Origin of the sequence: Nocardia lasii, from assembly GCF_042658545.1 — a bacterium.
Classification (GTDB): Bacteria; Actinomycetota; Actinomycetes; order Mycobacteriales; family Mycobacteriaceae; genus Nocardia; species Nocardia lasii.
In genome coordinates, this window is sequence record NZ_JBHSQN010000001.1 from 723596 (window position 1) to 781074 (window position 57479).

Sequence of the window (57479 nt, forward strand, 5' to 3'; positions counted from 1 at the left end):
GCGGGAGCTGGTGCCGACGGGGGTTTTGTCGGCGGACTTGCCGTTGCGCTTGGCCGGGGCCTTCGTGGGGGCGGGGGGCGGGGTCGGCTCGACCGGGGCGGGGGTCGCGGCCTGGACGGGCGCGGCAGGCGGGGTCGGTGCGGTGGCCTGCGCGGGGTCGGCGGCCGGGGCGGGTGCGGTGGCCCGTGCGGGCTCGGTGGCCGGGGCGGCGGTCTCGGTGGCCGGTTCGACCGGCTGGCCGGTGTCGCTCACCTGGCGGGTGTGCGGAGAGGACAGGCGCGGCGGCGGGGTCTTGCCGGGCTTGGTCGGTGCGGCGGCCTGGGACTCGGCGTACTCGTCGAGCTGGACGGCCGAGGTCTCAGCGGTGACCGGGTCGTCGTAGGGATCGGCGAAATTGGCCGAAACCGGTTGCATGAAAACAGGTTTCAGTGCGCTCGGCGGTTGCTGCCACGGACCGAACCAGGCGGCCTCGGCATCCTCGTGGCTATCGTCGAGTTCGGGCTCGTCGAAGGCGTCGAAGCCGCCCGCGGGCAGCGCGGCGATGCGCACGGCGTCGGCCTGCAGCGCGGGCTGCTCGTCGGGCAGGGCGCCGTCGAACAGGACCTGGAGGTTCTGGCGCAGCAGGGTCAGCTCGGCGCGCAACGCGGCGATCTCGGAGGACTCGACGCCGACTTCGGCGCGCACCCGCGCCTCGACGCCCATCTCGTACTCACGGCGCGCGTTGATCTCGCGTTCGAGCTGCAACTCGTACACGGTCTGCAGATCGCGAACCTTCGCCTGGTCGACGGCCGCGTCCTTGCGATAGCGAGTTGCCGCGAGTGCGCCGATCACCGCCGCCCACAGCGCGGCCACCAGGCCGATCCGGACGTAATGGACATTCTCGCTGAAGATCAGGAAAACGCTGGCCGTCAGACCGAGGAGGATGAGGAATCCGACGAAGAATTTTCCCGCGTCGTCCCGCCGTCGTCGGGGCGCCGTGCTGCGGGAGGGTGAAACCATGAGGGCCAGGGTAGCCGGAAACTGCTGGTGGGCACACCGAAGATTGTGGTGATTCCATTCGCAAGTTGCTAAGTGGTAGCCGGATCGTCGTGCGGGTCCTCGGGCGCCCGACAGCAATACTCCAGCCACAAAGCCGCAGCAACCAGCGCCGAACCCGCGAACAGGCCGACCACCGCACCCGGCGAATCGGCCGCCGCGGCGGTCAGGGTGCCGCGCTGTGGGAAAACCCACAGCAGGAAACCCAGCCACACGCCCGCCGCCAACGAGCCGACCTGCAACGACGCCTTCGCCAGCGCCACACCCCGCGCCACATTGATCGGATGCATCTGCCCCGACCCGTCCCCGATCTGTCGATCGGCGATCTTGGCCCTGATCGCGAAACCGAGCGCGGCCTCGATCGCGGCCACCGGCAGCAGCGAGGCACCCGCGGCCACCGAGATGGGCGGGAAACTGGAATAGGCGACGCGGGTGCCCAGCCAGGCCAGGGCCGCGGCCACCACGACATTGAGCGCGAGATCGAGCACCCGGGTGGGTCTCAGCACGACCGGGCGCCTTCGTCACGCAGCTCGAGGTCCGTGCGGACGACGCCGTCGCGTTCGGCCGGGTCGAGATCGGCGAGCAGCTCCGCGATCGGGCGGTCGAGGCCGTCGACGCTCAGGTGCGCGTCGGGTTCGACCGCGAGCCACGGGATCAGCACGAAGGCCCGATGGTGGGCCTGCGGGTGCGGCAGGATCAGGTCGGGGTCGGTGTCGCGCACGATCGGGGCGCCGGCGTCGTCGCGGCACTGCACCACATCGACGTCGAGAGTTCTCGCGCCCCAACGGATTTCGCGAACGCGACCGGAAGCCTGTTCGAGCTCCTGACCGAAGCGCAACCACGCGTAGTCGTCGAAGGACGAATCCCGCACGGTGACAACGGCATTGAGATAGTCGTCCTGGTCGACACCACCCCACGGCGCGGTGGTGTAGACCGGCGAGACCGAAACGACCCGCTCCCCCAGCGCGTCCACCACGGCGCGCAGGTGCGCGAGCCGGTCGCCCAGGTTCGAGCCGATCGAGAGCACGGCGCGAGTCATCGCCGCGACCCCGGCGCGTCCCCGGTGCGCGAGCGGCTCGCCACCACGCGCACATCGGCGAAGGTGTGCGGGATCGGCGCCGACGGCTTGTGCACGACCACCTCCACCGCCTCGATGCGCGGATCGGCCATCACGTCGTCGGCGATCTCGGACACGACCGTCTCGATCAGATTGCGCGGCGGCCCGGTGACGATGCGCACCGCCCGCTCGGCCAGCGCGCCGTAGTCGACGGTGTCGGCGAGGTCATCCGAGGCCGCGGCGGCCGCGAAATCGACCCACACGGTCAGATCGACAATGAACTCCTGGCCGTCGCGGCGCTCGAAATCGAACACACCGTGCCTGCCGAAGGCGGTGAGCCCACGCAGTTCGATCCGCGAGGAAGCGGGCCGACCGGCGGGCGGCGGCAGCAGGGGCGAGTTCATCGAATGGCTCCTCGGGCGATAGCTCGGACGACTACGACGTTCACCGGGCGCCGCCCCTGGCCTCGACGGCGCGGCGCCAGGCGTCGACCACGGCGACAGCGTCGAGGGAGGCGCGCACGTCGTGCACGCGCACGCCCCAGGCGCCGTGGGTGGCGGCCAGTGCGGACAGGGTGGCGGTGGCGGTTTCGCGGCCGTCGGGCGGACGGGGACCGGACGCGTCGGCCAGCAGGGCGCCGAGAAAGCGTTTGCGGGAGGCGCCGATCAGGATCGGGAAGCCGTCGGCCACGAACTCGGGCAGGGCGGCGAGCAGTTCCCAGTTGTGCTCGGCGTTCTTCGCGAAGCCGAGACCGGGGTCCAGGATCAGCCGATCGGGGGCGACACCCGCGGCGACGGCCAGGTCGACCTGGGTGGCGAGTTCGGCGCGGACCTCGGCGACGACATCGGTGTAGTGGTCGGCGGGGCCGAGGTGGCGGTAGTCGGCGTCGGCGCGCCAGTGCATGAGGATCCACGGCACGCCCGCGTCGGCGACGACCTTGACCATGTTCGGGTCGGCGCGACCACCGGACACGTCGTTGACCACCGAGGCGCCGGCGGCCAGCGCGGCTTCGGCCACCTCGGCGCGCATGGTGTCGACACTGGTCGGCACCCCGGCGGCGACCAGCCCGCGGATCACCGGGCGCACCCGCGCGACCTCCGCGCCGGGATCGACCCGATCAGCGCCCGGCCTGGTGGATTCCCCACCCACATCGACGATATCGGCGCCCGCCTCGTACATCGCGATACCGTGCGCGATCGCGAGTTCGGGATCGAGATAGCGACCGCCGTCGGAGAAGGAATCGGCGGTCACGTTGACCACACCCATGACCACACTCGAACGGTGGTCGCGTGGGGTCACCAGGGGGTGGCTCATTTGCGCAGGATCAGGTCCAGCGCCTCGGATCGCGAGGCGGCGTCGGTCTGCAACTGGCCGCGCACCGCCGAGGTGGTGGTGCTGGCGCCGGGCTTGCGGATACCGCGCATGGCCATGCACAGGTGTTCGGCCTCGATCACCACGATCGCGCCGCGCGGGTCGAGGCGGCGCATCACCGCGTCGGCGATCTGGCTGGTCAGCCGCTCCTGCACCTGCGGGCGCTTGGCGTAGAGGTCGACCACGCGGGCCAGCTTCGACAACCCGGTCACGCGGCCGTGCGGGCCGGGGATGTAGCCGACGTGGGCGACACCGTGGAACGAGACCAGGTGGTGTTCGCAGGTGGAGAACATCGGGATGTCGCGGACCAGCACGAGTTCCTGGTGGCCCTCGTCGAAGGTGGTGGACAGTACCGCGTCGGGCTCGGTGTAGAGCCCGGCGAACATCTCCTTGTACGCACGCGCCACCCGGGCGGGGGTGTCGAGCAGGCCGGGACGGGTCGGGTCCTCGCCGACCGCGATCAGCAGCTCACGCACGGCGTTCTCGGCGCGCACCTGATCGAACGGCGCACCGGTCGCGAGCGCGGTCAGGTCCGACGGACTCGTCGCACCCAGCTCACCCGCCGGATCCAGCTGCTGTTTGTTCGCCGACACTCTTGCGCACCTCCGTAATTTCGGCGGCTGGTGCCGCCGGTTCCCGGCCCCGCGGGGACGGTCTCATCGCCTCCCGCACCCGGTCAGGGGGCGGACGGGCCGAGAACCATGTAGAGAAGATCGTCGAGGCCGGTGATCATCCGGCACTCGACGATCGAGCGTAGTCGGCGACTGGTCAGGAACGTCCGTTCGGGCCGTTCCACTCGCTGTTGTCCTGGTCACCGTCGCGCGCGGGCGGCTGCGGCTGCGAACCCCACGGCTGGAAACCGTCGTTGGCGTGGCGCGGCTGCTGCTCGGGGCGACTCCAGCCGTTGGCCGGTCCCTGCTGCTGCGGTGGCTGCTGCTGGGGCGGCTGTTGCTGCTGGGGCTGATGCGGCTGCGACTGCTCCTCGCGCGGCGGCCAACCGGGCGCCGACCAACCGGCCGGGGCGCCGTAGTCGGGCCGGGAGCCGTGCGTTCCCGTCTGCCGGGGGAACGCCTGCGTGGGAGCGGCGGGCAGCGGGTAGCCGCTCGCGGGCGGTGCGGGCTGGCCGTAGGGCTGGCCCGGGTAGCCGTTGGGTTCGACCGGCGGGGCACCGTTGGGCACCGGCACCGGCGCGGGCTCGACCGGCGGCCACGGCTCGCCGCGCTCGATGGCCAGCTCGCCCGGGGTCTTCACCGGCGGCTTGTCGGACGGGAGGCGGTCACCGAAGTCGTTGAACGCGGTGATCCGGGGCCGCTTCTCGACACCGGCCAGGATCGTCTCGAGATCCTTGCGGTGCAGCGTCTCGCGCTCGAGCAGCGCGGTGGCCAGCGCGTCGAGCTGCTCGCGGTACTCGCTCAGGATCGACCAGGCCTCGGTGTGCGCGGCCTCGATGAGGTTGCGCACCTCCTCGTCGATCTCGCGGGCGACCTCGTGCGAGTAGTCGGCCTGCGCGCCCATCGAGCGGCCGAGGAACGGGTCGCCCTGCTCCTGGCCGTAGCGGACCGCGCCCAGGCGCGCGCTCATGCCGTACTCGGTGACCATGCCGCGCGCGATCTTGGTGGCCTGGTCGATATCGGAGGAGGCGCCGGTGGTCGGCTCGTGGAACACCAGTTCCTCGGCCGCGCGGCCACCCATCGCGAAGACCAGCCGCGAGATCATCTCCGAGCGGGTCATCAGGCCCTTGTCGTCCTCGGGCACGGTCATGGCGTGACCGCCGGTGCGGCCGCGGGCCAGGATGGTGACCTTGTAGACGGGCTCGATATCTGGCATCGCCCAGGCCGCCAGGGTGTGGCCGCCCTCGTGGTAGGCGGTGATCTTCTTCTCGTGCTCGCTGATGATGCGGCTCTTGCGACGCGGGCCGCCGATCACCCGGTCGACCGACTCCTCGAGCGATTCGCCGGTGATGACCGTCCCGTTCTCGCGGGCGGTGAGCAGCGCGGCCTCGTTGATCACGTTGGCCAGGTCGGCGCCGGACATGCCGACGGTGCGCTTGGCCAGACCCTCGAGGTCGGCGTCCTTGGCGATCGGCTTGCCCGCCGAGTGCACCCGCAGGATCGCGCGGCGACCGGCCAGGTCGGGGTTGCCGACCGGGATCTGCCGATCGAAACGACCGGGGCGCAGCAGGGCCGGATCGAGGATGTCGGGCCGGTTGGTGGCCGCGATCAGGATGATGTTGGAGCGATCGCCGAAGCCGTCCATCTCGACGAGCAGCTGGTTGAGCGTCTGCTCGCGCTCGTCGTGGCCACCGCCGAGGCCCGCGCCACGCTGGCGACCGACCGCGTCGATCTCGTCGACGAAGATGATGCACGGGCTGTTCTGCTTGGCCTGTTCGAACATGTCGCGCACGCGGGAGGCGCCGACGCCGACGAACATCTCGACGAAGTCGGAACCGGAGATGGTGAAGAACGGCACCCCGGCCTCGCCGGCGACCGCGCGGGCCAGCAGCGTCTTACCGGTTCCCGGCGGCCCGTAGAGCAGCACGCCCTTGGGGATCTTCGCGCCGAGGGCCTGGTAGCGGGCCGGATTCTGCAGGAAGTCCTTGATCTCGTAGAGCTCTTCGACCGCTTCGTCGGCACCGGCCACATCGGCGAACGTGGTCTTGGGCATGTCCTTGGTCAGCATCTTGGCCTTGGACTTGCCGAAGCCCATCATGCCGCCGCGACCACCGCCCTGCATGCGCGACATCACGAAGATGAAAAGGCCGACCAGCAGCACCATCGGGATGATGAACAGCAGCAGCTGCGAGAGCCAACTCTCCTGCTTGACCACGGTGTCGTACTCGGCGCCGGACTTCTGCACGGCGTCGAGGATGCGGGCGGAGTTCTCCCCGCCGCTGGGGTACTTGGCGACGATCTTGGTGCTGTTGCTCGTGGCATCGTTGCCGTTGTTCAGTTCGATGCGGAGCTGCTGCTCCTTGTCATCGATCTGCACGTTCTTGACGTTCGCTTTGTCGTCGAGCTGAGACAGCGCCACGGAGGTGTCGACACTCTCCCAGCCGCGCGTGTCATCGCTGAGAAAGCTGAACAGCCAGATCATGAGCATGATGCCCGAGATGATCGCCAAGGTGCGAAACACTGTCTTGCGGTTCATAGAGCGTCGGCCGGACGGCCCAGTCCTTTCCGGTTATTACTCCGGGTGTGCTTGCGAAGCGTCGAGATCGGCGGGTTTCGGATGCGGACATGCCACGTTACCGCGTACGGTCTAGTTCGATACATCGCGCTGTTCGGCTGCTGGTGCAGTTGCACTGGTAAACGGCCGGAGAACGCAAGAGGTTCCCGAACGCTTCTACCGGGTTGTGGCAAGTGGCCACAATCATGTCATGCCCGCCTTATCGTGGGCCACGACACAACTACAGCGCAGGGGGTATAGACATCGTCGAGTTACGAACACCCACAGCGATTCTGCGCCACGGCCGTGGACGGCTCGTCGTCCTGCGGCCGGGTACCGACGGCGAGCGCGTTCTCGACGTTCCCATTGCCGACCTGCTCAAAGTTCGCCTCAATCGGCGTGCCGACGAGGCGGTCGTGATCGAGATCTACCTGCGCTATCCCACTGCCGTGCTCACCGGCGTGCCCGCCGACCGCACCCCGTTGCCCGTGCTCATCGCCGAGCACGATGTGCCCGCCGCGCTCGGCATCGTCGACCGGATCAACGATCAGATCATGGCCACCCAGCGCATCGATGTCGCCGCGCCCGATCTCACCCCGCCCGCGCCCGAGTGGGGCAAGTCCGGCCCGTCGCGCGCCGATGTGGAGCGGGCCGTGCGCCGGATGGCGCCGCGCAAGGACGCGCGCTCGGCGGTCACCGCGCTGAACCGGTACGTCACCCCCGACGAGTACGTGCTGGAAACGGCCATCGCCGTGGCCGCGCCGCCCGCCGGTACCGGCACCGGCCTGCTCGCGGCGACCACCACCCGGGTGCTGTTCATCGCGCTCGGCAGCAGCAACCGCTACGCCTTCGAACTGCCGGTCGCCGCGATCATCGGCGCCCGCACGGTCGAGGGCGCGCGCTCGGCGCCGGGCGAGATCGACACCCGCCACGGCGGCTCCGGCATCGATATCAACGACGGCAATCGCGTCCTGCATTTCGCGGGTGTGGATCGCGCCGACACCGAGCGGGTCACCTGCGCGGTGAACTTCGCGATCCGCCGCCAGGCCGCCGACGGCGCGCCCGGTCCCGCCGACCCCGGGGTGAATCAGCTCTACGCGGAGTGGGAACTGCTCGTGGAGCGACATTCACTCGGCATGGTCGACGACACGCAATTCCAGCGTTACGGCCGCGGGATTCTGCGCAGCCTGTAAGCACCGGGGGCCGGACCGAATGCTCAATTCGGTTCGGCCACTTCGGTTTCCGCCTTGCCGTCCGGCTCGTTGAGTTCGATGCGGCGCCACGGGCTGGTGGGCCGGGTCCACAGTCGGATCAGTTCCATCCGCCGGTCGACGCCGCCGTTCTTCAGCTCGGCCAGGTCCTCGGTGGCCTGCCAGTAGGTCCATCCGGCCAGGTAGGCGTCGCCGAACTGACGCCAGTTGCGATAGCGGCGCTGCGCGGGCACGAGTGCGCGCATGCAGTACTCCCACGCCACATCGGCCTCGAGGTATCCGGCGGTGAAGGCCATCCGGGCCACCGCGACGACGCGGGCCAGATCCCAGGCCTGGATGTCGTTGGGCAGCGGGCGGGCCAGGTGGTCGGTGAAGCCGATCTTGATGGCCTGGGCCCAGATGTCGTAGTCGCGGACCAGCGCCTCGGGGTTGTCCATCCCCCTGAACGAACCCACCTGGCGCAGGAAGGCGCGCTGCTTGTCGGCGCGCTCGCCGAAACGATCGCGCTCGCTGGCGTTGACCGAGGCCATCACCAGCGGATGCACCAGCGCGTACAGGGGTGCGTGCATGCCCTCCAGCAGCTGTTCCATCGAGGCGCGCGCCTCGTTGCCGTCGGTGATGCCCCACGCGCCGGTGAGGGTGTCGATGGCGAGTTCGCGGCGGTCGCCGAGGGGGTGGTCACGTTCGGGACCGAGCAGCATCGCGTCGTGGAAGGCGTCCCAGCGCGTGGAATAGAAGGCGCCGAGCGAGAGCGCGCGCAGCTCGTCGTCGCTCACGCCCGCGCCCGACCAGTGGTCTTCTTCGCGCTCGTCCAGTTCCGGGTACGGGAAAGTGGTCAGCGCTGGTACTCCCCTGGCAGGCATACGGCCGAGTCTAGTGCGGTGAGTCACTATCGCGGGGCGCCTGCGAATGTTCTTCGCCTGTCGCGTCATGCTCAGCGGGTCTATGGTTTCGACATGTGTAGAAATATCACCGTCTTGCGTGGTCTGGAGCCTGCCGCCACCGAGCAGGAGATCTACGCGGCCGCCTTGCAATATGTGCGCAAAGTCGGCGGTATCTCCGGCCTGAGCAGCGCCACCAAACCCGCTGTCGACAAGGCCGTCGCCGCCATCGCCGCCGCGACGACCGCCCTGCTCGAGGAGCTGCCGGATCGTCGGGTGCCCCCGCCCACCGAGCCGCCGCTGCGGCGCATCGCGGCCCGCGACGGCGCCGCGAGCGAGTCCGACTAGACCCCCCAGCACCGACCGAGGCCGCCGGGGCCGCCTCGGAGCTCCGGCGTGTCCGCCGGTGAACCGCGATCGCCGCGGTCCCGTAGTTCCGGGTATGGCACGCATCCTGATAGCCGTCGTCCCCATCTACGGACACGTCACCCCGATGATCCCGCTGGCGAAAGCACTCGCCGCGCGCGGTCACGAGGTGCTGTGGAGCATCACCGAGACCTTCCGTCCGCAGGTCGAGGCGGCCGGGATCACGGTGGCCCGCACCGAGCACACCCGGGACCTCAGCACCGATCGCGGCGAGTACGTCCCCGGTGGCGAGAAGCTCGAGGGCATCGCCGCGCTGCGGGTGGACCTCGAGTTCGGCTTCATCGACAACGCGCCGCGACAGCTGCGCGACCTGCACGACGCCGCCGCCGACTTCCACCCCGATCTCGTGCTGGCCGACACCGGCTGCCTGGCCGCGCGGCTGTTCTCCGAGCAGACGGGCACACCGTTCGCCGTGCTCAATGTGGTGCCGATGGTGTTGACCAGCCGCGATACCGCGCCGTTCGGGCTGGCCCTGCCGCCGAACGCGTCCGCGCTGGGTCGGGTGCGCAATCGGGGGTTGCAGTGGCTCGTCGAGCACGTGGTGTTCCGGGGCGTGCAGAAGCACTGGAACAAGACCCGCCGCGGTGTCGGACTCGACAACTCGGGCTGGCTCATGGACGCGCCGAAGTCCGCCGCGCTCTACCTCAACCCCTCGATTCCGAGTTTCGAGTACCCGCGCAGCGACCTGCCCGAGTCGGTCCACTTCATCGGGCCGGTGCCCGCGCCGCCGGTGGCGGACTGGACGCCGCCCGCGTGGTGGTCGGAGTTGTTCACGGGTAGGCCGGTGGTGCATGTGACCCAGGGAACGGTCGCCAATGCCGAGCCCGAACTCATCGCGCCGACCCTCGCCGCGCTGGCGGAGGAGAACGTGCTCGTCGTCGTCTCGACCGGCGGGGCCGATCCGTCTGCGCTCGGCTTGGACGAGGTGCCGGCGAATGTGCGGGTGGAACGATTCATGCCGTACGCCGAACTGCTGCCGCATGTGACGGCGATGGTGACAAACGGCGGGTACGGCGGGGTGCAGCTCGCGCTGTCGCACGGCATTCCGCTGGTGGTCGCGGGGGCGACCGAGGACAAGCCGGAGGTTGCCGCGCGGGTCGCGTGGTCGGGGGTCGGAGTGAATCTGAAATCGGCGGCGCCGCACCCGGATCGGATCAAGTTCGCCGTTCGCTCGGTGCTCACCGAGCCGCGTTTCGCCGCCCGCGCGCAGGAGCTGCGCGCGGAGTACGCCGAGTACGACGCGCTGGCGCTGGGCGTGGAGCACATCGAACGGATCGTCGGGGTGCCCGCTCTCGACTGAGCGGGCGACTCGGTGAGCTTCGTCGCAGTCTGACAACGCACCGAAACCAGAATGTGACCAATATCACCATCGGTGAAGCAGGCGTGCTGACAGTCGATCTTCGGCCCGTCAGCGCGCCTTTTCACCGTGCCGATCCACCGGTCCGCCGCAGGTCCAGCGGGTGTGAAACCGGCCGCATTTTCGCTGGTCAATCACCCAGCTCCACGAACGCCGCCGAAATCGCAGCGAAATAGCGGACTCGATAGTGCAGCTCACGATGTCAGGCCATATGCTGTGGATAACCAACCTGGTGACTGTTTTGATCCACCTACGCGAACTTCCTTGCCCGTTTTGGCTGGATTTTCCCGACTTATTCTGATAGCAAGGTGCTATGGACCCGCATTTGCGCGATCTGCGGTATTTCGTCGCCGTCGCTGAGGAACTGCATTTCACCAACGCCGCCCAGCGGCTGCACATCGCTCAACCGACGTTGTCGCGCCAGATCCGCCAGCTCGAACGCCAGCTCGACGTGGTCCTGTTCGACCGCAACCAGCGCAGTGTGGCGCTGACCGTCGCCGGCAAGGAACTGCTCGAAGGCGCCCGCAAGATCCTCGAGCTGTGGGAGGTGACCAACGTGTCCCTCCAGGAAGCAGGCGAGGTGCTGCGCGTCGGAATCCAGTCCGCGCTCGGCCGCGGGCTGCTCAACGACCTCGAGAGCGCCAGCGGTCACCGCCTGGCCCTGCACGCCGCCTCCTGGAACGACCCGTCCAGCGGTCTGGCCGGTCGCCAGGCCGATCTGTCGCTGGTGTGGCTGCCGCTACCGGACCCCAACCGCTACCGCTGGCAGGTCCTGCGCACCGAACCGCGCTGGGTGCTGCTGCCCGAGACCCACCCGCTGGCCGAGCAGGACAGCATCGACTTCGCCGATCTGCTCGACGAGCCCTTCGTCGCCCTGCCCACCGAGGCGGGCGCGGTCCGTGACTTCTGGCTCGGCAACGACGCCCGTGGCGGCAAGGCGGCCAAGATCGGCGCCGAGGCGGCCACCCCCGAGGACAAGCTCGAGGCCGTGAGCCTGGGCCTTGGCGTGTGCCTGCTGGCCGAGAACAATGTGCCGATGTACCGCTGGCCCGGTCTGACCGCACGCCCGGTCGACGGACTCACCCCGTGTGAGCTGGCCGTGGCGTGGCGGGCCGACGACACCCGCCCGACCATCCTGGAGTTCGCCGGTCGCGCCGTGGACGGCGGCTTCTCGGAGCCGACCCCGCAGCCGCAACCGATCGCGGTCTGAAGGGCGCAGGCGCGTCAGCGCTGCGCATGGCCGCAGCGAAGGCGGCGGTTTCGCCTAGTTCGACATCTCCAATTGGGCGGCGAGGCCGAGCAGGACGGCCTCGCTGCCCGGCTGGCCGACCAACTGCGCGGCCAGCGGCGTGTGCGCCTCGGGGTGGATGCCCATCGGCAGGGAGGCCGCGGGCCAGCCGAGCAGGTTCCACAGGCCGGTGAACGGCGCGTAGCGCACCGAGGACACCACATTGGCGGCCCACCCGCGCTTGCTCCACTGCCTGGCCCGTGGGGGTCGGGCGGCGAGCGTCGGGGTGATCACCACGTCGAAGTCCTCGAAGAACTCGAGCAGTCTGCCCTCGGTGCGATCGATCTGACCGGGCCGAACCAGGCGGAGCCGACGGATTGTGCGGCCGATCGCCAGGTGGCGTCGGGTGCGTTCCTCGAGCAGTTCGGGGTGGGTGAGCGCGTCGGCGTCGGCCAGTCCCGCGCTCGGCCAGCGCAGCAGCATCAGCAGCGCGGCGTCGCCGTAGGGCAGTTCGACCGGTTGCACCTCGTGTCCGGCCACCGCCGCGCGCGCACCCGCGGTCCGCGCCGCCGCCGTCCAGTGCCGATCCATGCGAACCAGGCGCGACGGCGGGGCCACGGCCAGTCCGATGCGTAGTCGTTGCGGACGCCGCACTTCGGCCAGGTCGGAGCGCCCGGCCAGCACCGACAGCGCCAGCGCCGCGTCCGACACCGTCGTCGCCAGCACCCCGTTCTCGGCCAGTCCACCCCAGGAATCCGCGCCGATCCGGGCGGGCACCACGTGCCTACCTGGCTTGATCCCGAACACCCCGCACGCCGCCGCGGGCACCCGGATCGAGCCGAGTCCGTCGTTGCCGTGCGCGATCGGCACGAGTCCGGCGGCCACCGCGGCGGCCGCGCCCCCNGGCCCCCCGCGCCCCCGGAGGACCCGCCCGGTGACCGGCCGACATCGCGCGGGTTGCGGGTCACCCGGCCCGCGGTATCGCTGCTGGCCCACAGCCCGAGCTCGGGCATGGCCGTCAACCCGACGACGATCGCGCCCGCGGCCCGCAATCGCGCCACGACCGGGTGATCGTGGGTCGCGGGCCGCGCGGAGGTGGCCGCCGACCCGGCGCGCGTCGCCTCCCCGGCCACCTCGATGTTCTGCTTGACCGCCACCGGCACCCCGGCCAGCGGCAGCACGTCGAGATCGGCTCTGGCGGCGAGCGCGTCGGCTTCGACCCTGGCTCGCTCGGCGCGCACGACGGTGAACGCGTTGATCTTGCGATTCTCCGAGGCGATCCGGGCCAGCGCGTCGGCGGTGACATCGGCGGGGGTGATGGTGCCCGCGCGCACCCGGGCCGCGATCGCCGCCGCGGGGCCGCCGATGGGGTACTGCTCGACGGGGCTCGACGCGCCGCGCATCGTCACCTCGGCGTCGGTCACGTCGTCATCGTCGACGGATTCCCATGCCACCGCGGTGAGGTCGTCGTTCATCTGCGGATTCGCCCCCGTCGCCTGGCCGTCGAAATTCGGGTGATCAGCGCTAGAGGGGCAAGTTATCATTTTCGGAACGGGTCTGTCGGCGATGCCGTCGGGTGTGGCGGAATGTATTTCGCACCGGAATCCGAGAACTCCTAGGTCGGTTGATGAGTGATAACACCGCAGGTGGTGAACAACCCGACGCCCGTGCCGGTCGGCACACGAATGTGCGAGTCGACATGGTCGAGGCGTTCGCCGCCGCGTGGGGTACGGCCGCCGGTCGGCCACCGGAGATCGCCGAGTTCCTCCCCGACGCCGCCACCCTGCGCGCGCACGCCCTGCACGATCTGATCCGGGTGGATCTGCGCCACCGCTGGCTGCACCACGCCGGAACCGAGGTCACCCGCAAGCGGCTGGCCCACTACTGCGCCGAGTTCCCCGAACTCGATCCAGCCGCGTTGCCCGCCGGGCTGGTGTTCGAGGAGTTCGTGATCCGCAGGCACAGCGGCGAGCGGGTGGATCCGCGCGACTGTCTGCGCGAGTATCCCGAGCAGGCGGCGAGTCTGCGCGGGCTGCTCAACACCGACGAACTCGACCAGAGCACCCACCGCGCGGACGAATCCGACGCGACGGTGAACCATTCACCGGAGTTGACCCGTAGTACCGAGATGACCAGCCCGCAGCTCGACCTGACCGCGACCGCCACCTCGGCCGCGACGGCCGCCGATCCGGCGCCGGGGTCGTTCGAGCCGCTCGACCGGATCGAGATCGGCCAGCGCATCGGCGATTTCGAACTGCTCACCGGGCTGGGTTCGGGCGCGTTCGCGCGGGTGTTCCTGGCCAGGCAGCGGTCGATGCAGCGGCTGGTGGCGGTGAAGATCTCCGCTGATCGCGGCACCGAGCCGCAGACGCTGGCCCAGCTCGACCACGACTACATCGTGCGGGTGTTCGACCAGCAGCTGCTCGACACCGACGCGCAACCGTCCGCTTCGCGCCGCCTTCGCCTGCTGTACATGCAGTTCCTGCCCGGCGGCACCCTGCTCGGGCTGCTGCGCTGGGTGCGCGCGACCCCGCCCGCCGAGCGCAGCGGCAAGCTGCTGCTCGACGCGGTGGACGCGGCGATGGAGGAGAAGGGCGAGATCCGTCCGACCGATTCGAGTGTGCGGTCGGAGATCGCGGAGCTGAGCTGGCCGGAGACGGTGGCCTGGTTGGGTCGCAGGCTGGCCGAGGCGCTGGATTACGCGTCCTCGCACGGCGTGCTGCACCGCGACGTGAAGCCGGCGAATGTGCTGCTCACCGCCGAGGGCGTGCCCAAGCTGGCCGACTTCAACATCAGTTTCAGCCGCACGGTGGCCGGGACCAGCCCGGTGGCCTATTTCGGCGGTTCGCTGTCGTACATGTCGCCCGAGCAGTTGGAGGCGTGTCACCCCGGGCTCGGCCGGTCCGCGGCCGATCTGGACACTCGCGCCGATATCTACTCCCTCGGCGTGGTGCTGTGGGAGCTGCTCACCGGCGCCAAGCCGTTCGACGACGCCACCGCCGCGGCCGAGGGTCGCGGTGACGAGACCACCCTCGAGGCCATGCTCGAGCGCCGAACCGGTGGCGTCGCCCCGGCCGCGCTCGACCGCGTTCCGGCCGACTGCCCGACGGCCCTGCGCCGCGTGCTGCTGACCTGCCTGGACCCGGACCGCGCGCGACGCTGGGCCACCGGCGGTGTGCTGGCCAAGCAGCTGGACCTGTGCCTGGACGCGCGCGCCCGCGACCTCGTCGACCCGCCGCCCAACAGCTGGCGGCTGGTGCTGCGCAAGTGGCCGCTGCTGGTGCTCGTGCTGGCGATCGGCATCCCGAACGGGCTGGCGTCCTGGTTCAACATCGAGCACAACGAGTACCTGGTGGTGAGTCGACTCAGCGAGTCGGCCCAGCACACGTTCGTCTACATCACCCTCGGCGTGAACATGGTCTTCTTCCCGGCGGGGACCGCGCTGCTGGTCTACCTGTCGAGATTCGTGCTGTGGGTGCCCAGCGGCCTGCGCAAGGGCCGCCGCTACGACCCCGACACCCTGCGCCGCGCCCGCCACGACACCTTGCGCCTGGGCGACCGGGTGGTGATCGTGGCGTTCTCGCTGTGGGCGTTGGCCGGGATCACCTTCCCGATCGCGATGCGCCTTGCCACCGGCGACATCCCGTTCAGCGCGGTGGTGCACTTCCTGGCCTCGCTGCTGGTGTGCGGGGCGATCGCGGTGGCCTACCCGTTCTTCCTCGTCACGTTCTATCTGGTGCGCTGCATGTATCCGGTGTTCCTTCGGCACGGCGAGATCAGCGCCGATGACAGCGAGTGGTTGCGGGCGCTGAGCAGGCGCTGCACCTGGTATCTGGCCGTGGCGGCCTCGGTGCCGCTGCTCGCGGTGGCCGGCTTCACCTTCCTGCTGCCGTCGGATATCCCGACGGTGATCGTGGCCGTTCGGGTGCTCTGTGTCGGCGGCATCATCGCGTTCATCGGGTCGTATCTGCTGTTCCGGGCCCTGGAGGCGGACCTGAAGGCGTTGGAGCGCGCGGTCAGCTGAGCGGTTGAACCACTGCGCGGTCGCGTGCGTATCCCCCGTCGTGAGCTCGACTGTCATCACCGAGGCGACCCGCCCCTCGCGCGATCGCACCGCCACCATGCACCCCACCGATCGCCGCGGGTTGGAGCGGATCGAGGTCGGTACGCGCATCGGTGACTTCGAGCTGCTCACCGAACTCGGCGCGGGCACCTTCGCCCGGGTCTTCCTCGCCCGGCAGCGGTCGATGCAGCGGCTGGTGGCGGTGAAGGTCTCCGCCGACAGCGGCACCGAGCCGCAGACCCTGGCTCAACTCGACCACGACTACATCGTGCGGATCTTCGACCAGCAGGTGCTCGATCCACCGACCGACGGCTCGCCCCCGCTGCGCCTGCTGTACATGCAGTTCCTGCCCGGCGGCACCCTGCTCGGCGTGCTGCGCTGGGTCCGCGCCACGCCGGCGGCCCAGCGCAGCGGCGCCCTGCTGCTCGACGCGGTGGACGCCGCGATGGAGGAGAAGGGCGAGATCCGCCCGACCGACTCGGCGATCCGCACCGAACTGGCCGCACTGAGCTGGCCCGAGACCGTGGCCTGGCTGGGCGCGAGACTCGCTGCCGCCCTGAGCTATTCGGCCGACAACGGGGTGATCCACCGCGATGTGAAGCCCGCCAATGTTCTGCTCTCCGCCGAGGGCATCCCCAAACTCGCCGATTTCAACATCAGCTACAGCGCCACGGTCACCGGCATCGGCGCGGGCGCCTACTTCGGCGGCTCGCTGTCGTACATGTCCCCCGAGCAGCTAGAGGCGTACGACCCCGCGCACCCGCGCGATCCCGCCGACCTGGACACCCGCTCCGATATCTACTCCCTCGGCGTCATGCTGTGGGAGCTGCTCACCGGGTCGAAACCGTTCGACGACACCGTCGAGAACCGCCCGCCCGAACCCGACGACGTGCTCGCTCGCCGCCGAACGGGCGTCTCGGCGGCCGCGATCGCCGCCGTGCCCGCGGACTGCCCCGCCGCGCTGCGTCGCGTCCTGCTCACCTGCCTGTCGCCCGATCGCGAGAACCGGTGGCCCGACGGTGATCTGCTGGCCGACCAGTTCGGCCTGTGCCTCGACCCGCACGCGCGCGGCCTGGTCGACCCGCCCGCGCGCAGTTGGCGCATGCGGCTGCGCCCGCACCTGTTCGCACTGCTGGCCCTGTCGATCACGATCCCGAACCTGCTGGCCGCCTTCTACAACCGCCAACTCAACACCGCGCTCATCCACAGCCGCCTCGACCCGGCGACTTGGCAAGTGCAGCAGACGTTCTCGGTGCTGGTGAACCTGATCCTGTTCCCCGCGAGCGGGGTGATCCTGATCTACCTCGGCCGCTGCCTGCTCACCGTGCCGCGCCGAATACGCAGGGGCAGAGCGTGTTCCGACGACGATATCGACCTGGCCCGACGATCGTGCCTGCGCTTCGGCGGCTGGTCGGTCGGCGTCGCCTTCACGGCCTGGATCGCGGCCGCCATCGGCCTGATCCTCACCCTCGAACTGACGGGCGAGGGCCTACCGACGCACTCGATCGTCCAACTGCTGCTGGTGGCCTCGCTGTGCGCCGCCGTCGCGATGACCTACCCGTTCTTCCTCACCACCGTCTACATGGTGCGCTGCGTGTACCCGCTGTTCCTGCACGACGGCCAGGACTTCCGCGCCGACACGACCCTGCTCACCGACCTGCTCCGGCGCTGCCACCGCTACCTGATCCTGGCGGCGGCCATCCCGCTGCTCACCGTCTGCTGCGCGACCTTCCTGCCGCTGGGTGACCTGCTCACGACCTTCACCCCGCTGCGCGTGGTCTGCGTGGGCGGGGTGCTCGGTTTCGTCGGGTCGCTGCTGCTGTTCCGGGTGATCGAGACCGACGTCCGCGCGCTGCTGCGGGTGGTCGGCTCGCGCGCGGACTAGGAGTAGACGGCCGGGTTCAGGGTGCCGATGTAGGGCAGGTCGCGGTAGCGCTCGGCGTAGTCGAGGCCGTAGCCGACGACGAACTCGTTGGGGATGTCGAACCCGACGTGCGCGACGTCGACCGGGGTGCGCAGGGCGTCGGGCTTGCGCAGCAGGGTGACGACTTCCAGCGAGGCCGGGTTGCGGGTGGACAGGTTGCGCTTGAGCCAGGACAGGGTCAGGCCCGAGTCGATGATGTCCTCGACGATCAGGACGTTACGACCCGCGATGTCCTTGTCCAGGTCCTTCATGATCCGCACGACGCCCGAGGACGAGGTGGACGAGCCGTAGGACGACACGGCCATGAACTCGAGCTGGGTGGGGATCGGCAGGGCTCTGGCGAAGTCGGTCATGAAGAAGATCGCGCCCTTGAGAACGCAGATCAGCAGGAGGTCGCCTTCGGGGGAATCGGGCGGGTACCGCTTGGCGACGATCTCGGCCAGTTCCTCGATCTTGGCTTTGATCTCGTCTTCGGTGATCAGCACCGATGCGATGTCGTCTCCGTACACGGAAGTGGGTGTCCCTTCGTGGCATCAAATGCGCGGCTGTGCTCGCACCGCCAGCGTGCCACGTTCGCGCGTCACGACCAACCTCTGGGCCCTCGTGCCGCCCCCGACGGCCACGGGGCCCTGCCCGCGCCAGTTGCTCACCAGCTCGTCGATCGCCTGTAAATGAGCGTTCATGAGCCCGGTGATGCCCAGGTCGGTGAGCCAGGCGCGCACGGCTCGGCGACGCAGCGCGGGCGGTGCAGTGGCCAGGATCTCGATCGAGATGGTCGCGCGCGAGTTGTCGTCGGCGCCACTGTCGCCGGGCCCATCGGGCCCGAACGGGCCCGCACTCGCGGCCCGGTCGCCGGTTGAGGTCGGCGTCCGGTCACGGGCGCGCGCCACCAACTCGAGGGCGAGGGCGTCGAGAACCGCGCCGTCCTCCCGCAACTGGTCGGCGGTGCGGCCCAGCGCCTGGGCGACCCCGCCGCCGAGCACCTGCTCGAGCAGCGGCAACACCTCCTCGCGCACCCGCACCCGCGTGTAGCGGGGGTCGGTGTTGTGCGGGTCGTGCCAGGGTTCGATCCCCAGATCCGCGCACATCGCCACGGTCCGCGCACGCCGCACCCCGAGTAGCGGCCGCCCCCACGGCGCATTCCACGCCGCCATCCCCTGAATCGAACGTCCACCGGACCCGCGCGCCAACCCGAGCAGCACGGTCTCGGCCTGATCGTCGAGGGTGTGCCCGAGCAGCACCGGCCGCCCCGCGCGCACCGCCGCCAACGCCGCGTACCGAGCCGCCCGCGCCGCCGCCTCGACCCCACCCGCGCGCCCCACCGTCACCGGCACCACCACCGCCTCGACACACCCCAGCGCGCGAGCCTGCTCAGCCGCCCGCGCGGCGACCGCCGCCGACCCCTCCTGCAATTGATGATCGACCACCACGGCCGTCACCGCCCCCGCCTCGACCACCGAAGCCGCCACCAGCGCCAACGAATCCGCCCCACCGGACAACCCGACCACCACCGGCCCCCGCCCACCCCGAGCAGCCACCCACTGCCGCACCCCCCGCCGCACCGCGAGCACGGCCTCGGTCTCCGGCAGCCGCACGCCGGTCATCGGCGCGACCCGCCGACCACCCGGCGCGTGTCACACCCGCCGGCGAAGTCGACGCCCTTGACCCTCACCACGGACAACATCATGGGCACGCACCACGTTCAGCCCCGCAGACGACCCGCACAGCTCACCCCAGCACCCGCCGAATCCACTTCTCCGGCTCATCGATCTCGTCCAGCAGCGGCAGCGTCTCCGGGTTCGTCCAGATCGCGTTGAACTCGGTGACCCCCACCCGATCCACGACCGCGTCCACGAACTTCTTCCCGCGCACGTACTGCGCGACCTTCACATCCACGCCGAGCAGCGCCCGCAGCAGTCGCTGGATCGGGTTGGTCGGCCGTTTGCGACGCCGGTCGAAGGCGGCCCGGATATCGGCCACGGTCGGCACGACGGCGGGTCCGACCGCGTCCATGACGTGATCGGCGTGCCCTTCGAGCAGGGTGCCCAGCATCAGCAGCCGGTCCAGCGCTTCGCGTTGCGGCGGGGCCTGCGCGGCGCGCAGCAGCCCGATCACGCCCTGGGTGTTCGGGTCGCCGCCGTTGCGCCGGTTGCGGACCTCGCCGAGCAACCGGGCGAGCAGCTCGCTCATCGGTTCCTCGCCCATCTCGCCGAGCAGGTCCACGTTGTCGCGCATGTAGCCGGACAGCCACGGCGCCGAGGAGAACTGCACCCGGTGGGTCACCTCGTGCAGGCACACCCACAGGCGGAAATCGCTGGGGTCGACGCCGAGCGCGCGTTCCACGCCGAGGATGTTCGGCGCCACCAGCAGCAGCGTGCCGTCCTCACCGTTGAACGGGTCGTACTGGCCCAGAATCGCCGAGGACAGGAACGCCAGCATCGTGCCCACCTGCACGCCCGCCGGTTTCCCGACCAGTCCGCGCCCCTCGGTGGATTCGGTGCGGGTGAGCACCGACATCGAGTCGGTCGCCGCCGCGATCCAGCCGGGCCGGTCCACGATCAGCGCCTCGGGCACCGGCCGGTCGTCGAGCAGCCCGCTGACCTCGCGCACCGGCAGTTCGGCCAGCACCGACGCCGACGCCAACTCCGCGACCACCTGTTCGGCCACGTCGCGGGTGACCTTCGGTCCCGGCGGCGCCAGCAGCGCTCCGGTGCGCGCGGCCAACCGCCAGTCCACGGCGCCGCCGAACCCGGAGCTCTTGCGCTCGGTCTTCTCGGTCATAACCACCCGCTCTCAGGAGCATCCGCAATTGCGCAGGGCACCCGCCACCGCGTCGAGCGCCGGCCTGCTGACTTCCGGTGGCCGGTCGTTGGACATGAGGGCGAAGGTGAGCACCCGCCCGTCGCGGTCGAGTACATATCCCACCAACGCACTGGCCACGCTCAGAGTTCCGGTCTTGGCCCGCACCCAGCCCGCGCCCTGGCGATTCTGGGTCACGAAGCGCGGCGCGAGGGTGCCGGTGCCGCCGGCCACGGGCAGGTTGTCCAGCAGCGGCGCGAGAGCTGTTGCGCGCGGGTCGTTTTCGGGACGCGCCTGCGAGTCGGTGGACACCACGGTGGTGGCCGGCGTCGGCTTGGCGGCGGCCGCGATGATCGAGTCGAGCAGTTTCGGCGGCACCCGGTCGTCGACGGACAGTCCGCTGTTGTCGGCCAATGTCAGTGCGCTGACATCGAATCCGGCCTTCGTGAGCGCCGCCGAGGTCGCCGCGACCGCCCCCGCGAAGGAGGCGGGCTGGCCGGAGGCGATGGCGAGTTCACGCCCGATCGTCTCGGCCAGCACGTTGTCGGAGTGAATCATCATGTCGTGCAGGCGAACTCGCAACGGCGCGGATTCGACCTTCGCGATCTGCCGCCCGTTCCGCGCGGCGGCGCCCACCCGCACCGCGGCGGGATCGATCCCGAGCTCGGCGGCCAGCGCGCGGCCCGCGTCGAGTGCGGGTTCGGCGGTGCGCGGGGAGTAGTCGGCGGAGGGGTCGAGGCGCCCGCCGTCGGTCATGATCGGTTCGATCGGCGCGATCGAGCCTTCGGGGACATCGATCGGATCCCAGCCCGCCGCCATCGTCGGCCCGGTGTAGAGGGAGTTGTCGACCACGATCGCGTTCGCCCGCGTGCCCGCGGCCCGCACCTGCGCGGCCAGCTCGGAAACCTTGGCGCCGTCGGTGTAGTAGCCGCCGGTGGCCCGCGTGGTCAGTGTCGGATCGCCGCCGCCGACGAGCACCAGCTCACCGGGCGCGCCGGCCAGCACCGTCGTGGCGATCCGCTGATCATCGGGCAGGGTCAGCAGTGCCGCCGCGACCAACAGCACCTTGGCCGTCGACGACGGAATCATCGTCTTGGCCGGATCCTGACTCCACAGCACCGTCCCGCTGCCCGCGTCGCTCACCTGCCCGGCGAACGCCCCCAGATCGGGACTGCCGACCACCGGCGCGAGCGCGGCCCCGATCCCCGCCGCCGTCGGCGCGGGCGCGTCCGCGCGGGCCGGGACCAGCTCGGGAAACACCTGCCCGGTATCGGGCGGAGGCGCCACGGTGAGCCCGCCGTGGCGGAATTCCGGGGTCCACGGCTGGGCGATCGCCGCGAAACCACCCGCGATCACCACCACCGCGACGAGCACGGCCGAGGGCCACAGCCAGCGCGACCTTCGCCCCCGCACCGGTGATCCCGGATTACTACCGTCCACGACCGTGTCTCCCTCAACGCCGTCCGACACGCCTCGACTTCCGCGACTACAGCCGCCTGCCGCACCGGTGTACCAGCACACCACACTATCCTCGGTGCGCAACGGTTCCCCAGAACGATCTGGCGATTCGGCACAGACAGCACTCGAACGAACAAGGAGATGGCGTGGAGTTCGACGTCACCATCGAGATTCCCAAGGGTTCTCGGAACAAGTACGAGGTCGATCACGAGAGCGGCCGGGTCAAGCTCGACCGGTACCTGTACACCTCCATGGGCTACCCGGCCGATTACGGCTTCATCGAGAACACCCTCGGCGAAGACGGCGACCCGCTCGACGCGCTGGTGCTGCTGCCCGAGTCGGTGTTCCCCGGTGTGATCGTGGAGGCCCGCCCGATCGGCGTGTACCGCATGACCGACGAGGCCGGTGGCGACGACAAGGTGCTGTGTGTGCCCGCGGGCGACGTGCGCTGGGATCACATCCAGGAGCTCGCCGACGTGTCGGAGTTCGAGCTGTCGGCGATCAAGCACTTCTTCGAGCGCTACAAGGATCTCGAGCCCGGCAAGTTCGTGCAGGGTTCGGAGTGGCTGGGCCGCGCCGAGGCCGAGAAGATCATCGACGAGTCCTTCGCGCGACTGAAGGAAGCCGGCCACTGAGTCGGTAGCAACACGAAAAACGGGAAGTCCGAAGTATTTTCGGACTTCCCGTTCTCGTTGTGTCAGTACCAGATGTAGAGCTCCCAGCCGTCCCAGGTCTCGACGCACTGCCAGTAGTAGCCGCCGGTGTAGGGGTCCTCGCCGGCCGCGCGGCACTGGTAGAGCTCGTAGTAGGTGCCGTAGTAGGTACCCTCCGGCGCGGCGGCGGCAGCGGAGCCTGCCCCGACCGCCGACACCCCGGCGGCGGTCGCGACGGCCAGCACTGCGGCGGCGATGGTGGATTTGATGCGCATGGTGTCTCTCCTGATGCGTGCGATTCGGTCTTCTCGAAGTTATGCGCACGCACCAGGCGAAACAGCCACCCCTAGGGGGAGGATGACCCTCCCCTAGGTCACTTCACCTTGCCCACCTCCGCCTGCGCGGTCGTCTCGACCAGTGCCCCGACGCCGTCGGCGGACCTGGTGTTCCCGGCGGCCTGGATCCCGCCCGACATGCGCAGCGGAACCTCCTTCCAGAACAGCACCAGCACCAGCGCGATCAGCGACACCGCCGCCGCGACGAGGAACACCGTCGACATCGAGTCGGCGAAGCCCACCTGGAACGGTTCGGCCAGTTCGGGATCGAGTTGCTGGATGATCGAGCTGTCCTGCAGCACCTTGCCCGCGGCCGAGGTGTCGTGCTCGAGCAGGCCCCTGGCCAGTTCGGCGTCGGCCGGGTTGGTGCTGCGCGCGCCTTCGACCACGGCGTGCTGGTACGCCGGGTCCGCGGCCGAGCGTTGCAGTTCCGCGCTGATGTTCGGGGTGAGCAGCGAGAACAGGATCGACAGGAACACCGCGGCGCCGAGGGTGCCGCCGATCTGCCGGAAGAAGGTCGCCGCGGCGGTGGACACGCCCATGTCCTTGGGCGGCAACGCGTTCTGTAGCGCCAGGGTGAGCGGCTGCATCAGATTGCCGAGGCCGAATCCGGTGACGGCCATGAACGCCATCGCCAACCACAGCGGGCTCCGGGCGTCGAGCAGGTGCAGCAGGAAAAGGCCGAGGGTGAGCATGGTCGCGCCGATCATCGGGAACACCCGGTAGCGACCGGTTTTCGAGATCAGGCGACCCGAGGTGATCGAGCCGATCATGAGCCCGAGCACCAGCGGCAGCATCTGCAATCCGGCCTCGGTCGGGCCGGCGCCCCGCACCACCTGTAGGTACTGCGGCAGCAGCAGCATGCCGCCGAACATGGCCGAGCCGACCACGAACGAGATCACCACGCCCACCGCGAAGGTCGCGTTGTTGAAGATCCGCAGTGGGATCAGCGCGGCGTCGCCCATGTACTTCTCGACCGCGACGAACCCGACGAGTCCGATCGCCCCGATCACATAGCAGAGCACCGAATTCGTACTGCCCCAACCCCATTCGCGACCCTGTTCGGCCACGATCAGCAGCGGCACGAGCCCGATGGCGAGCACCACCGCCCCCGCGAAGTCGATGCGATGGGTGGCGTGTGGTTTGCGGGGCAGGTGCAGCACCCGGGTGACCACCACCAGCGCGATCAGCCCCAGCGGCACGTTCACCAGGAACACCCAGCGCCAGCCGGTGATGCCGAGGATGGTGTCCTGCCCGGCCAGCAGACCGCCGAGGACGGGGCCCGCCACGCTGGAGATACCGAAGACCGCGAGGAAATAGCCCTGGTAGCGGGCGCGTTCGCGGGGTCCGATGATGTCGCCGAGGATGGTCAGCGCCAGCGACATGAGCCCGCCCGCGCCCAGGCCCTGGAAGGCGCGGAACGCGGCCAGCTGATACATCGAGGTCGCCAACGTGCACAGCAGCGAACCGATGATGAACAGCCCGATCGCGGCGAGGAAGAACGGCTTGCGGCCGAACATGTCCGAGAGTTTGCCGTAGAGCGGGGTGCTGATCGTGGCGGTGATCAGGTAGGCCGTGGTGGCCCAGGCCTGCAGGGAGTAGCCGTCCAGATCGTCGGCGATGGTGCGGATGGAGGTCGACACGATCGTCTGATCGAGCGAGGCCAGCAGCATGCCGAGCATGAGTCCGGACATGATGGTCAGGATCTGGCGGTGGGTGAAACCGGCGGGCGATTCCACCGGGGTCGCGGTCGCGGTCACTCGTTCTCCGTAGCGTTCAGCGCCGAGGGGCGGTTGAGCAGGACCTGGCGGGCCGCGTCGTAGTCGGTGACGAACCGGGTGAGCAGGCGGGCGAAGTCCGCGCGGTCCGCCTCGGCCCAGTCCTCGGTGATGATGGTGATCGATTCCTGGCGGCGCGCGCGGATCCGTTCGGCGGCCTTGCGACCCGCGTCGGTCACCTCGAGCACGGTGGCGCGGCCGTCGTCGGGGTCGGCGACGCGCAGCACCAGGCCGCGCTCCACCAGGATGGCGACCTGGCGGCTCACCGTCGACGCGTCCGAGTGCACGGCCTCGGCCAGCGCACCCGAACGCATCGGCCCGTCACAGACCAGCCGGAACAGCACGACGAAACCGGCCGGGTCGATGCCGGACTGGTCCTTGATCTGGGCCATCGCCCGATCGCGCAGCCGGTGCAGGCGCACCAGCTGGGTGGCGATCGCGTCGATCGCGGGGTCGGTCTCACTCAAGCGGATTACCCTTTACTTGCATCAATCAATTAGTTGTGTGATGCAAGTATGTGCGCAGAACGGTCGCCGGGGCAACCGTTTGAACTGCCTTTACTCGCCCTTGAACTCCGGCGCGCGCTTCTGGAACACCGCCGTGATCGCCTCGGTGAGATCCTTCGACGGCAGGAACGCCGCGTTCCAGGTCGACACATACCGCAGGCCGTCGGTCACCGCCGGGCTGGTCCGGTGCTCGAGCACGTCCTTGATGCCCTGCACCACCAGCGGCGGGTTGTCAGCGATCTCGCGCGCCATCGCGTGCGCGGCGGCCAGCACGGCCTCCTGATCCTCGAACACCTCGTTCACCAGGCCCATCCGCTCGGCGCGCGCGGCGTCGATATCCTTGGCCGTGAACGCCAGCTCACGCAGATTGCCCTCGCCGATGATGCCCGGCAGCCGGTGCAGCGAGCCGATATCGGCCACGATCGCGACCTTCGCCTCGCGCAGACTGAACTTGGCGTCCGCGCTGGCCAGGCGGATATCCGCGGCCGCGATCAGATCCAGTCCGCCGCCGATGCACCAGCCCGAGATGGCCGCGATCACCGGCTTGGAGCACTCCGCCAACGCCGTCACCGAGGCCTGCATCCGCCGGATCTCGCGCAGGAACTCCGTGCGCGGGGCCGCCTTCGCGTCGTCGGCGAGCACCGGGGCCAACGTCCCCGCCATCGCCGCCAGGTCCAGCCCGAACGAGAAGTGCTTGCCCGCGCCCGTGAGCACTACCGAGCGCACCGACGCGTCCCCGTCGAGCTCGGCGAAGATCTCCGGCAACTCCTGCCAGAAATCCGGGCCCATCGCATTACCCTTACCCGGCCCCGTCAGGGTGACCCGGGCAACACCATCGGCGACCTCGACGGAAAACGCCTTCCATTCACTCATGCGCCGATTATCGTCGCTCCCCCTACCCACCACACACCGGTCCCGATTCGGCCATCGCCGCACTTCCCCACCCGCACGGTCACCGACAGTGGCATTTTCGTGCGACCGAGCCCCGAAACCCCGGTAATCCAGCCGAACCAGCGACTCTCTGCACGTTTATGCCACCTCCACTGCGGCGGGGCAGCTCGAGTTCGCCAGAAGTCCAACTAACACAGCACATTTCCCGCAATCGCCCTACTCTGGATACATGCGCAGGTCGTCATTGCCGCCGGCCGCATGCCGGGTCGCCGAAACACTCATCGCCCGCGGACACCACGGCGTCATCGTCACCCCCGAGACGCCCACCCCCACCGCGGTCGCCGCCGCCCGCGCCATGGGCGCCCACCCCACCGCCATCCTCACCGCCCAGGTCTTCCTGCTCGACAACGACCCCGTCCTGCTCCTGGTGGCCCATCACCACCACGTGGACCTGGCCCGCACCGGCAAACGCCTCGACGGAGCCCTCACTCCCGCCCCCGTCCCCCTGGTCGAACGCATCACCGGCCAACCCATCGACGGCACCGCGCCGTTGGGCCACCCCACCAACATCCCCACCTGGGTGGACACGGCCCTGGCGGTTCATCGGGAGGTGTGGGCGGCGGGTGGGCACCCGAATACGGTGTTCCGCACGAACTTTCGTGAGATGTTGCGGATCACGGCGGGGATGCCGATCGATATCGACTGAGGTCAGGTCCGATCCGCGTACGGGTCGACCAGAACCGAAGGCGTGCGTGCTGTTTCGAGCACATGCTCGGGAAACCTCGGGCCCGCCGCGTAATACCTGGCCCGCGTACGACCCACCGGAACCAGCACCTCGCGCCGAACCATCTCCCGCAGATCACGTTGCGCCTGCTGCGTATTCAGCCCTTCGGCCTGCTCGTATCGAGTCCGCCGCACCCGCCCCGCCATCGCCACATCATGGAGCGCGGAGACGATGCGTTCATCCGAACCCGCGGCCTGTAGGTACTCCGCAGCGCCGTCCCACACCCGCCGCGACCGTTCCACGCGCGCATGCACGGTCTGCGCCTGCTGGTGATAGGCGGTCAGGCTGAAGCGAATCCATTCGGCCACATCCTGATCCGGTCGGTAGACGCTGCCTCGCCTGCCGAGCACCTGGTAGTACTCCCACGTGTTGCCCGGTCGCCCGAGCCACGCCTCGATCGAGGAGAACTCGGGCGCGATGACGCCCTCGCGCGCGATCATCAGTGTCTGCAGTGATCGCGACATCCGCCCGTTGCCGTCGGCCCACGGATGAATCGAGACCAGGTGCAGGTGCCCCATCGCCGCCGCCACCAGGGGGTGAGCGTCCGTCGGCGTGTTCAGCCAGTCGACCAGTTCGCGCATGAGTCCGGGAACTCGTTCGACATCCGGGGCGGTGTAGGCGGCGATACTCGGATCGCGAGCGTCGGTGACATAGACCGGCCCACGCCGCCACTGCCCCGCCGGCTTGCGCGGCGAGTGCCGATGCCCCTGCAACATCCAGTGCAGGGCATTGAGGAATCCGACGCCGTATTCGAAGTCGGCGACATCGTGCAGGCTCTGGATGTAGGTCATCATCCGCGCGTACGCCGAGGTTTCGGCCCGATTCTCGTCGGACACCTCCACATCACGCTCCCCCGCGAGGAGATCCTCCACATCAACGGTCGAAACCTTGAACCCCTCGATCGAGTTCGAGGCCGATACCGCGTCGGCGGTCAAGAACTTGCGCAGCCCACCCACCCAGACCGCCGGAACGCTCTGCAATTGGTAGCGCAGTTCCTCCCGCATCCGGTCGACCTCGGCGAGCACCGCTTCATCGGCCGACGACAGGCCCGGAGTGGGGAACAACATCCCACCATGATGTATTGACGCAATCATTACGTCAATGCGTCGGTCCGGCGATTCGGGTCAACCGGACACAGCGGGCAGCTCGCCGAGGAGCGGGCGTAAGTTGGGGGCGGTGGGCGATGCGCAACCTTCCGAGACCGGCCTGGTGGTCCCCGACGACCTGAGCGGGATCACCGCCGAGCAGTACCGGGCCTCCATGCGGCACTATCCGGCCGGCGTCACCGTCGTGACCCTCGGCGGGGCAGCGGGCCCGGTCGGCTTCACCGCCACCTCCTTCGCCTCGCTGTCGCTGGAACCGCCCCTGGTCTCCTTCAATATCGCCCACTCCTCGTCGAGCATCGAGGCCCTGCGCGCCGCCGACTCGGTCGTCATCCACTTCCTCGGCGAACACCAGCACCACCTGGCCCACCGCTTCTCCCGCACCGCCGCCGACCGCTTCACCGACCGCTCCCTGTGGACCACCCTCGACACCGGCGAACCCGTCCTGCACGGCACCCCCATCTGGCTCCGCACCACCGTCCACTCCCTCATCGACCTGGGCGACCACACCCTGGCCGTAGGCCTGGTCACCCGAGTCCACGACCAAACCGAAGAATCCCCCGCCGCCGCCCCCCTCCTGTACTACAACGGCAAATACCACCGCCCCACCCCACTGGACACCTGACCTACCGAGCGAGGCTTCGATGACCGCGCTACCGATTTCCACAACCCGCCGAAACCTGTCCGCACTCGTCCAACAGGTCAATGACAACCACGACACCGTCACGATCGTCACCGAATCGGGCAAGAACGCCGTACTGGTCGCCGAGACGGAGTGGAACTCGATCCAGGAATCCCTGTACGTCCTCGCTACCCACGGCAACATCCGACTCCTCGAGGCGACGACACCCAGCCGGATCTCCCACAGTTGCTTCTCGTTCGACGTCTCTCGAAACTACGTGCGGGGCGCCCGGCTCGCGCTCACCCGAGCAAGCACGGTGCCGCGCCCGCGGCCGAACCCGGGGTGAGGGGGCGGGTTTCGGGGGTGGGGTTCCAGTAGCCGTTGGTGGGGGCGTAGGTCCAGGTGGGGCCGGTGGTGACGAGGGTGGTGATCGCGGCGACGAGGCGGTCCACGTCGGCGGCGGTGGTGCCGAGGCCGATGCTGGCGCGCAGGGCGGCGTCGAGGCCGAGGCTCGCGAGCAGGGGGTGGGCGCAGAAGCGGCCGTCGCGCACGCCGATGGCGTGTTCGGCGGAGAGGTAGGCGGCGACCTGGCCGGGGGCGTAATCGGCGACGGTGAAGGCGACGATGCCCACACAGTCGGGGCTGTCGGACCAGATGGTGACCAGGTCGACGCCGGGGATGGCGGACAGGCCGTCACGCAGGCGGTCGGCCAGGAAGCGTTCGTGCGCAACGAGTTCAGTGGAGTCGATGGCGGCGAGGGCGTCGCAGGCGGCGGCAATAGCGGCCGCGCCCAACACATTCGGCGAACCGCCCTCGTGCCGCTGCGGCGCGCACGCCCATTCCACTTCGCGCACACCGACATTGCGCACCGCGCCACCCCCGGCCAGGTACGGATCGGCCGCGTCGAGCCAGTCACGTCGACCCACCAGCACCCCCGACCCGAACGGCGCGTACAGCTTGTGCCCGGAGAAGGCGAGGTAGTCGATCCCGCTCTCCCGCAGCGAGATCCGACGATGCGGCGCCAACTGCGCGGCATCGACGAGGATCCGCGCACCACACAGGTGGGCGATATTCGCGAGTCGCTCGAGCGGCAGCACCTCACCGGTCACATTCGACGCCCCGGTCACCGCGAGCAACGCGGCGGGCCTGCTGCACAGTTCGGCGACCACCCGCTGCACCGTCTCCTCGACGGTGGCCCCGGCCCGCACCACCCGGCGGCCGTGCTTGGTCCACGGCAGGAAGTTCGCGTGGTGTTCGATGTCGAGCACCACGGTCTCCCCCGGCACACACCCGGCCAGCAGGTTCAGCGAATCGGTGGTGTTGCGGGTGAACACGACCACCTGGTCGTCGGCGGCGTCGAGGAACCGGGCGACCGAACCGCGCGAGGCCTCGTAGCACTCGGTCGAGATCCGCGAGGCGTAGCCGGCGCCGCGGTGCACGCTGGCGTAGTACGGCAGCAGCTGCGCGATCCGGTCGGTGACCTGGGTCAGCGCCGGCGCACTGGCCGCGTAGTCGAAGTTGGCGTAGGTGCTCGTCCCGCCCTGGACCAGCGGAACCCGCAGGTCAGCCCCGGAAACGGTGGCGATGGCACAGGTGGGGTCGATTACAGCAGTCATGACGAAATCCCGTCGGCTCAGGGACCCGCTCCACAAGAAGTTGGCCCGCGCTTGCCGCGTCCGTTCTCGGACGTCAGCCAGGTCGTCACCCGGAGCACCCCACCGCGGAGGAGGGTTGCCGACCAGCAAGCCGGGGCTGAACACTGGTACTCGTGACCTGAACCGAGACTGACAGACGACCGCCCGACCTGTCAACCACCCCGCCGCAACACGCCCGGACCCGGTCACCTCGACACGCCCGCTGCGTACGCTGGGCGCGTGCACGTCGAGATCGAGCAGATCATCCGCGAGTTCCCTGGGACGACCGACTTCCGCAGCGCCAATGAGCGCATCGAAAAACGCGTCGCGGCAGGCGATTTCGAGTTCGCGGTAGCACTGTCCAGAGCCGCTACCGCCGCCTACGGCGCCCACAATTGGATCGTCGGAAACTGCCTGAGCACAGTGCTGCACGCCTCGGCGCCGGAGCGGGTCGCGGCGGCCCTCCGGATACTGGCGGCGACACAACCGAAGCAGGTTCGGGTGCGAGGAATCGCGGCGAGACTGGCGGGCGCCCTCGACCCGGACGACGCGATCGCGGCCTTCGGCCAGGCCGGGCTGATCGGACCGATGGCGGACGAGCTGCGCACCTGCCTCCTGCACGAACTCGTCCTACGCGACATCGCTGTGGCCGAGCACGAGGTGCTCGCGCGGTGGGCGACCTCGGCGCACTGGTCGGGCCACCCGCTGCGCGCCCTGCCCCTCGAACGCGCACCGTTCGAGCGTGACCTCGCACTCCGCCGATTCACCAAGGGCGGTTCCAGTGTCGGCCTACCGTTCAGCGCCGACACCACCCGCGCCCTGAGCAGGCACACCCGCCTAGCACTACCCACCGCGAAGGAGCGCGCGGCCGACCCGCAGCTCGAGCACGCCGTCGCGAACTGGCAGCGAGAATCCAACGGCCGCATCGAAGCTCGGACCTTCGCACTCAGGTTTCTCCCCGACCCGACGACCACGGCGGCGCTGCTGGACACCCTGCCGCTGGAGTGCCTGCGCGCCCGGCACCCGTCGGCGACCGAACTCGTCGTCATCCCGGCGACGCCCGCGCGGGTGTGGTCTCTGCTCTTCGCCGCCGCCGCCAATGGCGGTGCCTACAATTCCGGCCCCGGTGCCGCCTACGGCCGCTTGCACGCCTGGCGCTCGCTCGGCGCACTCTGCGGCGCCACCGAGTTCGACACGATCGACTCCATCTCACGCCTCGCCGAGGACTGTCACTGGTTCACCTTCGAGGCCGACACCACCTGGTTCGAGCGCGTCGCCTGGGACATCGGCGTCGTCGCGCTCACGCCCGAACCCGCCTTGTCGGTCCTCGCCGCCACGGACACCGACTGAGCTGCCACGGGGCCCGCTCAACCATCTATACCCCCCATGATGGACACCCAAGATGATTGAGTGTCTCCACTATTTGCTAGAGTTCCCCCTCATGTCCACGAACACGAACTCCGTGCGCGGCCTGCCCCGGTACCCGGTGTACGCGCTCGGGCGGCTCACCAAGGCGCTGCATGCCGAGATCGACGTGCCGTTGCGTGATCACTGGGCGCTCACCTTCATCGCGGAGAATGCCGATCTGACGCAGAAGAAGGTGGGCGATTCGCTCGGGATCGACCGGAGTGAGGTCGTGCGGTTGATCGACGCGCTCGAGCGGGCGGGGCTGGTGGAGCGCACCAGGGACGGCAAGGACCGTCGCAAATACCGGTTGCGGATCACCGAGGCGGGGCGCAAGCAGTGCAAGCGCACGGACAAGGTGATCGCCGAGGCGACCGCGCGGGTGCTCGATCGGCTCGACGAAGACGAACAGCGCACGCTGCATCGGCTCGCTGTCGCCGCGCTGGGCACCTCGCCCGAATCGCCGGTGTGAACAGCGGCGACGCACGCGAGCGCCTGCCGCGTCGCGCCACTGTCTCCGAGTACCGTTGGGACCTGGTCACCATCTTGTTTGCCCTCCGGTAACCCGGCCGTGAAACAACAGACGAAACTGATGGGGGTCAACCGATGAGAGGTGGACTGAGCACGATGCTCGAGCCACACACCGAGGCGTCCGCTGCCCTGCGCGACCCGCTGTTGCGGGCCGATCTCGCCGCCGAGCCGCGCACGCTGGTCGACATCCTGACCAGCACCGCCCTGGCACATCCCGACGCGCCCGCGATCGACGACGGCACCGTGGTGCTGAGCTACATGGACCTGATCGCCGCGATCGAGGCCAGGATGGCCGAACTCACCGAGGCGGGCGTGCGTCCGGGCGACCGGGTGGGCGTGCGGATGCCGTCGGGCACCGCCGCGCTCTACGTGACGATCCTGGCCGTGCTGTACTGCGGCGCCGCCTACGTCCCCGTCGACGCCGACGACCCGGAGGAGCGCGCCAAGCTCGTCTTCGGCGAGGCCAGGGTGAGCGCGATCGCGACCGCCGAGGGCATCGAGTCGGCCACCATCACCCCGGACACCCACGACTGGAACACCCTGCCCACCCCGGCCGACGACGCGTGGATCATCTTCACCTCCGGCTCCACCGGAACCCCGAAAGGTGTTGCGGTCACCCACCGTAACGCCGCCGCGTTCGTCGACGCCGAGGCCCGCCTGTTCCTCCAGCGCGCCCCGATCGGCCCCGGCGACCGCGTGCTCGCCGGCCTGTCGGTGGCCTTCGACGCCTCCTGCGAGGAGATGTGGCTGGCCTGGCGCAACGGCGCCTGCCTGGTCCCCGCCCCCCGCGACCTGGTGCGCACCGGCGCCGACCTCGGCCCGTGGCTGATGCGCCGCGAGATCAGCATCGTCTCCACCGTGCCCACGCTGGCCGCGACCTGGCCCGCCGAAGCGCTGGAATCGGTGCGGCTGTTGATCTTCGGCGGTGAGGCGGTACCCCCGGAGCTGGCCGAGCGACTGATCGGCGGCGCCGACCGCGAGGTGTGGAACACCTACGGCCCCACCGAGGCGACCGTCGTCGCGTGCGCCGCGCTACTCACCGGCGAGATGCCCATTCGCATCGGATTGCCGTTGGACGGTTGGGATCTCGCGGTCGTCGACGCGCAGGGCAACCCGGTGGCCGAGGGCGAAACCGGCGAACTCGTGATCGGCGGCGTCGGCCTGGCCCGCTACCTCGATCCGGTCAAGGACGCCGAGAAGTACGCGCCGCTGCCCTCGCTCGGCTGGGAAAGGGCTTATCGCAGTGGCGATCTGGTGCGCAACGACTACCAGGGCCTGATCTTCCTCGGCCGCGCCGACGACCAGATCAAGATCGGCGGCCGCCGCATCGAACTCGGCGAGCTCGACAACGCGCTGCAACACCTGCCGGGCGTCAGCGGCGCCGCCGCAGCGATCCGAACCACCAAGGCGGGCAACAAGATCCTGGTCGGCTACCTCACCGGCGCCGGACCCGACTTCGACGTGAAGAAGGCCAGAAAGATTCTGGCCGAACAACTTCCGGCCCCGCTGGTCCCCCGCCTCGCGGTGGTCGCCGACCTGCCCACCCGCACCTCGGGCAAGGTCGACCGCGACGCGCTGCCGTGGCCGCTCCCGTCGGCCGACGAACCCGCCGACACCGGCCTGTCCGGCACCGCGGCCTGGGTCGCGGGCCTGTGGGACGCCATCCTCGGCGCCGAAGCCACCGACCTCGACGCGGAATTCTTCGATCTGGGCGGCGGATCCCTGTCGGCCGCCCAGCTCGTCGGCGCACTGCGCGAGCGCTACCCGCACGTCACCGTCGCCGACCTCTACGACCACCCCCGCCTCGGTTCCCTCGTCCAACTCCTCGACGGCAGCGCCCCGGTCGCCGCGGTCGACATCCGCGAGGTGAAACCCACCCCGCTGCGCGCCCAGATCACCCAGGTCCTGGCCACGATCCCGCTGACCACCCTCACCGGGTTGCAGTGGGTCACCTGGCTGACGGTGGTCTCGGGCATCGCGGGCTGGTCGGGCTCGCTGCCGTGGCTGCCGCGCCTGTCGTGGTGGTGGATCCTGCTGGCGTTCGTGCTGTTCATCTCGCCGATCGGCCGGATGGCGATCTGTGTGGCGGGCGCGCGCATCCTGCTCGCCGGGTTGCGTCCCGGGTCCTATCCGCGCGGCTCGGCGGTGCACCTGCGGCTGTGGGCCGCCGTGCGCATGTCCGAGGCCAGCGGTGCCGAAAGCCTTTCCGGCGCACCGCTGATGGTGCCGTTCGCCCGCGCGCTCGGCGCCAAGATCGGCAAGGGCGTCGACCTGCACAGCCTGCCCCCGGTGACCGGCATGCTCGAACTCGGTGACGGCGCCAGCGTCGAACCCGAGGTGGATCTGTCGGGTTACTGGGTCGACGGCGACATCGTGCACATCGGCGCCATCACCATCGGCGACGGCGCGGTGATCGGCGCCCGCTCGACCCTGTTGCCCGGCACCAAGATCGGCAAGAAGGCCGAGATCGCGGCCGGTTCGGCGGTCTCGGGCAAGGTCAAGGGCGAACAGGAATGGGCGGGCTCGCCTGCCGCGAAGACCGGCAAGGCCCCGCGCCGCTGGCCCGACCACTCCCCCGAACGCGCCCGGCACTGGCTGCTGGTGTTCGGCCTGTCGTCGATGGTGTTGGCCGCGATGCCGGTGTTCGGCCTCGCCGTGGGCGGCACCTTCATCGCCTGGTGGGTCCGTGAGGAGACCACCATCGGCGCCGCCGCGCTGCGCGGTTTCGCCATCCTGCCCGTGGCCACCCTGCTCAGTCTCGGCGTCTACGCGGCGGCCACGGTGATCGCGGTGCGCCTGCTCGGCATCGGCCTGCGCGAGGGCTACCACCCCGTGCGCAGCCGCACCGGTTGGCAGGTCTGGGCCACCGAACGCCTGCTCGACTCGGCCCGCACGTTCCTGTTCCCGCTCTACGCCAGCCTGCTCACCCCGGTCTGGTTGCGGCTGCTCGGCGCGAAGATCGGCAAGAACGTCGAGGCGTCGACGGTGCTGATGCTGCCCAAGTTCACCGTGATCTCCGACGGCGCGTTCCTGGCCGACGACACCATGATCGGCAGTTACGAACTCGGCGGCGGTTGGTTGCGCATCGGCGAGTCCAAGGTGGGAAAGCGTGCGTTCCTGGGCAATTCGGGGATGACCGCGCCCGGCCGTCGGGTGCCGAAGAACGGTCTGGTCGCGGTGCTCTCGGCCGCGCCGAACAAGGCCAAGGCGGGTTCGTCGTGGCTGGGCAGCCCGCCGGTGCGGTTGCGTCGCGCGGCCGACACCAGCGACACCTCACGGACTTTCGATCCGCCGCTGCGGTTGAAGCTCGCGCGCGCTTTCGTCGAGACCTGCCGCCTGATCCCGGTGATGGTGACCTTCGCCATCGGCCTGGGCGTGCTGCTCGTGCTCGCGCTGATCGCCCAGCACACCGACTACCTGGTGGCCGCGCTGGTCTCCGGACTGGTGCTGATGGCGGCGGGCGCGCTCGCGGGCGCCATCGCGGTGGCCGCGAAGTGGTTGATAGTAGGGCGAATTCGCGCGGTCGAGTATCCGCTGTGGAGTTCGTTCGTGTGGCGCAACGAGGTCTCCGACGCCTTCGTCGAAACCGTCGCCGCGCCCTGGTTCGCCCGCGCCGCCACGGGTACGCCGGTGATGAATCTGTGGCTTCGCGGACTCGGTGCCAAGATCGGCCGCGGGGTATGGTGCGAGTCCTACTGGCTACCGGAGGCGGACCTGGTGACACTCGGTGACGGCGCGACCGTGGAACGCGGCTGTGTGGTGCAGACGCACCTGTTCCACGACCGCATCATGTCCATGGACACGGTCACCCTCGACGCGGGCGCCACCCTCGGCCCGCACTGCGTCGCGCTGCCCGCCGCCCACATCGGCGCGGGCGCCACCATCGGACCGGCCTCGCTGGTCATGCGCGGTGACGTGGTGCCCCCGTCGACCCGCTGGTGGGGCAATCCCATCGCACCGTGGACCGCGCCGAGGGAGTCCCGGCCGCGCGGAGCCGCCTGATGCCGAACAAGTTCTACCAGGACCCCATCGACACCTACCTGCCGCAGAACGGCAATCGCGGCTACCGGGTGTCGCGCTACGAGCTGGAACTGGGCTACAAACCGGCCAGCAACCGGCTGGCCGGACGCGCGGTGATCATCGCGGTGACCACCGCGGCGCAGCCCCGCTTCACCCTCGACCTGTCGCAGGCGCTGACGGTGTCGAAGGTGCTGGTCAACGGTTCCAAGGCGGTGAAGTTCACCCATCAGCAGGGCAAGCTCGCGCTGACCCCGCAGCAGAAGATCCCCGCCGGTGGTGTTCTCGAGATCACCATCCACTACGCGGGCACCCCCAAACCCGTGCGCGGGCCGTGGGGCGAGGTCGGCTGGGAGGAACTCACCGAGGGTGCCCTGGTGGCGAGCCAGCCCAACGGCGCCGCCTCCTGGTTCCCGTGCGACGACCACCCGAGTTCCAAAGCGTCCTACCGCATTTCGATCACCACCGACAGTCCCTTCTACGCCCTGGCCAACGGCGTGCTGATCAGCAAGCAGCCCAAGGCCAGCCAGACCACCTGGGTCTATGAGATGGCCGAGCCGATGGCGACCTACCTGGCGACGATCCAGATCGGCAACTACCGCCGCTACCGGGTCGGCGCGGCGGGCGAACCGGTGCCGATGCACGCGGTGATCCCGCCCCGGCTGCGCACCGCCTTCGACCATGATTTCGCGCGTCAACCGCAGATGATGGCGCTGTTCACCGACAAGTTCGGCCCGTATCCGTTCGACGCCTACACCGTCGTGGTCACCGACGACGACCTCGACATCCCGATCGAAGCCCAGGGCATCTCGATCTTCGGCGCCAACCACTGCGACGGCAAGCGCGGCGCGGAACGCCTGGTGGCCCACGAACTCGCGCACCAGTGGTTCGGCAACAGCCTCACCTTGAAGCAGTGGCGCGACATCTGGCTGCACGAGGGATTCGCCTGTTACGCCGAATGGATCTGGTCGGAAGCCTCCGGCGGTGCGACCGCGGACCAGCTCGCCAGGGCGGCGCGCGCGAATCTGGCCCGCCAACCCCAGGACATCGTGGTCGGCGATCCCGGCCCCAAGCACATGTTCGACGACCGCGTCTACAAGCGCGGCGCGCTCACCCTGCACGCGCTGCGGCTGGAACTGCGCGACCACCTGTTCTTCGAACTCATCCGCGAATGGACCGCCCGCTACCGGCACTCCTCGGTCACCACCGAGGAATTCGTGGATCTGGCCGGGCACTACAGCGTGACGCCGTTGCGCGGCCTGTTCGCGATCTGGCTCGGCACCAAACCGCTGCCGCAGCTGCCCCCGCTCGGCGGGCAGGCCGCTACACGGGCGTGAACCAGCTGCCCCACGGGGTGTTGCGCAGCACGGTGTAGACGGCGAGCAGCCCGAAGAACGACCACACGACCGGGGCGGGCAGGCTCGGCAGGCGCCAGGATTGTCCGCGCCGGGCCCGCACGATCCAGTCGATCACGAACACCGCGAACGCGAGGACCAGGGGCACGACCAGCACATTGCTGTGCAGGGAGTCCAGGACGCGGCCGTCGGTGAGGTTGTGCACCGCGCGCATGCCGCCGCAGCCGGGGCAGTAGACCCCGAGCAGCGCGTAGGACGGGCACAGACCGTAGGAGCCCTCGACGTGCGGATCGCGCAAGTGCAGCAAGGCCAGGGCGCCGATGCCGATACCCGCGGCGACCAGCGGCGGGGCCAGGCGCTGCCACGTCGGCGGCGTCGGTTTGTGCTCGGCGCCGGAAAACTCGGCCGTGACGTGCGTGTTGTCCACTCCACTACGGTAGCCGCGCCGGTAACCGGCCGCCAGCACGAGGCAAGGAGGCCCACATCGTTATCTTCGCCCTGTAATTTTCCGGCGAAATCCGGCGATTTCACAGTGTCAGCAGGGCGAATGACCCACTTCACAACAAGTGGGACACTGCGACCCGCTAACACTAGCTAGCACCCCGGCTCGCACTGTACGGTGGCCTACGACACAAAGGAGTGCCGACATGCTTGCGAAGTCGATGATGACGCTCGCGGCAGCGCGAACAATGGTCTCGCAGTTCGAGACCGGCGCACTGACCGCCCCGTTCCGTACCGGTCTGCGTACCCGCAGTTTCGCCACCGCGAGGCTGAACGCGCCCGCCGCGGCGCACCGGGTCGTCCCGGTGACCACCGCCGACGGCGCCCAGCTCCGGGTCCACGTCTACGGTGCCGATACCGCCCCCACCCTGGTTCTCGTCCACGGCTGGGCGTGCAGCATCGAATACTGGAACCCGCAGATCAGCGCCTTCGCCGGCGAATACCGCGTGGTCAGCTACGACCAGCGCGGCCACGGCGAATCCACCCTCGGCACCGCCGCCCCCAGCGAGCACACCCTCGCCGACGACCTGTCCGCCGTCCTCGACGCCACCCTGCGCGACGGCGAGAAGGCCGTCCTGGCCGGGCACAGCATGGGCGGGCTCACCATCCAGGCCTGGGCCAAGCACCACCCCGAGCAGGTCTCGGCGCGCGCGTCGGCGGTCGTCCTCGCCAACACCGCCAATGCCGCGATCCGCTGGGAAACCGACATGCTGCCGGTGCTCAACAAGCAGCTCACCGTCGGCCAGTACCCGGTCACCGTGCTCGGCGCGCCGGTGCGGATGCCGCAGCCGGTGAGCGAGTCGCTGCTGTTCAGCCCGCTGCCCATCCCCGGCGGCTGGCTCACCCAGCAGATCTTCCGCACCCGCATCCTCACCCCCGAGGCCACCGCCGACGAGGTCGATTTCGCGATGGGCATCATCCGCTCGTGCCGTCCGATCGCGCGTGGTCGCCACGCCGCGGCCATGGCCGACATGGACCTGTCCGAGGGCACCGCCAACCTGACCGTGCCGACCACCGTGATCGCCAGCGCCCGCGATCGCCTCCTCCCCCAACGCCTTTCCCGTCCGATCGTCGACATCCTGCGCCGCACCGGACACCTGGCCGACTTCCACGTCATGCCGCACGGCCACCTCAGCAACATCGAGGACACCGACGCCTTCGACGCCGTCCTGCACCAGGTTCTGCGCAGCTCCATGAACTCTCGGGCCACCCGCCGCAACGTCGCCGCCCGCTGACCCGAGCCAGTTCTCCTGGGACCGATCAACGGCGATCGGCTCAGGGGCCACCCCATCGAAGGCCCTCGACCCACCGGTCGGGGGCCTTCCCGGTGTGCCAGGTCAGGACGCCACGTAGGCGATCTCGTCGAGCAACTCCATGATGTGGGAGTACTCGCACAGCACCTCTTCGGCGTAGTCGATAGCGCCGAACACCTCGGGTCGATCGGTGCGGAATCGGCCCGGATCGGCCCGATAGTGCAGGGCCAGTTCCGCTTCCCACGGTTCGATCATCATGGCGATGCCCAGCATCGCCGTCAGCACCTCGGGGAGCCGAAGTTCCTCGACCGTCTTGTCCACGCCCTCCTCGCCCGGCTCGGGCCAGCCGCCCGCCAGCAGGGCGAGCCGCAAACGCGCCGACCACGCCGTCACCTGGCGCGCACGATCAGGAAGGGTGTGCGGCTCCAGGTTCGCCTGCGGCGGGACACCCTGCCAGAGCAGTGCCGCGAGCCGCCGCTCGAGATCGCTGGGCACCCACCGCCCGGTGCGCAACCGTCGCCGCGCCTGCGCCAGCACGCCCCGACCGTGCAGGACCCGACTCCAGAACAGCACCTCGTCGAACGTCACTCGCGAAAGGGTAACGCGCTCAACCACACCCGCCAACGCGAGACCCGAACGCCCCCGACTCGATTCCGCGTGACACGATCGAATCCCACGCTCGACTCGTCCGTTCGACGGAGGGCCCGTGTACATCTACACCAATCTGTCCGCCGCGTTGCGCGACAAGACCTCGCCGCTGCGCGAGTACCTGCACGAACGCTTCCCGCACACGCGCGCCGTGCAGGCCGCCTATCGCCGCGAAGCCGGCCCCCTACTCGTCGACACCGGCGGCGCCAACCCCGCCACCCTCGGCGCCGCCTTCGACTTCGCCGTCCGGTTCCTGCTCGTCCCCGACCACGCCCCGCTGTTGCCGCTGCTCGGCTTCTTCGGCCACCCCCGCGAAACGGCCGTCATCGAAGCGGTCATCGACACCGCCCAGGCCGCCGTCGCCCCCACCGACGTCGACGCCGACCACCTCAGCCGCGCCTGCTGGGCGCTTGCCCTGTGCACCGACGTCTACCGCCGCGGCCTGCTGCGCGAATCCGCCCTGGACAACCTGCTCCGCACCGGCCGCTTCACCCCCGACCACCTCCTGGCCCTCGCACCCCCCGACGCCATCCGCCAACTCTGGGAACTGCGCGGCCTCGCCGACGAACACCTGCTCCCCCACCTGCACCCACCCACCTTCCCCGGCCCCACCTTCGACGCCTCGGTCCTGTGCAACGCCGACGCCGACCTCATCAGCGCCGGCCTACTCCTCGACCTCAAAACCCACCTCGGCCCGAAGAACCAGCGCACCGGCATCCGCGCCGACTCCCTCACCGCCACCGACCTCTACCAGGTCATCGCCTACGCCCTCTTCGACCACACCAACACCTACGCCCTCACCCACCTCGGCCTCTACTCAGCCCGCTACGCCCACCTCGCCACCTGGGCCCTCCCCGAACTCCTCACCACCCTGGCAGGCACGGAAATCGACCTCGCCCACGAACGCGAAACGGTGTGGGACCTACTCGGCGGCCTCCGAACCTGAATCAGGCAGTTGGAGAACGAGTTACGCCACCTCGACGGGCAGCTCTTTCGCATTCCGCGTCGACCAAACCGCCCTAGCGGCAACGCAATTGCCGACGATCAGCAACAGAAACGGCACCGCGTACATGGTCGCACCGGTCATCGTGAGCCGTGCGGTCCACCGCGGGTCATACGAATCCGCCGACGCATTCAACACATCATCGAACCCCGCCACCCCATAGAACAACGCCACCACCGAAAGCAACGCAAGCCCCCCAATCGCGACCACCGCTCCCCCACGCCCCCGCCCGAGCATCGCCGACCCCAACCCCGCCACCACCATCCCCGGAATGAACAACCCGGCCCCCAACAACATCACGAACGACCACCACCCAGCAATGTCGTCAGCCATCGACCCCGGGTAATTCCGACTGATCACCCAGGTAGCCCCCACCGACACAACCGCAAACCCCACCGGAGCCACCACCATCCCCACCACCCACACCCGAGCTCGCTGCATCCGCCGAGCATCCCACAACGCGACCAACCCACGCATTGGACTGTGGCCGCGATTGATCACCGCAACCACAGCCGTGAGCAAAGTGCCCCGCGCGCAACGAAACAGCAGATTTTTCCGAGCACCGGCGCTCGGCTACGCTGGGCGTACCTCCAGCTCAGGGGCGGTACGGACATAGCTGGTCCGATCCGTATCGCGCCGAGAAGGGAGGTGGTGGGTATGGCGAAGCATCGCCGGAGGAAGCAGGATACCCCGGTCGACTACGGCGCAATCCTTAGCGGGGTTGCCGTGATCGCCGGGGCTATCGTGCTGGTCCGCCGAGTGTGGGCTAGGTAGTCCCATCAGGGTAGGGCGTCGGTGCAACGGCGTCCTACCCGCTCGACATCACTTGCGTGATAGTTCGATGCTACTTGACATCTCCCGTCGGGAATAGTCGAACACAAGCCGACGCCCCCAACTATGACAAAAGCCCTCCCCGGCGAACCGGAAAGGGCCTCTGACCTGGAGCCGCCTGGGGGAATCGAACCCCCGACCTTTTCATTACGAGTGAAGCGCTCTACCGACTGAGCTAAGGCGGCGTGCCGTTCAGGCGACGCGAGTCTATCGCGGGAATGGGTGGAACGCGAAAACGGGTGGTCAGGGGGTGCGGGCGGTGATGAGGGTGGCGACCATGGCGGCTATGGCGAAGCGGGGTTTGACGTTGCGGTCGAGGGCTTCTCGGCAGGCCAGGACGGCGTTGATGCTGCGGAGGAGGCCTTCGGGGCGGACGTTGGTGGCCAGGTCGGTGATTTCGGCGGACATGTCGGGGTGGGTGAGGGTGATGGGGGTGCCTCGGCCGGCGAAGCGCATGGCCAGGGCGTCGCGGTACATGCCTGCGATGTCGATGAGGGCGCGGTCGAGGGCGTCGCGGCCGGTGCGGGTGGCGCGGGATTTCTGGCGCTTTTCCAGGTCTTTGAGGACGCCGGCCGAGCCTCGGGTGGCGGTGCCCGCGCCCTTGCCGGTGCCGCCCGCGCCGAGGGCGGTGGCCAGTTCGTCGCGTTCGCGGTCGTCGCGGTCGGCGCTCATGAGTTTGGCTTCGTCGTCGGCGGACTTCACCAGTTCGTCGGCGGCGAGGTAGGCGGCGCCGGGGCGCTCGGTGGCGGTGACCAGGGCCAGGGCGCGCTTGCGGCGTTGGCGGGCGTCCTCGTCGGTGGCCAGGCGCCGCGCCCGGCCGACGTGGCCGCCGCTGATCGAGGCGGCCCAGTCGGCGGTTTTCGCGTCGAGCTGGTCGCGGTCGCGCAGGACCTGGGCGATGGCGGGGACGGTGGGGGTGACGAGGTGGACGTGGCGGCAGCGCGAGCGCAGGGTGACCGAGATGTCCTCGGGGTCGACGGTGGGGGCGCACAGCAGGAACACGGTGCGGTCCGGCGGCTCCTCGACCACCTTGAGCAGGGCGTTCGCCGCGCCCTCGGTGAGGCGATCGGCATCCTCGACCACCACGACCTGCCAGCGGCCAGTGCTCGGACGCCGCGCGGCGATCTGCACGATCGCGCGCATCTCCTTGGTGCTGATGCTCAGACCCTCGGGGATGATCCGGCGCACGTCACCGTGGGTGCCCGCCATCGTGGTGGTGCAGGCGTGGCACTGTCCGCAACCGACGACGTCGGGATCGGTGCACTGCAACGCCGCCGCGAAACACAGCGCCGCCACCGACCGACCCGAACCGGGCGGCCCCGTGAACAGCCACGAATGCGTCATCGCCCCGGTGACCACCCCGGCCCGCGCCGCGGTGGCGGCAGCGGCCAGTTCGGTCTCGACCACGTCCTGGCCGACCAGTCGATCGAAGACACCTGCCACGCGCTACACCCTAGTCGCGGGGTCCGACACGTTCGACGGACGGCCGGTCACGCAGCGCCGGTGCGTGGTCAGCTCGGCATCGCGCCGACCATGCGCTCCACGACGCTGGTCAGCGTCAGCGAACAAGCTCACACGCGAAGCCGACCGGGGTCCGACATGAATCCCCGAGCGGCCGACACCTTCGGAACAACCGAGGTGTCGACGCCAGGGGAAAGCGCCGATCAATCCTCTTCGGTACCAGTGGTTTTCGCGGCGGCCTTCTTGGCCGGAGCCTTCTTGGCCGCCGTCTTCTTCGCGGCAGTCGTCTTCTTGGCAGCGGTCTTGGTGGCCGTCTTGGTCGCGGTCTTGGTCGCTGTCGACTTCGCCGCCGTCTTCTTGGCGGGCGCCTTCTTGGCCGCCTTCTTCGCCGTGGTCTTCTTCGCCGCCTTCTTCACCGGACCACGCGCCCGACGATCGGCCAGCAGCTCCGAGGCGCGCTCGTCGGTGATCGACTCGACCTCGTCGCCCTTGCGCAGGCTCGCGTTGGTCTCACCATCGGTGACATACGGACCGAAGCGACCGTCCTTGATCACCATCGGCTTGTCGGTGGCGGAGTCCTTGCCGAGTTCACGCAGCGGTGCCGCGGCGGCCGCCTGACGACCGCGACGCTTGGGCTCGGCGTAGAGCTTCAGCGCCTCCTCGAGGGTGACCGAGAACAGCTGATCCTCGGTCGCCAGCGAACGAGAGTCGGTGCCCTTCTTCAGGTAGGGGCCGTAGCGCCCGTTCTGCGCGGTGATCTCCTCGCCCGACGCGGGGTCGTTGCCGACCACGCGGGGCAGCGAGAGCAGCATCAGCGCGTCGTCGAGGGTGATCTCGGCCAGGTCCATCGACTTGAACAGCGAACCGGTGCGCGGCTTGACCTCGGCCGCCTTCTTGGTCTTCTTCGCCGGTGCGGCATCGGGCTCGGGCGCGGGCGGCTCGGGCAGGATCTCGGTCACATACGGACCGAAACGCCCTTCCTTGGCGACGATTTCGTTGCCGGACACCGGATCGATGCCGAGCGAACGACCCTCCTGCGGCGTCGAGAACAGCTTCTCGGCGACCTCGGGTGTCAGTTCGTCCGGCGGCAGATCGTCGGGCAGATTCGCCCGCTGCGAGATCCGATCCCCTTCGGGGTCATCGGGATTGATGATCATCCGCTCGAGATACGGACCGAAGCGGCCGACGCGGACCACCACATCGCGGCCCTCTTCGTCGACGAACATCTTGATCGAGTTCACTTCGCGCGCGTCGATGTCGTCGAGCTGCACGGAGACCATCTTCTTCAGGCCACCCGAACGCGCGACCGAACCCTCCGCGCCGGACTCGCCACCGAAGTAGAAGCTGGACAACCAGTTTCCGCGCTGCTCGCGCCCACCGGCGATCGCGTCGAGATCGTCCTCCATCGCGGCGGTGAAGTCGAAGTCGACGAGCCGACCGAAGTACGCCTCGAGCAGACCGACCACCGCGAACGCCACCCACGCCGGGGCCAACGCGCTGCCGCGCTTGTAGACGTAACCGCGGTCGAGGATCGTCTTGATGATCGAGGAGTAGGTCGACGGACGGCCGATGCCGAGGTCTTCCAGCGTCTTGATCAGCGAGGCTTCGGTGTAGCGGGCGGGCGGGTTGGTGCTGTGGCCGTCGGGGGTGAGTTCGACGGCGGTGACGCTCTGGCCCTGTTCCAGTGCGGGCAAACGGGATTCGGCGTCGTCGGACTGGCCGCCGGCCTCCTCGTCGACACTTTCGACATAGGCCTTGAGGAAGCCCGCGAAGGTGATGGTGCGACCCGAGGACGAGAACACGCACTCCTCGCCGGTCCCCGCGGTGCCGGTGATGCGCAGCGTCAGGGTGGTGCCGCGCGCGTCGACCATCTGGGAGGCGACCGTGCGCTGCCAGATCATCTCGTAGAGCTTGAACTCGTCGTTGTCGACCTTGGACGCCAACTGGCCCGGCGTCATGAACGTGTCACCCGAGGGACGGATCGCCTCGTGTGCCTCCTGCGCGTTCTTGACCTTGCGGGTGTACTGGCGCGGCGAGGGCGAGACGTACTCCGCACCGTAGAGCTGGGTCGCCTGCGAACGGGCCGCGGCGATCGCCGACTCCGACAGCGTCGTGGAGTCGGTACGCATGTAGGTGATGTAGCCGTTTTCGTAGAGCCGCTGGGCGACCCGCATCGTGCGCTCGGAGGTGAACCGCAGCTTGCGGCCCGCTTCCTGCTGCAACGTCGAGGTCATGAACGGCGGATACGGCTTGCGCGTGTACGGCTTGGCCTCGGCCGAGCTCACCTCGAGGGCGGCGCCGTCGAGCGCCTCGGCCAGTCGGCGGGCGTAGGCCTCGTCGAGCACAACCACACCGCTCGACGACTTGAGCTGCCCGTCGGAACCGAAGTCGCGACCGGAGGCGACGCGGTCGCCGGAGACCTGCACCAGGCGCGCGCCGAACGTGCGCGGGTTGGTGGAGTCGGATTTCTCGTCGGGGCCCGCGTCGAGCTTGGCGGCGATGTCCCAGTACTCGGCCGAGCGGAACGCGATGCGCTCGCGTTCGCGCTGCACGATCACCCGGGTGGCGACGGACTGCACGCGACCGGCGGACAGCCGCGGCATGACCTTCTTCCACAGCACCGGGGAGACCTCGTAGCCGTAGAGGCGGTCCAGGATGCGGCGGGTTTCCTGCGCGTCGACCAGATCGTTGTCGAGTTCGCGCGTGTCGGCGGCGGCGGCGAGGATGGCCGGCTCGGTGATCTCGTGGAAGACCATCCGGCGGACCGGGACCTTCGGCTTGAGCGTTTCGAGCAGGTGCCAGGCGATGGCCTCGCCCTCGCGGTCGGGGTCGGTGGCGAGGTAGAGCTCGTCGGCGTCGGCCAGCAGGCTCTTGAGCTCGGCGACCTTGGCCTTCTTATCCGGGTTCACCACGTAGATCGGCTCGAAGTCGTGATCGACGTCGACTCCGAGGCGGGCCCACGGCTGGCCCTTGTACTTGGCGGGCACGTCGGCGGCGCCGCGCGGCAAGTCGCGGATGTGACCGACGGAGGCCTCGACCGTGTAGTTACGACCCAGGTAGGGCGCGATCTTGCGGGCCTTGGTCGGCGACTCGACGATCACGAGACGACGCAGGGGTCGGCCCTGGTCGGCTGAACTGCGGTCTCGTGTTGCCACCGGCGAACACCTTCCTTCTAGATCCGCGCGTCGGGAGGTCCGCTCGGTGCGCGGCTGGGGCAGATGACGACGTTCTGACATCGCCACCAGTGACGTTTATACCCTGCGCACGTGGGTACAAGCTGCGCACTCGGCGGCTGGCGCTGCGGGTTCTCGGCCTCGACAACGTCAACTCGGGCGATGCTACCCGGAAACACCTCGTCCCCCACCTCCGCATGCGGGGGTGGGGGACGAGGTGTCGTTGTGTTTCGCAGCTCAGGAGAGCGCGCGAACGCCGGTGGCCTGCGGGCCCTTGGTGCCCTGGCCGACCTCGAACTCGACCTTCTGATTCTCCTCGAGGGTACGGAAGCCCGTGCCCTGGATCTCCGAGTAGTGGACGAAGACGTCAGCTGAGCCGTCCTCGGGCGCGATGAAGCCGAACCCCTTCTCCGCGTTGAACCACTTCACAGTTCCCTGTGCCATTCTGTTTCCTTCTCTTTCTACCGGAATCGGCGGACAACTGGGTTCGTCCACCGGGCCCGTTCCGAGCGCTGTACTGTTGGTCCCCCTGCAAGGAAATCCTGAGCACGGCGTTCGCAACAACGATCCTGCTGATGGTTTGGACCTTGGATCCGTCCCTCGAACACAGAAGCTTGCGACCGAGACCAAGTGAACCATGTCTCTGAGCAATTCAACAGTCGAGTTACCGACTATTTGCAAAATTCCCGATCTTGCGAATGTGCAGGTAAGGGACAGATTGGGTGTATCCATACTTTTGGTCTGTTTGCTTGAGGATAACCGAGTGAGCTTCTAGCAAACGTGCTGTGACCCAGATCGCTACTGGGTTACGAAATCCCAGGTAGTGGTTGTTGCACACACACGTTTCACACTTGGCGTGTCGTGTGAGAGGAGGACTGGATGAATCCGACAGACCGGACGGAGCTCCGAAGCCCCGAAACGGGTGAGAGCTACGGTCGATCGTTGCTGAATCGTGTCCTCATCGAGGCGGCCGCGGGCGGCGACCCGCTGACCCACGTCGCGGAGCTCCCCGCCCAGCCCGCACGCACCACCTCGTGGCCTGCCTGGGTGCCATCGGAGCTGGTCACAGCCCTGGACGCACAGGACATCACCGCGCCGTGGGAACACCAGACCCGCACGGCCGACCTCGCCGCGACCGGTCACCACGTGGTCGTGAGCACGGGAACGGCCTCGGGGAAGTCGCTCGGATACCAGTTGCCCGTGCTCACGGCCCTGCACGAGGACCCACGCGCGACCGCGCTGTACCTGTCCCCCACCAAGGCCCTCGGCGCCGACCAGTTGCGGGCCGTCGGCGGCCTGATTCACGACAATCCCCTGCGTGAGGCCCATCCGGCGAGCTACGACGGCGATACGCCCGCCGAGATCAGGCAGTGGGTGCGGGCCAACGCGCGCTGGATCTTCACCAACCCGGACATGCTGCACGTGGGGATTCTGCGGTCACATCAGCGGTGGGCGCGGGTGCTGCGCAATCTTCGCTACGTGGTGGTCGACGAGTGCCACGCGTACCGGGGCGTGTTCGGGTCGCATGTCGCGCTGGTACTGCGCAGGTTGCGAAGATTGGCCCGGTTCTACGGCGCCGACCCGGTCTTCATCCTGTGCTCGGCGACCAGCGCGGACCCGGCCTCCTCGGCGAGCAGGCTCATCGGGGTGCCGGTGGTCGCGGTGACCGAGGACGGTTCGCCGCGTGGCGCCCGCACGGTCGCGCTGTGGGAACCGCCGCTCAGTGCCGCGCTGACCGGGGAGAACGGCGCGCCGGTGCGGCGCACGGCGACCAGCGAGGCGGCCAAGATCATGGCCGCGCTGGTGCGCGAGGGCGCGCGGACGCTGACCTTCGTACGCTCCCGGCGTGGTGCCGAACTGATCGCGCTCGATGCCCGGCGGGTGCTCGCCGAAACCGCGCCTGAGCTGCGGGAACGGGTGGCCGCGTATCGGGCGGGATATCTGGCCGAGGACCGGCGCGAGCTCGAACAGTCGCTGTCGGAGGGCAGGTTGCTCGGTGCGGCCAGCACCAACGCGCTCGAGCTCGGCGTCGACATCGCGGGGCTGGATGCCGTGGTCATCGCGGGTTTTCCGGGGACGGTCGCCTCGTTCTGGCAGCAGGCCGGGCGCGCGGGGCGGCGTTCGCAGGGCTCGCTGGTGGTGCTGGTGGCAACCGACGATCCGCTCGACACCTACCTGGTGCATCACCCCGAAGCGCTGCTCGACCGGCCGATCGAGGCCACCATCACCGACCCGTACAACCCCTATATCCTCGGCCCCCAGCTGCTCTGCGCGGCGATGGAATTGCCACTCACCGAGGCCGAGGTCGGCGAGCTGCGAGCCGAGGAAGTACTGGCTGACCTGGCCGAACAGGGGCTGATTCGGCGCAGGCCCGGCAGTCGGGGCGATCGTTGGCACGTCACCGCGCACACCCATCCGCACGACGATGTCGACGTCAGGGGTGGGCTCGGGTCGCCGATCGCCATCGTCGACGCCGAAACCGGGCGGCTGCTCGGCACCGCCGACGCGGGACGCGCGCCGGCCACGCTGCACACGGGCGCGGTGCACCTGCACCAGGGCGAGACCTATCTGGTGGACGAACTCGACCTCGACGGTGGGGTCGCGTTCGTCAACGAGGTGGATCCGGGGTTCACGACCAGTTCACGACAGATCACCTCGATCTCGGTCGAAGGGGTGCTCGCCGAGCGCCCCTTCGGTGCGGTGACTGCCGCATCGGCGCAGGTCGCGGTCACCAACCAGGTCATCGGCTACCTGCGCACGCTGGTCACCGGCGAGGTGCTCGACCAGGTGGAACTCGATCTGCCCGCGCACACCCTGCACACCAAGGCTGTCCTCTATACCGTCACGCCCGGTCTCCTCGCCGCCGCCGGGATCACCGACGAGCAGCTGCCCGGCGCGCTGCACGCGGCCGAACACGCCGCCATCGGCATGTTGCCGCTGGTCGCGGGGTGCGACCGGTGGGACATCGGCGGTGTCTCCATCGCCGAACACCCCGACACCGGGGCGCCGACGGTGTTCGTCTACGACGGTCAGCCCGGTGGTGCGGGGTTCTCCGAACGTGGATTCGCCCAGCTCAGCGACTGGTTGGCGGCCACGTTGAGCGTGATTCGCAGCTGCGCGTGCCAGGACGGGTGCCCGTCCTGCGTGCAGTCACCCAAGTGTGGAAATGGCAATAACCCCCTCGACAAGGACGCCGCCGGGCGCCTGCTCGCGGCGGTCCTCGGTGAACTGCGCGACCACGCTGCGGATTCGTGATGCGGGCGCGTCCGCGGTGTGACCGGCGATATACCTCGCTCGGCGAATGCTGGTCACTTGTCCGAATTCTCGTTGACCAGCGAGGATATGTTCCCGTCGGCACGGTTTCTGATTAAAAAGGATTTCCTTTATATTAACTGGCACATTGCCAATGGATCCCGCACTGTCGGCTACATCATTTTTTTCATTTTTTTCTCAGGTCATTCAAAGAATGCGCTGGAAATGCCGCAAACGGGGTTCCGGTAAATTCGAATTGGTTCGATGCGGAACAACCACTGACCAGTGATAAGCCGCGCGCATCACCCATTCTCATCCACCGGTCCCGCCCGAGCCGACGCGCGCACCGTGCGTTCGCCGAGGACTCCGACCGAGACACGCGCCTGCACCTCGACCAGCGCGTCCCACTGCTCCACCGCACACCGTCGCACCGTCGCCCCCATCCGCCGCGCCACCTCGGTCGCCTCCGCGCACCCCACCTCGGCGCCCTCCACCAGCGCGCCCGCCGCGGCCAACGCCCCCAGATCAGCGGCGCCCTGCGCCCGATGCCGAGCCGCCACCACCCCGCCGACCTGCCCGATCAACAACGTCAAACAGATCAACCCCGCCAGCGCCACACACACGAACACCGTGGCACCACCGCCATCGCCCGCCAGTTCGCCGCGGCACACCGGCATACGCCTGCTCCACACGCCGGCCCGCACCTTCCCCATCGCACCTTGCCATCCGAGCCGCGTGTCCTCCCGCGCCAGCCCTGGCGCACCTTGTCGCCCGAGTCGTGTGCGGAGCAGCGCCTGCACCTTGGTGCTTTGCTGCCTGCGCGGTGTGTCGGCTCGCGGCTGCGCCATCATCGCGCACCGCCGCCTGGACTGCGTGCTGTGCCACATCTGCACTACCTCGCGTTCCGCTCGTGCCCGGGTGTTCGCGGATGTAGTCGCCATGTCACCGTCGGCTGCGGTCGGGTCGTCATCGGGGGCGGACTCCTGGTTCGGTGGCGGCCACGGCTTCGGCGCGCAGGCGGAGGCCGGGGAGGAGTGGGGTGGTCGCGGTGACGGTGGCTACTACTCTGTCGCCTTCGGTGCGCAGGTCGACTGTCGCGCCGGCGGGGGCGACGGTGCGGCCCGCGGTGACGGCGTTGGTGGTGTCGCCGCGGGCGGCGAGGCGGGCGGTTTCGCGGGCCGCGTCGACGCAGCGGACCTGGGTGACCGCCGCGAACAGGGCGCCGATGCACAGGGCGATGGCGCAGACCAGGGCGGCCAGGGCGATGGCGGCCTCGACCGTCACCGCGCCCGTGTCGTCGACCAGGGTGTTCGTGCTGCCGACGGCTACACGCTGGTGTTGAGCGCCTTGTCGATGATGCCGGTCAGGGCGTTGACGATGCTGTCGCCGGTCACCACCCCGTAGAGCACGGCCCCGAACGCGGCCGCGGCGATCGTGCCGATCGCGTACTCCGCGGTCGACATTCCGTCGTCGGCGACCATCAGGCGCAGGAGTCGGGCGCGGGCCTCCATATATACGGTGCGCAGTGTCATCGTGATCCCCTCTCTGGTTGCACCGGGCGGCTGGTCCGCGCGGTGAAATCTCGGTGGCCTCGTCGAGGCCGGTCACAGCAGCCCACCGCCGCCGAGCACGTTGTCCGCGAGGCCGATGACGACCGGGACGATGCCGAGGCAGACGAAAGCGGGCAGAAAACACAGGCCGAGCGGTCCGCCGATCAGGACGCCCGCCCGTTCGGCGCGGGCGATGGCCGCGTCCTCGACGGCTTCGCGGCGCTGTGTGGCGAGCTCGCCGACCGCCGTGGCCAGCGACGCGCCCGAGCGTGCGGAACGGCGCGCCATCCTGGCCAGTGATTCGACCTCGTCGGCACCGGCCGTCCCGACGGCGTCCGCGGCCGCGCGCTCCCACGCGGTCGCGGCGTCGGCGCCGAGCGCGAGTAGGTCCGCGGCTCTGAGCAGTGCGGAGCGCAGGACCGGCGGTGCAGTCGGCGCGCAGGCCCGCGCGGCGGCGGCCATCGGGAGTCCCGCCCGGAGGCAGGCGGCCAGCAGGTCGAACGCGGACGCCGACCCGAGGGGATCGGCCTTCGCGGTCCCGCTGTTCTCCTCTCTATGTCCCGCCGGCGCGGGACGGAGTGCGCGCATCCGTCGACTCACGGCCACCCGGCCTGGAAGCAAGGCGATCGCGACCGCCGCGAACAACAGCGCCACCGGTGTTCCACCAACCATGTCCTGCACGGCAATCCCCTCCTGGAAGTTCGATCCACAGCTCTCCACAAGCCCCGACCCGCCCACGCTCCGCTCGGGTAATCCGCCCGGATTCAGGCGGTGCTCTTTCGGGTGATGACATCTGTCCACAGCAGTCCACAGCAGGCGAGGGCCGCGCCCAGTGGGAGGAGGAGCTCGCCTGCGGGGGTACCGAACAGGATGGTGAGTGGGGCGGCACCCATCAGTTGGCCCAGGGCGATGCCCACCAGGGGGAGGCCTGCCAGGACGGTGGCCGAGGCTCGGGCGCCTGCCAGGGCTGCCTCGGTGCGGTCGCGGAAGCGGATGCGGCCGAGGAGGTCGGTTCTGGCGGCGGCGAGCAGTTCGGCAAGCGCCAGGCCGTGGTCCTCGGCGACCCGCCAGGCCGCGGCGATTCGCGAGAGTTCCTCGGCGACAATCGAATCCGGTTGGATCCAGCCGTCCGCGCCGGACCCGCCCAGGCGGCTGCGGCCCGCGCTGATCGCGAGGATCCTGGCGGCCTCGCCGCGCGACTCACCCGCCGCCGATTCGGCGGCCGCGCTCGGATGCGCGCCGACGCGGAGCTCGCCGACCACCGCTTCCAGGCCCGCGAGCAGGTATCCGCATTCGCGCCGTCGATCGCGGTCGGCCCGGCCACGCCGCCTGCGCACCCCCACCGTGACCCCCACCATGACCGCCGCCAGCCCGACCCCCGGACCGAGCGCGAACGCCGCACACCCCACCGCGATCCCCACACACCACTCCACAGGCACCCGCCGACGCGCACGCCGCCGCCCGGCGCCGAACAGCCGAGTGAATCGCCGCTGCCCACCGGCCGCCGGAACCACCAGCACCGCGATCGCACAGCACAGCAACGCACTACCCACGAACCCACCTCCCTCGAATCCGCCGACCGCTCGCCCGTCCCCTGTCTCGCCAACCCCGAACCGAAACCCGCCACCGAGCTGCGGGGGGAAGGCGGGGGTTCGTTCATGTGAGGCGGGCTTTCAGGAGGTGGGCGAGGTCGGGGGCGGCGGGGGTGGGTTGGGGGTCGGAGCGCCAGGCGGGGGTGATGTGGACGCCGGTGGGGTCGCGGTGGAGGACGCCTATTTCGCGGAGGGCTCGGGTGCCGTCGGCGCGGCGGTGGACGTGCAGGACCACCTGGACGGCGGCGGCCAACTGGCTGTGCAGGGCGGCGCGGTCCATGCCGCCGAGGGCGGCGAGGGCTTCCAGGCGGGCGGGGACTTCCTGGGGAGAGTTGGCGTGCACGGTGCCCGCGCCGCCGTCGTGGCCGGTGTTGAGGGCGGTGAGCAGGTCCACCACTTCGGCGCCGCGGACCTCACCGACGACGATGCGGTCGGGGCGCATACGCAGGGCCTGGCGGACCAGGTCGCGGACGGTGACGGCGCCGACGCCTTCGACGTTCGCGGTGCGGGCGACGAGGCGGACGACATGCGGGTGGACGGGTGCCAGCTCGGCGGCGTCCTCGACGCAGATGATGCGTTCGGCCGGGTCGACCGCGGCGAGCAACGCCGACAGCAGCGTGGTCTTTCCCGCGCCAGTGCCGCCGACGACGAGGAAGGCGAGGCGGGCGCGGACGATGTCGGCGAGTAGGCGGCGGGCCTCCGGGGTGATCGAGCCGGCGGCGGTGAGCGCGTCCAATCCCTGGGTGGCGGGGCGCAGGATGCGCAGGGACAGGCAGGTGCCGTCGTGGGCGACCGGCGCGAGGACCGCGTGCAGGCGCACACCGAAGGCGTCGCCGAGGGTGGCTTCGGTGCCGGCGAGTTTGCCGTCGACCCAGGGTTGGGCATCGTCGAGTCGTCGGCCCGCCGCCAACGCCAGGCGCTGGGCGAGGCGGCGGACCGCGGCTTCGTCGGCGAAGCGCACATCGGTCAGTTCTAGGCCGTGGCCACGATCGACCCACACCGAATTCGGGTCCGTGACCAGCACATCGGCGACCCGTGGATCGTGCAGCAGCGGCTCGAGCAGTCCGGCGCCGGTCATCTCGGTCTGTAGCAGGCGCAGCGCCCGCAGCAGATCGGTATCGGCGAGCACCCCACCCGCTTCGGCCCGGATCGCCGCGGCGAGCTGTGCGGCATCGGGCACACCGGGATGCTCGGCCAGCCGTTCTCGCACCCGCTCGAGGAGGTCGACGGTCACGAAGGTGGTCATGGGGTGCCCTTTCCTTCCAGCGCGGGGACGGCACGGCGCGAGTCGATGCGTTCGGGGAAGCGGCGGCGAGAGCACGCGGGGCGACCGCGGCGGACGGGAACATTCACGCGGAATCAGCTCCGACCATCGCGAGGACGGCGTCGGCGGCATCGCGGAGGGGGCCTCGCCGGCGGACGTTCAGGCCACCGCGTTCGAGGCGGGACGCGAGGCCGGCTTGGCCGCGAACCGCTGCCAGGAGCGGAAGGCCGAGGAGTTCGGCCACCTCGGCGCCGCGAAGTCCGCCGGGGGCCGGACCGCGAACTATCAAGCCGCGATTGGGGTTTCGTTCGCCGAGGTAGGCGGAGACGACCTCGGCCGCGGCGATCGAGCGCAGCCGTGCCGGGACGATGAGCACGACCAGGTCGGCGGCGTCGAGCATGGCGTCAGCGGCGGGACCGCGCTCCGAGGAGACATCGCACACCACGAGATCGCCTGCGGTGCGGCCCGATTCGATCACCGCGCGCACAGCGGCGGGCGAGAGTTCGGCAGCCGCACCCACCGCCCTGCTTCGCGCAGCCGGAGAATCAGACTCGGCGCGCTCGAAGCCGGCCCTCCCACCGACCTGGCTCATCGCGTCGCCGGCACCTCGGTCCAGGGCTGCTTGCGAATGCCCCGGAGACCCACGACTCGCGCGACCCGGTCGTATCGCCGAATTATCCGATACACCAACCTGATTCGCGTCAGTAGCCCCGAGCGCAGAACCTCCACGACCGGAGAACTCAGCCGCCCCTCCCCCGGAAAGCGCTCGCCCACAAGACAACACCGCCAATCCGGGCGCACCGGCGGGCAGCGCATTGTGCAGCGCGGCGGCCGACACCCGCCCGTCCTGAATCACCAGGTCTGGCCATCGCAGCCCGGGGACGTTCTCCATCCCCAACACCAGATCGATACCGCCGTCGAGCGGAGCGCCGTCGATCAACACGGTGTCGCGCCGAACCCGCCGTGCGGCTCCGCGCAGCGCGGTGGCGGCCGCGAGCGTGGACGCGCCCGCTCCCCCGCCCGCCCCGACCACCGCGATCACGACCCCCTCCCCGGTTCGCGATTCGGCGTGCTCGGCGAACTGTTCGACCAGCGCGACGGCCTCGACCGGCAGGGCGACGACCCGCTCGGCCCCGACCGCGGTGGCGGCTTGCCAGTCGGCGACGGCGGGTTCACCCTCGGTGACCAGCACGATCCCGGCCCGCCGCGGACAACCCGCCGCGGCGGCCGCGAGGGCGGCGGCGGTATCGAGGATGACCATCCCGGCCCCGGACCACGCGTGCCTGCCGACGGGCATCACCCGCTCGTGGGTGACGCGTTCGGCGGCCGCGGCCACTCGGCGCACCTCGGCACGTAAGCGTTCGTCTCGGACGAGCACCAGGGCGGGCGCGTGCGGTGGGAGTGCGACGGGGCTGAGGTTCATGGGTCTCAGCGTTGCCGAGCGATGGGGTTGTCAACAGCGCGAGAACGGCGATTGTGGATAACTCGGGGGTGTGGAGAACTTTTTCGATCGTCCCGGAAATAGAGGACGGCCCCAGCCGGGGGGGAGGAGGCTGGGGCCGTCGGGTTCAGCCCCGGGGGGTCGGGCTGAACGCGCCTGGAACAAGTCCAGGTGCCAGCAATACTACACCCACCCCCCGCCGCGGGCGCAAGTAGCGTTAGCCGACATTCTTCGGCGATTCACGTGCTCCGGCGTCCGCGCGGCAAACCCTTTTCCATGGTCCGGGCGGCTGTTCCTGCGGCGCGCTCGGTAGGTGCCTATTCTGTTGGCGTGACGTCAGAACGCGACCAGACCTCGCCTGCGGACTCAAGACTCGGCTCCGTCGGCCGCGCCCCGGCGCCGGGCGGACGAGTCGCGGCGTTCTTCGATCTCGACAAAACGGTGATCGCGAAGTCGAGCGCGTTCGTGTTCAGCAAACCCTTCTACGCGCAGGGTCTGCTCAACCGCAGGGCCGTCCTGGAGAGCAGCTACGCGCACTTTTTGTTCCTGCTTTCCGGGGCCGATCACGACCAGATGGAAAAGATGCGGGCAAACCTGGCGAACATGTGCGCCGGCTGGGACGTGGCGCAGGTGAAATCCATTGTGGCCGAGACACTGCACGATCTGGTCGACCCGCTGATCTACGCCGAGGCCGCCGACCTGATCGCCGATCACAAGATCCGCGGCCACGATGTGGTGATCGTCTCGGCCTCCGGCGAGGAGATCGTGAGTCCGATCGCCGAGGTGCTCGGGGCCTCACACACCGAGGCGACCCGGATGGTGGTGCGCGACGGCAAGTACACCGGTGATATCGAGTTCTACTGCTACGGCGAGGGCAAGGTCTCGGCGATCGAGAAGTTGGCCGCCGCAGAGGGTTACGACCTGTCCAAGTGCTACGCGTATTCCGATTCGGTGACCGATGTGCCGATGCTGGCCGCCGTGGGCCATCCGACCGCGGTGAACCCGGACCGCGCGTTGCGCAAGGAGGCCGCCGCGCGCGGTTGGCCGGTGCTCGCGTTCTCGAATCCGGTGTCGCTGTGGTCGCGCTTCGGGGCGCCGTCGACCACCACGGTCGCCGCCACCGCGGCCGTCGGACTGAGCGCGATCATCGCGGGCGCGATCAGCTACCGACTGTTGCGCAAACGCGGCTGACCCAGCACGAAACACCGAGTGACACGCCGATTTCCCCGAGATTCGGTAATGCCCGGGAAACCCTTGATGTGAGTGCCGTCACAGTGTAAGAATGGAGACACGGAAGGACGGAAGGCCAAGACGGAGCCGGAAGAGAAGGTTTCGCCTCCCATCCCACCCTTCCCAGCACGGACGCCAGGCACCCACGCGGAGCACGCCGCGACGAGGCCGAAAGAGTTGTGGGCCTGCGAAATCCGAGCCGACGTCGGCGAACGCCTCGCACAGGTTGCGGGGATGAACCGGCGAGGTTGGGATGGTCGCCGAGGCCACCGAACACAACCCATCCAGCACGCTTGGTAACCAGGTGTTCCGTGCTAGCGGGCGGTGAGGTCGAGCAATCGACAACGCCGCCCGTTTCGATGTGCACACCAGCGGCACTAGCCGCCTACGACACAGAGTCGGCGATGGAGTTCGCTTCGCGGGCGCCGTCTTCCAGCGCACCCGAGCAGAACAGCACCCAGCCGCCCACACCCTCGACCGTGCCCATTCCGAATCCGGCGGCCGCGTCGAGGTAGGCCTGACGCCGACGCAACCAGAACACCTCCGGCACGCCGAGGCTGCGCGGATCCAACCCGCTGGCCACCGCGACCAACCGCGAGGCGCCCCGCGCGACAACGCCGTCGGCCGTGCCGAACGGGCGCAACGAGAGCAGCTCGCCGTGCACGATCGCCGCGATCACGGGGGCGGGCGCC

At 69.4% G+C, this 57479-nt stretch carries 51 protein-coding genes, 1 tRNA gene, 1 pseudogene and 1 riboswitch (2 of these 54 running past the window's edge); of the genes and pseudogenes, 18 read left to right on the forward strand and 35 right to left on the reverse strand.

Annotated features, from left to right (window positions below):
• From ACFP3H_RS03390 to ftsH, 7 genes are all read right to left on the reverse strand, one after another.
• Window positions 1–999, reverse strand: the 5' portion of a protein-coding gene (locus ACFP3H_RS03390) for a DUF6779 domain-containing protein (protein ID WP_378599316.1). Its footprint begins 111 nt before the window's first position; the window shows 999 of its 1110 coding nt (coding positions 1–999); the start codon lies at window positions 997–999; its stop codon lies beyond the left edge, outside the window.
• A 68-nt stretch (window positions 1000–1067) separates the two neighbouring features.
• Window positions 1068–1541, reverse strand: a complete 474-nt coding sequence (locus tag ACFP3H_RS03395) for a DUF3180 domain-containing protein (protein WP_378599319.1) — start codon at window positions 1539–1541, stop codon at window positions 1068–1070.
• Window positions 1535–2074 (reverse strand): 2-amino-4-hydroxy-6-hydroxymethyldihydropteridine diphosphokinase, encoded by a 540-nt coding sequence (folK, locus tag ACFP3H_RS03400; RefSeq protein WP_378599322.1) that lies wholly within the window; start codon window positions 2072–2074, stop codon window positions 1535–1537. Before folK ends, ACFP3H_RS03395 begins: the two co-directional genes overlap by 7 nt.
• Complete coding sequence (folB, locus tag ACFP3H_RS03405) at window positions 2071–2496, reverse strand: dihydroneopterin aldolase (protein ID WP_378599325.1); 426 nt, start codon at window positions 2494–2496, stop codon at window positions 2071–2073. Before folB ends, folK begins: the two co-directional genes overlap by 4 nt.
• A gap of 40 nt (window positions 2497–2536) precedes the next feature.
• Window positions 2537–3406 (reverse strand): dihydropteroate synthase, encoded by an 870-nt coding sequence (gene folP, locus ACFP3H_RS03410; protein ID WP_378599329.1) that lies wholly within the window; start codon window positions 3404–3406, stop codon window positions 2537–2539.
• On the reverse strand, window positions 3403–4035 hold the full coding sequence (gene folE / locus ACFP3H_RS03415) for a GTP cyclohydrolase I FolE (RefSeq protein ID WP_378599667.1): 633 nt from the start codon (window positions 4033–4035) through the stop codon (window positions 3403–3405). The genes folP and folE overlap by 4 nt, the downstream gene beginning before the upstream one ends.
• Window positions 4036–4231: 196 nt before the next feature.
• Window positions 4232–6610, reverse strand: coding sequence for an ATP-dependent zinc metalloprotease FtsH (gene ftsH / locus ACFP3H_RS03420; RefSeq protein WP_378599332.1), 2379 nt, complete (start codon window positions 6608–6610; stop codon window positions 4232–4234).
• 434 nt (window positions 6611–7044) lie between these two features.
• Between ftsH and ACFP3H_RS03425 the strand changes: the two genes are divergently transcribed.
• Window positions 7045–7821 carry a hypothetical protein gene (locus ACFP3H_RS03425; protein ID WP_378599335.1) on the forward strand — a complete coding sequence of 259 codons (777 nt, stop codon included), beginning with the start codon at window positions 7045–7047 and terminating at the stop codon, window positions 7819–7821.
• 23 nt (window positions 7822–7844) lie between these two features.
• Here the strand turns inward: ACFP3H_RS03425 and ACFP3H_RS03430 are convergent, their stop codons facing one another.
• Window positions 7845–8702: a DUF1266 domain-containing protein gene (locus ACFP3H_RS03430; RefSeq protein WP_378599338.1), complete on the reverse strand. Its 858-nt coding sequence runs from the start codon at window positions 8700–8702 to the stop codon at window positions 7845–7847.
• Between the two features lie 93 nt (window positions 8703–8795).
• On the opposite strand from ACFP3H_RS03430, the gene ACFP3H_RS03435 reads away from it, so the two are divergent.
• The 3 genes from ACFP3H_RS03435 to ACFP3H_RS03445 all read left to right on the forward strand — a co-directional run bounded on the left by ACFP3H_RS03435 (window position 8796) and on the right by ACFP3H_RS03445 (window position 11713).
• The gene (locus ACFP3H_RS03435) at window positions 8796–9068 is read left to right on the forward strand and encodes a DUF2277 domain-containing protein (RefSeq protein WP_378599341.1); all 273 of its coding nucleotides are present in this window, start codon (window positions 8796–8798) and stop codon (window positions 9066–9068) included.
• A gap of 94 nt (window positions 9069–9162) precedes the next feature.
• On the forward strand, window positions 9163–10446 hold the full coding sequence (locus ACFP3H_RS03440) for a glycosyltransferase (RefSeq protein ID WP_378599344.1): 1284 nt from the start codon (window positions 9163–9165) through the stop codon (window positions 10444–10446).
• Between the two features lie 370 nt (window positions 10447–10816).
• A complete protein-coding gene (locus ACFP3H_RS03445; protein WP_378599347.1) occupies window positions 10817–11713 on the forward strand; it encodes a LysR family transcriptional regulator in 897 nt (298 codons plus the stop codon).
• Between the two features lie 54 nt (window positions 11714–11767).
• Here the strand turns inward: ACFP3H_RS03445 and ACFP3H_RS26305 are convergent, their stop codons facing one another.
• Both ACFP3H_RS26305 and ACFP3H_RS26310 read right to left on the reverse strand, forming a co-directional pair.
• Window positions 11768–12616: an amidase family protein gene (locus ACFP3H_RS26305; protein ID WP_417629253.1), complete on the reverse strand. Its 849-nt coding sequence runs from the start codon at window positions 12614–12616 to the stop codon at window positions 11768–11770.
• An 83-nt stretch (window positions 12617–12699) separates the two neighbouring features.
• Window positions 12700–13275 (reverse strand): annotated as a pseudogene (locus ACFP3H_RS26310) (amidase family protein); the annotation flags it as partial.
• 83 nt (window positions 13276–13358) lie between these two features.
• Here ACFP3H_RS26310 and ACFP3H_RS03455 point away from each other — a divergent pair.
• Window positions 13359–15755, forward strand: a complete 2397-nt coding sequence (locus ACFP3H_RS03455; protein ID WP_378599350.1) for a protein kinase domain-containing protein — start codon at window positions 13359–13361, stop codon at window positions 15753–15755.
• A gap of 40 nt (window positions 15756–15795) precedes the next feature.
• Complete coding sequence (locus tag ACFP3H_RS03460; RefSeq protein ID WP_378599353.1) at window positions 15796–17679, forward strand: serine/threonine-protein kinase; 1884 nt, start codon at window positions 15796–15798, stop codon at window positions 17677–17679.
• Here ACFP3H_RS03460 and hpt read toward each other — a convergent pair.
• From hpt to dacB, 4 genes are all read right to left on the reverse strand, one after another.
• On the reverse strand, window positions 17676–18227 hold the full coding sequence (gene hpt / locus ACFP3H_RS03465; RefSeq protein WP_364407070.1) for a hypoxanthine phosphoribosyltransferase: 552 nt from the start codon (window positions 18225–18227) through the stop codon (window positions 17676–17678). The two genes, ACFP3H_RS03460 and hpt, sit on opposite strands and share 4 nt — an antisense overlap.
• A gap of 24 nt (window positions 18228–18251) precedes the next feature.
• Entirely contained in the window at window positions 18252–19322 is a 1071-nt protein-coding gene (gene tilS, locus ACFP3H_RS03470; protein ID WP_378599357.1) for a tRNA lysidine(34) synthetase TilS, read from the reverse strand.
• Window positions 19323–19446: 124 nt separating this feature from the next.
• On the reverse strand, window positions 19447–20499 hold the full coding sequence (locus ACFP3H_RS03475) for a zinc-dependent metalloprotease (protein WP_378599359.1): 1053 nt from the start codon (window positions 20497–20499) through the stop codon (window positions 19447–19449).
• Window positions 20500–20511: 12 nt separating this feature from the next.
• Window positions 20512–21957 (reverse strand): D-alanyl-D-alanine carboxypeptidase/D-alanyl-D-alanine endopeptidase, encoded by a 1446-nt coding sequence (dacB, locus tag ACFP3H_RS03480; RefSeq protein ID WP_378599362.1) that lies wholly within the window; start codon window positions 21955–21957, stop codon window positions 20512–20514.
• A 164-nt stretch (window positions 21958–22121) separates the two neighbouring features.
• On the opposite strand from dacB, the gene ACFP3H_RS03485 reads away from it, so the two are divergent.
• Window positions 22122–22610 carry an inorganic diphosphatase gene (locus ACFP3H_RS03485; protein WP_378599365.1) on the forward strand — a complete coding sequence of 163 codons (489 nt, stop codon included), beginning with the start codon at window positions 22122–22124 and terminating at the stop codon, window positions 22608–22610.
• Between the two features lie 62 nt (window positions 22611–22672).
• Here the strand turns inward: ACFP3H_RS03485 and ACFP3H_RS03490 are convergent, their stop codons facing one another.
• From ACFP3H_RS03490 to ACFP3H_RS03505, 4 genes are all read right to left on the reverse strand, one after another.
• Window positions 22673–22903, reverse strand: coding sequence for a hypothetical protein (locus ACFP3H_RS03490; protein ID WP_378599368.1), 231 nt, complete (start codon window positions 22901–22903; stop codon window positions 22673–22675).
• A gap of 98 nt (window positions 22904–23001) precedes the next feature.
• Window positions 23002–24723 (reverse strand): MDR family MFS transporter, encoded by a 1722-nt coding sequence (locus tag ACFP3H_RS03495; protein ID WP_378599371.1) that lies wholly within the window; start codon window positions 24721–24723, stop codon window positions 23002–23004.
• Window positions 24720–25208, reverse strand: coding sequence for a MarR family winged helix-turn-helix transcriptional regulator (locus tag ACFP3H_RS03500; RefSeq protein ID WP_378599374.1), 489 nt, complete (start codon window positions 25206–25208; stop codon window positions 24720–24722). Before ACFP3H_RS03500 ends, ACFP3H_RS03495 begins: the two co-directional genes overlap by 4 nt.
• Window positions 25209–25298: 90 nt before the next feature.
• A complete protein-coding gene (locus tag ACFP3H_RS03505) occupies window positions 25299–26120 on the reverse strand; it encodes a crotonase/enoyl-CoA hydratase family protein (protein ID WP_378599377.1) in 822 nt (273 codons plus the stop codon).
• A gap of 247 nt (window positions 26121–26367) precedes the next feature.
• On the opposite strand from ACFP3H_RS03505, the gene ACFP3H_RS03510 reads away from it, so the two are divergent.
• Window positions 26368–26844, forward strand: a complete 477-nt coding sequence (locus tag ACFP3H_RS03510; protein WP_378599380.1) for a YbaK/EbsC family protein — start codon at window positions 26368–26370, stop codon at window positions 26842–26844.
• Window positions 26845–26846: 2 nt separating this feature from the next.
• Here the strand turns inward: ACFP3H_RS03510 and ACFP3H_RS03515 are convergent, their stop codons facing one another.
• Window positions 26847–27989, reverse strand: a complete 1143-nt coding sequence (locus tag ACFP3H_RS03515) for a Fic family protein (RefSeq protein WP_378599383.1) — start codon at window positions 27987–27989, stop codon at window positions 26847–26849.
• Window positions 27990–28182: 193 nt separating this feature from the next.
• Here ACFP3H_RS03515 and ACFP3H_RS03520 point away from each other — a divergent pair, with 193 nt between their 5' ends.
• Both ACFP3H_RS03520 and ACFP3H_RS03525 read left to right on the forward strand, forming a co-directional pair.
• Window positions 28183–28650, forward strand: a complete 468-nt coding sequence (locus tag ACFP3H_RS03520) for a flavin reductase family protein (RefSeq protein WP_378599669.1) — start codon at window positions 28183–28185, stop codon at window positions 28648–28650.
• Window positions 28651–28669: 19 nt separating this feature from the next.
• Window positions 28670–28993 (forward strand): type II toxin-antitoxin system Phd/YefM family antitoxin, encoded by a 324-nt coding sequence (locus tag ACFP3H_RS03525; RefSeq protein ID WP_378599387.1) that lies wholly within the window; start codon window positions 28670–28672, stop codon window positions 28991–28993.
• Here the strand turns inward: ACFP3H_RS03525 and ACFP3H_RS03530 are convergent.
• Window positions 28947–30263 (reverse strand): aminotransferase class V-fold PLP-dependent enzyme, encoded by a 1317-nt coding sequence (locus ACFP3H_RS03530; protein ID WP_378599390.1) that lies wholly within the window; start codon window positions 30261–30263, stop codon window positions 28947–28949. The genes ACFP3H_RS03525 and ACFP3H_RS03530 overlap by 47 nt on opposite strands.
• A gap of 42 nt (window positions 30264–30305) precedes the next feature.
• Window positions 30306–30421, reverse strand: a riboswitch (SAM riboswitch).
• 100 nt (window positions 30422–30521) lie between these two features.
• Between ACFP3H_RS03530 and ACFP3H_RS03535 the strand changes: the two genes are divergently transcribed.
• From ACFP3H_RS03535 to ACFP3H_RS03550, 4 genes are all read left to right on the forward strand, one after another.
• Entirely contained in the window at window positions 30522–31631 is a 1110-nt protein-coding gene (locus ACFP3H_RS03535; RefSeq protein WP_378599393.1) for a DUF6183 family protein, read from the forward strand.
• A 91-nt stretch (window positions 31632–31722) separates the two neighbouring features.
• Window positions 31723–32157: a MarR family winged helix-turn-helix transcriptional regulator gene (locus ACFP3H_RS03540; RefSeq protein WP_378599396.1), complete on the forward strand. Its 435-nt coding sequence runs from the start codon at window positions 31723–31725 to the stop codon at window positions 32155–32157.
• 155 nt (window positions 32158–32312) lie between these two features.
• Window positions 32313–36218 carry a Pls/PosA family non-ribosomal peptide synthetase gene (locus tag ACFP3H_RS03545; protein ID WP_378599399.1) on the forward strand — a complete coding sequence of 1302 codons (3906 nt, stop codon included), beginning with the start codon at window positions 32313–32315 and terminating at the stop codon, window positions 36216–36218.
• Entirely contained in the window at window positions 36218–37570 is a 1353-nt protein-coding gene (locus ACFP3H_RS03550; protein WP_378599402.1) for a M1 family metallopeptidase, read from the forward strand. The genes ACFP3H_RS03545 and ACFP3H_RS03550 overlap by 1 nt, the downstream gene beginning before the upstream one ends.
• On the opposite strand, the gene ACFP3H_RS03555 is transcribed toward ACFP3H_RS03550, so the two are convergent.
• The gene (locus tag ACFP3H_RS03555) at window positions 37557–38015 is read right to left on the reverse strand and encodes a DUF2752 domain-containing protein (protein WP_378599405.1); all 459 of its coding nucleotides are present in this window, start codon (window positions 38013–38015) and stop codon (window positions 37557–37559) included. The two genes, ACFP3H_RS03550 and ACFP3H_RS03555, sit on opposite strands and share 14 nt — an antisense overlap.
• A gap of 220 nt (window positions 38016–38235) precedes the next feature.
• On the opposite strand from ACFP3H_RS03555, the gene ACFP3H_RS03560 reads away from it, so the two are divergent.
• Entirely contained in the window at window positions 38236–39324 is a 1089-nt protein-coding gene (locus ACFP3H_RS03560) for an alpha/beta fold hydrolase (protein WP_378599408.1), read from the forward strand.
• 102 nt (window positions 39325–39426) lie between these two features.
• On the opposite strand, the gene ACFP3H_RS03565 is transcribed toward ACFP3H_RS03560, so the two are convergent.
• Window positions 39427–39930: a hypothetical protein gene (locus ACFP3H_RS03565; protein ID WP_378599413.1), complete on the reverse strand. Its 504-nt coding sequence runs from the start codon at window positions 39928–39930 to the stop codon at window positions 39427–39429.
• A gap of 118 nt (window positions 39931–40048) precedes the next feature.
• Here ACFP3H_RS03565 and ACFP3H_RS03570 point away from each other — a divergent pair, with 118 nt between their 5' ends.
• A complete protein-coding gene (locus ACFP3H_RS03570; protein WP_378599416.1) occupies window positions 40049–40936 on the forward strand; it encodes a hypothetical protein in 888 nt (295 codons plus the stop codon).
• Between the two features lie 21 nt (window positions 40937–40957).
• On the opposite strand, the gene ACFP3H_RS03575 is transcribed toward ACFP3H_RS03570, so the two are convergent.
• From ACFP3H_RS03575 to ACFP3H_RS03595, 5 genes are all read right to left on the reverse strand, one after another.
• A complete protein-coding gene (locus ACFP3H_RS03575) occupies window positions 40958–41326 on the reverse strand; it encodes a hypothetical protein (RefSeq protein WP_378599419.1) in 369 nt (122 codons plus the stop codon).
• 607 nt (window positions 41327–41933) lie between these two features.
• A tRNA-Thr gene (locus ACFP3H_RS03580) sits at window positions 41934–42009 on the reverse strand.
• Window positions 42010–42067: 58 nt separating this feature from the next.
• Window positions 42068–43267 (reverse strand): DNA polymerase III subunit delta', encoded by a 1200-nt coding sequence (locus ACFP3H_RS03585; RefSeq protein WP_378599421.1) that lies wholly within the window; start codon window positions 43265–43267, stop codon window positions 42068–42070.
• 221 nt (window positions 43268–43488) lie between these two features.
• On the reverse strand, window positions 43489–46440 hold the full coding sequence (gene topA / locus ACFP3H_RS03590) for a type I DNA topoisomerase (protein ID WP_378599424.1): 2952 nt from the start codon (window positions 46438–46440) through the stop codon (window positions 43489–43491).
• A gap of 255 nt (window positions 46441–46695) precedes the next feature.
• Window positions 46696–46902 carry a cold-shock protein gene (locus ACFP3H_RS03595; RefSeq protein WP_019044597.1) on the reverse strand — a complete coding sequence of 69 codons (207 nt, stop codon included), beginning with the start codon at window positions 46900–46902 and terminating at the stop codon, window positions 46696–46698.
• Between the two features lie 435 nt (window positions 46903–47337).
• On the opposite strand from ACFP3H_RS03595, the gene ACFP3H_RS03600 reads away from it, so the two are divergent.
• Entirely contained in the window at window positions 47338–49713 is a 2376-nt protein-coding gene (locus tag ACFP3H_RS03600) for a DEAD/DEAH box helicase (protein ID WP_378599427.1), read from the forward strand.
• A 299-nt stretch (window positions 49714–50012) separates the two neighbouring features.
• On the opposite strand, the gene ACFP3H_RS03605 is transcribed toward ACFP3H_RS03600, so the two are convergent.
• The 7 genes from ACFP3H_RS03605 to ssd all read right to left on the reverse strand — a co-directional run bounded on the left by ACFP3H_RS03605 (window position 50013) and on the right by ssd (window position 55539).
• Window positions 50013–50423, reverse strand: coding sequence for an Rv3654c family TadE-like protein (locus ACFP3H_RS03605; RefSeq protein WP_378599430.1), 411 nt, complete (start codon window positions 50421–50423; stop codon window positions 50013–50015).
• A 253-nt stretch (window positions 50424–50676) separates the two neighbouring features.
• Complete coding sequence (locus ACFP3H_RS03610; RefSeq protein ID WP_378599433.1) at window positions 50677–50994, reverse strand: TadE family type IV pilus minor pilin; 318 nt, start codon at window positions 50992–50994, stop codon at window positions 50677–50679.
• Between the two features lie 41 nt (window positions 50995–51035).
• Window positions 51036–51221 carry a DUF4244 domain-containing protein gene (locus ACFP3H_RS03615; protein ID WP_378599672.1) on the reverse strand — a complete coding sequence of 62 codons (186 nt, stop codon included), beginning with the start codon at window positions 51219–51221 and terminating at the stop codon, window positions 51036–51038.
• A gap of 93 nt (window positions 51222–51314) precedes the next feature.
• Window positions 51315–51932 (reverse strand): type II secretion system F family protein, encoded by a 618-nt coding sequence (locus tag ACFP3H_RS03620; protein ID WP_378599436.1) that lies wholly within the window; start codon window positions 51930–51932, stop codon window positions 51315–51317.
• Window positions 51933–52024: 92 nt separating this feature from the next.
• Complete coding sequence (locus ACFP3H_RS03625) at window positions 52025–52813, reverse strand: hypothetical protein (protein ID WP_378599441.1); 789 nt, start codon at window positions 52811–52813, stop codon at window positions 52025–52027.
• A 103-nt stretch (window positions 52814–52916) separates the two neighbouring features.
• The gene (locus ACFP3H_RS03630; RefSeq protein ID WP_378599443.1) at window positions 52917–54098 is read right to left on the reverse strand and encodes a TadA family conjugal transfer-associated ATPase; all 1182 of its coding nucleotides are present in this window, start codon (window positions 54096–54098) and stop codon (window positions 52917–52919) included.
• A gap of 103 nt (window positions 54099–54201) precedes the next feature.
• On the reverse strand, window positions 54202–55539 hold the full coding sequence (gene ssd, locus ACFP3H_RS03635) for a septum site-determining protein Ssd (RefSeq protein WP_378599446.1): 1338 nt from the start codon (window positions 55537–55539) through the stop codon (window positions 54202–54204).
• Window positions 55540–55833: 294 nt separating this feature from the next.
• Here ssd and ACFP3H_RS03640 point away from each other — a divergent pair, with 294 nt between their 5' ends.
• On the forward strand, window positions 55834–56748 hold the full coding sequence (locus ACFP3H_RS03640) for an HAD-IB family hydrolase (protein WP_378599449.1): 915 nt from the start codon (window positions 55834–55836) through the stop codon (window positions 56746–56748).
• Between the two features lie 424 nt (window positions 56749–57172).
• On the opposite strand, the gene ACFP3H_RS03645 is transcribed toward ACFP3H_RS03640, so the two are convergent.
• Window positions 57173–57479, reverse strand: the 3' portion of a protein-coding gene (locus tag ACFP3H_RS03645; protein ID WP_378599452.1) for a Fic family protein. Its footprint extends 437 nt past the window's final position; 307 of the gene's 744 nt are visible here — the last part of the coding sequence; its start codon lies beyond the right edge, outside the window; the stop codon is at window positions 57173–57175.

Excerpts from the sequence above, each read along its gene's own strand:
- folK (WP_378599322.1), bottom strand. The coding sequence starts at position 2,074 with ATGACTCGCGCCGTGCTCTCGATCGGCTCGAACCTGGGCGACCGGCTC.
- folB (WP_378599325.1), bottom strand. The coding sequence starts at position 2,496 with ATGAACTCGCCCCTGCTGCCGCCGCCCGCCGGTCGGCCCGCTTCCTCG.
- folP (WP_378599329.1), bottom strand. The coding sequence starts at position 3,406 with ATGAGCCACCCCCTGGTGACCCCACGCGACCACCGTTCGAGTGTGGTC.
- ftsH (WP_378599332.1), bottom strand. The coding sequence starts at position 6,610 with ATGAACCGCAAGACAGTGTTTCGCACCTTGGCGATCATCTCGGGCATC.
- ACFP3H_RS03430 (WP_378599338.1), bottom strand. The coding sequence starts at position 8,702 with ATGCCTGCCAGGGGAGTACCAGCGCTGACCACTTTCCCGTACCCGGAA.
- ACFP3H_RS03435 (WP_378599341.1), top strand. The coding sequence starts at position 8,796 with ATGTGTAGAAATATCACCGTCTTGCGTGGTCTGGAGCCTGCCGCCACC.
- ACFP3H_RS03440 (WP_378599344.1), top strand. The coding sequence starts at position 9,163 with ATGGCACGCATCCTGATAGCCGTCGTCCCCATCTACGGACACGTCACC.
- ACFP3H_RS03445 (WP_378599347.1), top strand. The coding sequence starts at position 10,817 with ATGGACCCGCATTTGCGCGATCTGCGGTATTTCGTCGCCGTCGCTGAG.
- ACFP3H_RS03455 (WP_378599350.1), top strand. The coding sequence starts at position 13,359 with ATGAGTGATAACACCGCAGGTGGTGAACAACCCGACGCCCGTGCCGGT.
- tilS (WP_378599357.1), bottom strand. The coding sequence starts at position 19,322 with ATGACCGGCGTGCGGCTGCCGGAGACCGAGGCCGTGCTCGCGGTGCGG.
- ACFP3H_RS03475 (WP_378599359.1), bottom strand. The coding sequence starts at position 20,499 with ATGACCGAGAAGACCGAGCGCAAGAGCTCCGGGTTCGGCGGCGCCGTG.
- ACFP3H_RS03490 (WP_378599368.1), bottom strand. The coding sequence starts at position 22,903 with ATGCGCATCAAATCCACCATCGCCGCCGCAGTGCTGGCCGTCGCGACC.
- ACFP3H_RS03505 (WP_378599377.1), bottom strand. The coding sequence starts at position 26,120 with ATGAGTGAATGGAAGGCGTTTTCCGTCGAGGTCGCCGATGGTGTTGCC.
- ACFP3H_RS03510 (WP_378599380.1), top strand. The coding sequence starts at position 26,368 with ATGCGCAGGTCGTCATTGCCGCCGGCCGCATGCCGGGTCGCCGAAACA.
- ACFP3H_RS03515 (WP_378599383.1), bottom strand. The coding sequence starts at position 27,989 with ATGTTGTTCCCCACTCCGGGCCTGTCGTCGGCCGATGAAGCGGTGCTC.
- ACFP3H_RS03520 (WP_378599669.1), top strand. The coding sequence starts at position 28,183 with ATGCGGCACTATCCGGCCGGCGTCACCGTCGTGACCCTCGGCGGGGCA.
- ACFP3H_RS03525 (WP_378599387.1), top strand. The coding sequence starts at position 28,670 with ATGACCGCGCTACCGATTTCCACAACCCGCCGAAACCTGTCCGCACTC.
- ACFP3H_RS03530 (WP_378599390.1), bottom strand. The coding sequence starts at position 30,263 with ATGACTGCTGTAATCGACCCCACCTGTGCCATCGCCACCGTTTCCGGG.
- ACFP3H_RS03540 (WP_378599396.1), top strand. The coding sequence starts at position 31,723 with ATGTCCACGAACACGAACTCCGTGCGCGGCCTGCCCCGGTACCCGGTG.
- ACFP3H_RS03545 (WP_378599399.1), top strand. The coding sequence starts at position 32,313 with ATGCTCGAGCCACACACCGAGGCGTCCGCTGCCCTGCGCGACCCGCTG.
- ACFP3H_RS03550 (WP_378599402.1), top strand. The coding sequence starts at position 36,218 with ATGCCGAACAAGTTCTACCAGGACCCCATCGACACCTACCTGCCGCAG.
- ACFP3H_RS03560 (WP_378599408.1), top strand. The coding sequence starts at position 38,236 with ATGCTTGCGAAGTCGATGATGACGCTCGCGGCAGCGCGAACAATGGTC.
- ACFP3H_RS03575 (WP_378599419.1), bottom strand. The coding sequence starts at position 41,326 with ATGGCTGACGACATTGCTGGGTGGTGGTCGTTCGTGATGTTGTTGGGG.
- ACFP3H_RS03595 (WP_019044597.1), bottom strand. The coding sequence starts at position 46,902 with ATGGCACAGGGAACTGTGAAGTGGTTCAACGCGGAGAAGGGGTTCGGC.
- ACFP3H_RS03600 (WP_378599427.1), top strand. The coding sequence starts at position 47,338 with ATGAATCCGACAGACCGGACGGAGCTCCGAAGCCCCGAAACGGGTGAG.
- ACFP3H_RS03605 (WP_378599430.1), bottom strand. The coding sequence starts at position 50,423 with ATGGGGAAGGTGCGGGCCGGCGTGTGGAGCAGGCGTATGCCGGTGTGC.
- ACFP3H_RS03615 (WP_378599672.1), bottom strand. The coding sequence starts at position 51,221 with ATGGAGGCCCGCGCCCGACTCCTGCGCCTGATGGTCGCCGACGACGGA.
- ACFP3H_RS03620 (WP_378599436.1), bottom strand. The coding sequence starts at position 51,932 with ATGGTTGGTGGAACACCGGTGGCGCTGTTGTTCGCGGCGGTCGCGATC.
- ACFP3H_RS03630 (WP_378599443.1), bottom strand. The coding sequence starts at position 54,098 with ATGACCACCTTCGTGACCGTCGACCTCCTCGAGCGGGTGCGAGAACGG.
- ssd (WP_378599446.1), bottom strand. The coding sequence starts at position 55,539 with ATGAACCTCAGCCCCGTCGCACTCCCACCGCACGCGCCCGCCCTGGTG.
- ACFP3H_RS03640 (WP_378599449.1), top strand. The coding sequence starts at position 55,834 with ATGGTCCGGGCGGCTGTTCCTGCGGCGCGCTCGGTAGGTGCCTATTCT.